The following is a 55,611-nucleotide window of genomic DNA, read 5'->3' as shown; positions in this document are numbered from 1 at the left end:
AACCAACCGACATTCTGCGGGGCTCCACCGGCCAGTGCCCGCTCCAGTGAGTCATCGGGGGGCACAAGGTCAGATTAACCCTTCGGTGTGACCTCAACCACCGAATAAGAGATACAACCCGGTAAACGTATAGCCCACCATGACGAGCATCATCGCCAGCTGACCGGTGATCCGGTGCGCTTTGGGCAGCAGCCGCAGTGCGCGGTCGTGGGCGGCGATCACGCCGGCCATGTGCCCGGCCACCACGAAGGCGACCTTCAGCGTGGCCAGCACCGACGGATGCATGGACAGCACGTAGCTCACCTCGGCGTCGCCGAGTCCGAACAGGTTCCAGCCCCGCTGCAGCGGATCAGCCAACAGGATGATCGTCTGCTGACCGCGTTCGACCAGGTAGGACAGGTAGTGGGCGAACACGTAGCCGATCACGATCGGGATCAGCGAATGGGACATCAGCCCGGGCAGAGCGCGGCGCCGTGCCCTGTCCACCCCGCCGGTGGCCATCGCGGCCGCGGTGAACGTGCCCGCGACGATCAGCACGAAGGCCGCCAGTCCTGCGGTCTTGAGCAGGGTCGCCGCCAGCGGGGAACCGGCGGTGGAGTCGACGAAGTTACGCCAGACCGGCATCGCCGAGAAGCTGTCGAACGCGGTGGAACCGAGCAGCACCGACAGCACCGCGACGGTGCCGGGCCGGACCGGCAGCGTGAGCAGGTGGTCGAAGGGGTTGCCGATCGCGATGCGGCCGGTGTCGGGTTGGCGCCTGAACGCCGACAGGCGCGAGGCCACCACGCCGTAGACCTCGAACGGGTCGGCGCGGGCGCACCACCGGTCACCGAACCACAGGGCCCCGGCGAACGTCACGGCCAGATAGATCAGCAGCCACGTCCGGATCGCGCCGATCGAGCCGGGATCGGGGCTGGCCAGTTCCAGCCACACGAAGGCGAACAGCCCGGCCGCCGCGGGCCAGTACCCGAGCCCCGCCGGATACGCCGGGCGGTTCTTGCGGCGGTGCAGCTGCAGTACCCGGTACAGCGCCCGCACCGGAGAGATCACCCGCCACACCGGGCCGATCGCCCACGACGCGGCGACCAGCCCCACCCACATCAGCACGTAGAAGACGCCGGGCAGCGCGTTCTCGGCGTTCTGCGGGCCGAGGAACGCGGCCATCGCCACCCACACCGTGAGCAGCAGGCCGGCGATGGCCAGCAGCCAGCGGGTGACCGGCGCGTCGACGGCCGCGGTGACCCACTGCGGCAGCGCACGACCCGGCCGGTTCTCGTCGAACTTCGGTTCGCGCCAGGCCAGCGCCACCACCGCGAAGGTCGCGGTCAGCGCCCACGCCGCACCGAGCAACGCGTAGGTGTACGGGATCGGCAGGTCGGTGGAGCCGCCGAGGCCGTGCGCGAGGACCGAGACGTGCGTCCCGGCGGTCACGGCTGGACTTGCACGCTGGCGATCACCCGGTGCAGGTCGTGCAGTTCGATCTCGACGTTGCCGGGCACGTCGACGGTGAACTGGAACTGCTGACCCGGTTTGGCCTCGATGGGGAAGGTGTGGTCGGGCACCGAATGCACGTGCAGTTCGTCGGCGGCGTCGCTGTTGACCCGCACGACGATGGGCTCACCGACCTTGCCCTGCAACTCGGCGTTGGTCGGGGTGACGTTGCCACCCTGGATCGACACGTCGATGGTCAGCCGATTGGGCGGCTGCTGCTGATCGGTCATGTCCGACGGGCTGATGGTCGACTCCGACGGCGGGGTCGGCGACATGCTCGCGGCGGTTTCCTCGCCGACGTCCTGAGAGCTGCCGCAGGCAGCCACCAGCAACGCCGCGACGGTCACACTGAGAACGGATGCGATGCGTCGTCCAGCGTGGCTCACGGTGTCCCTTCGTGATCGTGCGGACCGCCGTCCTTTCGGCGGTTCTTCGCCGCGATGTAGACAACCACACCGGCGACCACGATGGCCGGCGCGAACGCCGGCACCGCGATCCAGATCGGATGGTCGGCCAGATAGGTGATATCCGGAGCAGGGGTCATGACTGCGCGAACGGCTGGAGTTCGGCCTCGCTGCCACTGGGCTCGCTGTTGTTGATGCGGCCGCCGCCCCAGGTGATGCCCGCGACCATCGCCAGCGTGCAGAACAGCACGACCAGGCAGCCGATCAACCACAGCGACTGCGGGATGTCCGGGCTGCGCTCACGCTGCAGGATGGTGATCTCGGAGACGAACGGCCGGGTGAACTGCGGATCGGCCGGCACCTCTTCGGCCCCGATGCCGGGATCGCCGGCCAGGTAGATCGGCACAGCCGCCAGGGTCCTGCCGTCGTGCACGCGCAGCAGCGTCTTCCACGTGCCCGAGACCGGCATCGGTTCGGTCGAGACGTAGTGTCCCGGACCGACCTGCTCCAGGATGTCGATGAATTGCCCACGCTCGTTGGCCAGGCCACCCTGCCAGCCCAGCACCGCCACCCAGTTCGGGTCGTCACTCACGACGTCCGGCGGGTTGAGGCGCACATCGGCGGTGACGAAGCGGCCGTCGCCGGGACCCTGCGCCTCGGTCAGCGTCACCTGCGCGGTCGCGTCCTGCGGCGTGGTGTAGCGCAGGCCGTTGGCGGCGGCCACGCCGATGACCAACACGGTCAGCGCGACCAGCCCGACGCCGATCGCGCGCCGCGGCAACCGGCGACCGGTGAGGATCATGCCGACCATCGCCCCGCACGCGCCGGTGAGGACGGCGACCGGGACGGCCATCCCGAGCGCTTCGGGCCAGATGCTGGTCGGCCAGGTCAGCGGATAGACGGCGTTGATCCACAGCGACTCGATCCACAGCCCGACCGTGGCGATACCCAGGCCGCTGACCGCGCCGAAGAGCACCGGCCGCTTGTACAGCGGGGTGAGGGCGAGCAATTCCACGACGACCGCCGCCCCGAGGTAGAGCGGGAACCAGTTGACCGGCGCATCGAGCACCGGGGCGACCAGGAACGCGACGATGCCACGCAGACCGATGGCGATCACGGCGGCGATCAGCGCCGCGCCCCGGCCCAGGAAGATCCGCGCCATCACCAGCGCCAGGCCCGCGGCGGCGGCGATCAGCATCGGCTGGAACACCTGCCGGAACTGCGGGACGCCGAAGTCGAATTCGATCTGGTACACCGACGCGCCGATCAGCACACCCGCGAAGGCGAGGTAGAGGACGAACTTCAGGCCGATGCCGTCGCGCGGCCGGTCCGGGCCGACCGCCCGCCTGCCTTCGTACTCGAGGTAGGCCGCGGCCAGCGTGGAGAACCCGGCGCCGCCGATCATCATCAAGTGGGTCGGACCCCACAGCGTGACGTCCTGGCCGAAGATCCGGTGCCAGATGTCGTCGAGCGGGAAGCCGAGCAGCGCGTACAGGCCGCAGCCGGCCATCACGATGCCGCCGACCGGGGCGTACCAGTGATCGGTGATACGCACGGCGGCCGGTCCGGGCTGATAGCCGTCCAGCGGCAGCACCATCGCGGTGCAGCCGGCCACGAAGATGCCGAACAGGCCGATCAGGATGAAGTAGTGGGCGGGATTGGCCAGCGCGCCGTCGTCGCGGCCGTTGCCGATGTGCAGGCTGACGTCCCAGATGAACCCGAACAGTGCGCAGATGATCGACGCGGTGAACAGGGCGACCGGCAGCGCCACCCACGAGGGTCGCTTGAACCGCCGCCCCGACCAATCGGCCAGGGAGGTCAGCCAGGAGATCTTGTGATTGCGGTGCAGGTAGCCGATCCACAGCAGGATCGCGGTGACCACCGCTCCCGCGACGGTGAGCAGCACGATCTCGTGCAGCGCGGTGCCGCCGCCCTCCTGTCCCTCCGCCGCCACCACAGTCATGGTCGGAACCTCGCCGAACAGCCGCATTGTCATCTCCCCGGTATGGACGCGCCGAACCTACCGCCGAGTAATATTGCCAGAAGCACCCCAGGTGAAACCAGGGGTACCGGGTAATCGGATTGCTTAGCCACAATCGCACCGGCGTGCGCAGCCGCGTGCCTCGGGGCGGCCGGAACGGCCGGTGAGGACGGACTCAACGGTGGCACGCCGGTGAGGTACCCCACACCGGCGCGCGCTATACCTACGTTCTCGGTCAGGGCGTGAGAACGACCTTGATCATGCCGTCCTGCTTCTTCTGGAACGTCTCGTAGGCGCCCGGCGCCTCGGCCAGGGGTAGCCGATGCGTCGCGAAGTCCTCCACGCCCAACGGGTCGCCGTCGGTGAGCAGCGGCATGATGTCGGGCACCCAGCGCTTGACGTTGGCCTGTCCCATGCGCAGTGTGACCTGCTTGTCGAACAGCGTCATCATGTTGATCGGATCGGCGGCCCCGCCGTACACACCGGACAGCGAGATCGTGCCGCCCCGGCGGACCAGCGAGATCGCCGAATTCAGCGCGGCCAGCCGGTCGACGCCGGCCTGCTTCATGACCACGCGGCCCACCGGCGAGGGCAGGAAGCCGGCCGCGGTCTGCATCGCCTCGGCGACCGGTGAGCCGTGCGCCTCCATGCCGACCGCGTCGATCACCGAGTCGGCGCCGCGGCCGTCGGTCAGACCCTTCACCACGTCGTCGACGTCGGTGTTGCTCAGATCGATGACGTCGGCGCAGTACGGCCTTGCCTTCTCGATACGCTCGCGCACCAGGTCCACCCCGATGACGCGGCAGTCGCCGCGGTGCGCGGCGATGCGGCAGGCCATCGCCCCGATCGGCCCCAGGCCCAGCACCACCAGGGTCCCGCCGGACGGGACGTCGGCGTACTCGACGGCCTGCCACGCCGTCGGCAGCACATCGGAGAGGTACACGTAGCGCTCGTCGGGGCCGTCATCCGGCACCTTGATGTGGGTGTACTGGGCCTGCGGCACCCGCAGGTACTCGGCCTGGCCGCCGGCCACCTCGCCGTAGAGCTTGGAGTAGCCGAACAGCGACGCTCCGGTGCCCTGGTCGCGGTTCTGCGTCGTCTCGCACTGCGACTGGAGGTTGTGCTCGCACATGAAGCAGCTGCCGCAGGAGATGTTGAACGGGATCACCACCCGGTCGCCCACTTTGAGGTCGCCCACCGCTGCGCCGGTCTCTTCGACGACGCCCATCGCCTCGTGCCCGATGATGTCGCCGGGACTCATGAACGCACCGAGCACCTCGTACAGATGCAGATCCGATCCGCAGATGTTGGTGCTGGTGACCTTGATGATCGCGTCGGTCGGCTCCTTGATGGCCGGATCCGGCACGTTGTCCACGGAGACGTTCCGGCGGCCCTGCCATGTCACTGCGCGCATGCGTCCTCCTCGAGAAATCGTCGCTGTCTGACGGCATGCCCACGCACCGTCGTGTCAAACGGCGCTCTCACTTACGCGGCGGCTGAAGCACTTTCATGGCCAATCGCATCACCGACGGCGGTACCCGGTCCTTGGCCGAGAGCGCGGCGTCGGCGGCGCGGCCGCGCAGCGGGGTGCCGCGGCCGAAGTACCGGTTGAGCGGTCCGCCGGACGGTTCGAGCTCGACGTGCAGGGGCGGTGCGCCGTCCGCGGCGCCCAGGGCGCGCGCGATCACCATCCGCTGGATCTCGCTGGTGCCCTCGAAGATCGTGTACAGCTTGGCGTCGCGGTACCACTTCTCCACCGGATGATCGGTGATGTAACCCCACCCGCCCATGGTCTGGATGGCGCGTTCGGTGGCCTTGACCGCCAGTTCGCTGGCCGCCAGCTTGGACATGGACCCCTCGCCGCGCTCGAACGGCACGCCGGTGGCGGCCATCCAGGACGCCCGCCAGGTGAGCAGGCGGGCGCCGTCGAGCTGGGTGGCCAGATCGGCGATCGGGAACGAGATGCCCTGGTTGTCGATGATCGGCGCGCCGAACGCCTCGCGGCGGTTGGCGTACTCGGTCATGTACTCCAGTGCGGCCCTGGCGATGCCGAGCGCCTGCGCGGCCACCATGGGCCGGGTCTGTTCGAACGCGCCCAGGGTGGCCGAGCCCGACTTGCTGCCACCCTCGACCGCCTCCCGCGCCTTCGCGAGCTTGTGCTCGAGCTTCTCGTGCCCACCGAGCAGGTTCTCGCCCGGGATGCGGACGCCGTTGAACTTCAGTTCCGCGGTGTGCGACGCCCGGCAGCCCATCTTGTCGAGCTTGCGCACGAGCTCCAGGCCGGGCGTGCCGCCGGGCACCACGAACAGCGCCTGGCCCTTGTGGCCGAGTTCCTGATCGACCACCGCGTTGACGACGTGCACGTTGGCGATGCCACCGTTGCCGATCCACATCTTGTGGCCGTCGATGATCCAGTCATCGCCATCGCGGCGTGCCGTGGTGCGCAGATTGCGCACATCGCTGCCGCCCTCCGGTTCGGAGATGGCCAGCGCCGCGAGCTTGAGGTCACCCGGGGTGCCGAAGCACTCCGGCGCCCACTGCAGCATCTGTTCCGGTGAGGCCGCCTGGCCGATCGCCGACAGCGCCAGCGCGGGCATGACGATCGCCAGCCCGATGCCGGCGCAGCCCCAGAACAGCTCTTCCATGAACATGGGCAGCGACAGCCCGGTCGGATCGCCGATCAGGTCGCGGTAGAACAGCGGGCTGTAGAAACCCTGCTGGGCGGCCTCTTCGAGCACCGGCCACGGGAACTCCTGGCGCTGGTCGTACTCCAGTGCCACCGGGCGGATGCACCGCTCGGCGAAGTCATGGGTACGCCGCGCCAGGTCGTGTTGCGCGACCGTGGGCGTGATGTCGAAGCTCATCGAGCGATCGGATAGCCAGTGACGCGCGTCACCAAACCACCTGTATGTCACCGCGGATCGGCTGACCGGCGCCCGTGGTTCGAACGTATGATCGAACCGTGGGCGAGATGCAGTCGATCGGCTACAACGGACAGCCGGTAGCGCCGGCGTTCCGCCGCGTCGACCCGCCCGCCGCCGTCCTGGTCGACCTGGCGGTGCTGTTCCCGCGCGAGCCGCACCGCCGGGGCGGCTACAACCCGGCCGGGCTGCAGATGAACTCCGTCGTCGAAGGGCGGTTGACCTGCTGGGGCGTGTGCGAGCAGGGCTATTGGTGGGGGCTGGTGACCTACGACATCGCCTACGGCGCGCAGCGCCGATCGGTGACCCACTGGATCCCCGCCTGGGTGCTCAAGCGGCAGACGGATCCCCCGTGACCGCCTCGGCGATCCGTCGCTGCGCCTCCGCGGGAGAGATGCGCAGCCGGCGGGCCAGCACCTCCGCCCACGACCGCGCCCCGAACTGCGCCGGCGTGCCCGACGCGACCAACCGGCCCAGCAGGCGCCGGTCGACCTCGCGCAACTGGGCCCGGTAGCGGTCCAGCCGGGTCAGCATCTCCTGGGCGTCCGCCCGGCTCACTGCGCCGAGCGGAACGGCCGCCAGCGCCGCGGACGCCGAGTCCACGGCGTCCATCGCATCCATGATCTGATCTCGTGTCGAACTCATGTTCGACACACTAGGCCGGGGGTCCGACACGTCGCCGCGGCTACTGTGGCGGACATGGCCCGCACCTACGCGACCGCCGACGCCGTCGACCGCGCCGGACTCCTCGAGTTCCTGCGGCCGCGCCACCGCATGGTGCTCACCACGTTCCGGGCCGACGGGTCGCTACAGAGCTCGCCGGTCACCGGCGGCATCGACGAGGCGGGCCGGATCGTCATCGCCAGCTATCCACGCCGGGCCAAGGCGGCGAACATCCGCCGCGCCGGGCGAGCCAGCGTCACCGTGCTGTCCGACGACTTCAACGGCCCGTACGTCCAGGTGGACGGACCCGCGGAGGTGATCGACCTGCCCGAGGCCGTTGATGCGCTGGTCGACTACTACCGGGCCGTCGCCGGCGAACACCCGGACTGGGACGAGTACCGGCAGGCGATGGTCAACCAGGGCAAGTGCCTGATCCGCGTGCAGCCCGCGCGCTGGGGTCCGGTCGCCACCGGCGGCTTCCCGCCGCCCTGACGCGGGGTCCGAGCCGAGCGGACGCGTTGCGTCGGCTAGCACGTCAAACTATAGTCTGGACACATGTCCAGAGGGTTCGGAGTCTCCGCGTGACAGCATTCGACGGGTTCGGCGCGACCCGGCCTACCGGCCCCGGACCCCGCTAGGTATGCGTATCGCGTTGTTGTCCTACCGCAGCAAAACACACTGCGGGGGACAGGGTGTCTACGTCCGCCATCTCAGCCGCGGCCTGGTCGAACTCGGCCACGACGTCGAGGTGTTCTCCGGGCAGCCGTACCCCGAGGGGCTCGATCCCCGGGTGCGCCTGACCGAGGTGCCCAGCCTCGACCTGTACCGCGAACCGGATCCGTTCCGCGTGCCGCGGCCCAGCGAGATCCGCGACCGCATCGATCTGCTGGAGCTGCTGACCACCTGGACGGCCGGCTTCCCCGAACCCCGCACCTTCACGATGCGCGTCGCGCGCATCCTCGCCGAGCGGCGCGGCGAGTTCGACGTCGTGCACGACAACCAGAGCCTGGGCACGGGCCTGCTGACCATCGCCGGGTTGGGGCTGCCGGTGGTGGCCACCGTGCACCACCCGATCACCCGCGACAAGGTGGTGGACGTCGCGGCCGCGCGGTGGTGGCGCAAACCCCTGGTGCGCCGTTGGTACGGCTTCGCCGAGATGCAGAAGGACGTGGCCCGGCAGATCCCCGAGCTGCTCACGGTGTCGTCGTCCTCGGCGACCGACATCGCCGAGGACTTCGGGGTCTCGCCCGAGCAGTTGCACGTCGTGCCGCTGGGCGTCGACACCGAACTCTTCACCCCGGCCGATCACCGCGTCAACGGCCGCATCATCGCGATCGCCAGCGCCGACGTCCCGCTCAAGGGCATCAGCCACCTGCTGCACGCGGTCGCCCGGCTCCGCGTCGAGCGCAACCTCGACGTGCAGCTGGTCTCCAAGCTCGAACCCAACGGCCCGACCGAGAAACTGATCGCCGAGCTGGGCATCTCCGACATCGTGCACAGCTCCAACGGGCTGTCGGACACCGAACTGGCCGACCTCCTGGCCTCCGCCCAGGTGGCCTGCATTCCCTCGCTCTACGAGGGCTTTTCGCTGCCCGCGGTGGAGGCGATGGCGAGCGGGACGCCGATCGTCGCCAGCCGCGCCGGCGCCCTGCCCGAGGTGGTGGGCGCCGACGGCGAATGCGCCCGGCTGGTCGCGCCCGGCGACGTCGACGACCTCACCCGCGCACTGGGTGAACTGCTCGACTCTCCGGCGCAGCGGCACAAACTGGGGGCCGCCGGGCGGCGCCGCGCGCTCGACGTCTTCAGCTGGGAATCGGTTGCGCGACAGACCGTCTCGGTGTACGAGCGGGCCGCGGCATGCTGACCGTCGACTTCGACCGGCTCGGTGTCGGACCGGGCACCAAGGTCATCGACGTCGGATGCGGTGCGGGCCGGCACACCTTCGAGGCGTTCCGTCGCGGCGCCGACGTCATCGGCTTCGACCAGAGCGCCGAGGACCTCAACGACGTCGACGCGATCCTGCGGGCGATGGAGGAGCAGGGCGAGGTCCCACCCTCGGCCAAAGGCGAAGCCGTCAAGGGGGACGCACTGGACCTGCCGTACGCCGACGGCACCTTCGACTGCGTGATCGCCTCGGAGATCCTCGAACATGTGCCGCAGGACGACCGGGCCATCGCCGAACTGGTTCGCGTGCTCAGACCCGGGGGCAAGCTGGCGATCACGGTGCCGCGCTGGCTGCCCGAGCGGATCTGCTGGCTGCTGTCCGACGAGTACCACGCCAACGAGGGCGGCCACATCCGCATCTACAAGGCTGATGCGCTGCGGGACAAGGTCACCGCACACGGGCTGACCCTCAGCCACAGCCACCACGCGCACGCGCTGCACTCGCCGTTCTGGTGGCTCAAATGCGCGGTCGGCACATCGAAGAACGACCACCCGGTGGTGGCGGCCTACCACAAGCTGCTGGTGTGGGACATGATGTCGGCGCCCTGGCTGACCCGTCGCGGTGAGGACCTCCTCAACCCGCTGATCGGCAAGAGCGTCGCGCTGTACTTCGACAAGCCGGCGGGCGACCGGCCGGAGGTGCGGGTTGCGCGCTCCTGAATTGCCCGGCGTCGCGGGGGTTTTCACGCCGGCACAGTGCCGCCAGACCGCCGAGTCGATCGCCGCGGCGCAGGAGACCTCGGGTGCGATCCCGTGGTTCACCGGCGGGCACACCGACCCGTGGGACCACGTCGAGTCGGCGATGGCGCTGACCGTCGCGGGCCTGCTCGAACCCGCCCGCGCCGCCTACGACTGGTGCCGGGACACCCAGCGCCCCGACGGGTCCTGGCCGATCCAGCTGCGCAACGGCGTGGTCGAGGACGCCAACAGCGACAGCAACTTCTGTGCCTACGTCGCCACCGGGGTGTGGCACCACCTGCTGGTCACCGGTGACCGCGCCTTCGCCGAGCGGATGTGGCCGGTGGTCACCAGGGCCATCGACTTCGTGCTCGACATGCAGCGTCCCAACGGTGAGATCTCCTGGGCGCGCAGCGAAGCCGGGGTGATTCCCGAGGCGCTGCTGACCGGGTGTGCGAGCATCCACCACAGCATCCGGTGTGGGTTGGCGCTGGCCGAGCGGCTCGGCGACCCGCAGCCGGAGTGGGAGGTGGCCGTGGGTCAGCTGGGCCACGCGATCGTCGCGCATCCCGGCTCGTTCGTGCCCAAGGACCACCACGCGATGGAGTGGTACTACCCGGTGATGTGCGGGGCGCTGCGCGGTCCGCGGGCCCACGCCCGCATCGACGACCGGTGGGACGACTTCGTGGTGCCCGGGCTCGGCATCCGCTGTGTCGACGACCGGCCGTGGGTGACCGGCGCCGAGACCTGCGAGCTGGTGATGGCGCTGGATGCGATCGGCGACTCGGCGCGCGCCCACCAACAGTTCGCGGCCATGCACCACCTCCGCGAGGAGGACGGATCCTATTGGACCGGACTGGTGTTCGCCGACGGTAAGCGCTGGCCCGAGGAGCGGACCACATGGACCGGTGCGGCGGTCATCCTGGCCGCCGACGCGCTGTCCGGCGTCACCCGGGGCAGCGGGATCTTCCGCGGCGCGGACCTGCCGCGCGGTCTGGAGGACGAATTCGACTGCGCCTGCGCGGTCAGCGAGCGCTGACCGTCCGGCATCGCGCGAACTTCTTTACGCGAAGTGCATTTCGTATATACTCGGTAGCGACATCCTCACCGAAGGCGGGTGGCGCGCATGACGGATCTGACACGCAAGCACTCGTCACTGCGGACGGCAGCCGTCGTCGCGGTAGCCGGGCTGACGTCAGTGATCGCGTTGAACGTCACCGCGGTTGCCGCGCTGTTGCATCCACTGCTCGGCGTGGTGGCGCTGCTGATCATGGGGGCGGCGGCGTTGAGCGTGACGCACGCCGTGTGCGAGCGGCTCGAGCCCGGCCTGCTGCACGCCTTCCGAACGACCAGCAGATCGATCGTGCGCTATCTGCACGACGCGCGCTGAGCGCTTCCTCACGCTAGGTCAGTGCGTCGATCAGTTCGCCGACCGTGTGCGCTGACTCGAGCGGATGCCGAAGCCGGCCCTTGGGATTGACGGTGTAGCTGTTGCGCCGGCCGACCTTCGACTTGGTCAGGTAGCCGTCGGCGATCAGGTCGGCGAGGATGGCCTGCACCGCACGCTCGGTGATCCCGACCCGCAGGCTCAGTTCGCGCGCGGTCAGGGAATCTCCCTGCGCCAGGCACAGCAGGACATGCGCGTGGTTGGTCAGGAACGTCCAGCCGCGGGCGCCGCTGCCGGTTGCCGCGGCGGCGGCACTGCCCTGGCGCGTACGGCGCTCCGTCGGAGTCTTCTTCGCGGCGACCATCGGTGGATCATCATACTGCCCGATTCACGTATTCGTCTTCGCTCTTACTCCCGCGGCGACCCGGACTGCGCGGCGTCGTCCTGTCGGCGCGTGACCGCCAGGCTCCAGACGATCGATACCGTCAGCGTCAGCACGATGACCGACAGGGTCAACGGGATGGGCAGTTTGCCGACCGGCGTTTCGGACAGGATCAACTTGACCCCCGCGAACGCCAACAGCACCGCCAGTCCGTAATGCAGATGGGTGAACCGTCGGAGCAGACCGGCCAGGCAGAAGTACAGGCTGCGCAGGCCGAGGACGGCGAAGGCGTTCGCCGTCCAGACGATGAACGTGCTCGTGGTGATGGCCAGGACGGCGGCCACGGAGTCGATGGCGAAGATCAGGTCGGTGGCCTCGATGGCGATCAGCACCACGAACAACAGTGTGGCGACGCGCTTTCCGTTTACCCGGGTGAACAGCCGATCACCGTGGTAGCGCGGATCGATCGGCACCAGCCGCCGCACCAGCCGGACCAGGAGATTGTGCTCGGGCTGCAGATCCTGGTCGTGCTGAAAGGCCATCTTGTAGGCGGTGTAGATCAGGAACGCCCCGAACAGATAGGCGGTCCAGTAGAACGCCGAGAGCAGCTCGGCGCCGACGAAGATGAACACCAGGCGGAACAGCAGGGCCCCGACGACGCCGAGGAACAGCACCCGGTGCTGGTAACGCTCGGGAACGGCGAAGTAGGTGAAGATCAACGCGAACACGAAGACGTTGTCGACGGACAGCGCCTTCTCGATGAGGTAGCCCGCGTAGTAGGTTCCGGCGACCTCGCCGCCGTAGGACCACCACAGGATGGCGCCGAAGCCGAGACCGGCGGCGATCCAGACGGTGGACCAGGCCGCGGCCTCGCGGAAGCCGATCACGTGGTTGTCGCGGTGCAGGAACAGGTCCACCGCGAGCATCGCGGCGATGGCCACCATCAGGACGGCCCAGCCCCAGAGCGGCACGACCACCGCGTCGTCGGTCACCGGTGCCCTCTGCATCGTGGGTTGTTCGGTATCGCCATATCACGAATGATAAGACACGAAATCAACTTCGTCTATCGGGACCGCGTCGGCGTATGCAGGAGCCTCACCCCGCTCCGAGGTCCGCCTCCTCCACGCCCAGCTGGGCCAGGAACTCCGCGCGGACGTCGTCGAGGGCCTTGCGGCCCCTGTCGGCACAGAGCCGCGCGGTGTCGGCGGCCTCGGGGCTGAGCGCCCACGCCAGCTGTTGGGCAATCCATTCCGGTGTCAGACGGTCGACGGTCTGGACGGCCGGCCACCCCAGCACCGCCGCCTGACGGCTGACCTTCGCGCCGCCGGGCACCGGGTCGACGGCCACGGCGGGGACTCCGTGCCGCAGCGCGAGGACCAGCCCGTGCATGCGAGTGGTGACCACCGCGTTGACGCCGGCGAGTACCGCCTCGACGTCGACGGCGCGCCGGCCGACGAGATTGCGCGGATCCACGCGGGTGTCGTGTTCGGTGACCGCGACGTGCAAATCCCACAGCGCCTGGTCGATCAGTGCATGCGCGTGGTCGTGCCGGCCGTCGGGATACTCGTTCTGCCGGTGCGCCCGCACCACTGCCACCCGCGGCGGCAGGGCGGGCGGGTCGGCGGCCAGTGAGAGATCCGGTCGGTCACCCGTGGGCCCGTCCCGGGTGAGCAGGACATCGAAGCCGGGCGGGGTGGAGGCGACGGCCGATACGCCCACCGCAATCTTCGTGCAGTGCGCGAAGCGCGCGAGCAGGTCTTCGACCTGCCAACCGGCCGCCGGGCCGCAGACGAACAGCAGATGGCTGTAGCGTGACGGATCGATGTCGTCCAACGCCGGCCCGCCGAGCACCGGTGACATCGCGGTGTCGTGCGGTATCTCCGCTTCGCTCAACCACTTTCGGATGGTGTCGCCGGACAGGAGGTCGCCCGCGGTCGCCTCACCGTGGAAGAAACTGAACCAGCCCGTCACCAGCGCCCGCGACGGCCGGTCGGGCGACTTTGCGATCACGCGCGCGGAACCGGTGCGGCGCCGATACGCACGGCTCGGGCGCCGGGCACCATCCGCGCCAGTGCCGTGGCCATGTGGCGCTCTTCGTCGTCATCGAAGAAGCCGGCCACGGTGACGTCACCGTCGCGGACCGCGGCGATCCACCGGCGGCTTCCGGTGTAGCCGTCCAACGCCTTCTGCACACCCGCCGCCACGACGTAGTCACTGCTTTCGTTGAGCCGCAGCAGATCTCCGCGGCTGAGCACACCGCTCACGCGGCCGTCGTCGTCGACCACCGGCACGCTGCGCACGCCCCGGCGGATCAGCAACCGGCTGACCGCCTCGAGGTCCGAGGACACCTCGGCGGCCACCGCGGGAGCCGTCATCACCGCGCCCGCGGTGTGGTCGCGGGTGCGATCGGCGCGCAGGATGTCGCCGGACGTCACGAAGCCGACCAGCACCCCCTCACCGTCGACCACCGGAAGCCCGGCGTAGCCGTAGTCGGCGAGCAGTGCGCCCACCTCGTGCAGTGGTGTCGAGGGTCGGACCGTCACCACGGGACGGGTCATCACGTCCCCGGCGTGCAGCATGGAGATCCTTTCGGACGGCGTCTGCCCGCGATGGTAACCGAGGACGGCGTGGTATGACGGCCTCGCGCAGTGCGCGGGTGAATTCCCTTGCGCCCCTGATTAACCCAGCTGGCCGACCGTCCCCGCGATCCGCTCGAGCACGCGCATGGAGCCGGTCACACCGACCTCGCGGAAGTCGCCGCAGTCCAGCGCCCGCCGGTAGATGTGGAACGGCGCCTGGCCGCCGTCTGCGGGGTCGGGGAAGACGTCGTGGATGACCAGCGCACCGCCGAGGTCCACCCACTTCGCCCAGCCGTCGAAGTCGCGCTGGGCGGCCTCCTCGGTGTGGCCGCCGTCGATGAACAGCAGTGTCAGCGGTGTCCGCCAGCCGCGCGCCACCACCGGCGAGCGGCCGACGATCGCGACCACGTGGTCCTCGAGGTCGGCGCCATCAAGGGTGTGCCGCATGGTGGGCAGCGTGTCGAACCGGCCGGTGACGGGGTCCACCATGGTGGTGTCGTGGTACTCCCAGCCGGGCTGGTGCTCCTCGGAGCCGTGGTGGTGGTCGACGGTGTACACCAGCCCGCCCGTCTGGTGGGCGGCGGCGCCCAGCAGTAGCGTGGATTTGCCGCAATACGTACCGATCTCGACGCCCACCCCCTCACCGAGGTAGCGCACCGCGACGTCGTAGAGGGCGCGGCCCTCGTCGGCCGGCATGAAGCCGGTGGCCTGCTCGGCGAGGGCGAACAGCTGCGCCGCGCGGGGTGGGAGGTCGGTCTCGGTCGGGCTCATGTTCCCCAACCTAACCGTTGCTGGCCCTGCGGCGTTGTAGTAGCGTCCAGACATGTGTCCGATCCGAGTCTGGAGTCGACTCGGCGCCGTCTGACCGCCAAACAGGCCGACACCGTCGACCGGCTGGGACGTGCCGCGGTCGACATCCTCGGACGTGAGGGTTTCGCCGGGCTGACCGTGCGGCGGGTGGCCGCCGAGGCCGGGGTGGGCGCGGCGACCGCGTACACCTACTTCTCCTCCAAAGAGCATCTCGTCGCCGAGGTGTTCTGGCGGCGGCTGGCCGCCGCACCGCCGGCCACCCACGATTCCGACGACCCGGCGACCCGGGTGATCGAGGTGCTCCGGCACATCGCGAAGTTGGTGGCCGACGAGCCGGATTTCGCCGGCGCGGTGACCAATGCGCTGCTGGGCAAGGATCCCGATGTCGAGGTGCTGCGGCAACGCATCGGCCGCGACGTGCGGGACCGGCTGGTGGCCGCGCTGGGTGCCCCGGTCGACTTCGACGTCATCGAATCGCTGGAGCTGCTGTACGTGGGCGCGCTGGTGTGGGCCGGGATGGGCTACTCGTCCTATGACGACATGACCCAGCGGCTGGAGCGGTCGGCCCGGCTACTGCTGAGCTGACGCGCCGAGCAACGCCGCGGACGCCGCCACGGCCGGTTCGAAGATCCCGCGCAGATCACGGCCGTCCTCGACGAACAGCGCGGTGAGTTCGCGCAGACCGCCGACCAGCACGACGGCCAGCGAGCGGTCGACCTGGCCCGACCCGGCGGCGCGGAACCCCGGGTTCGCAGTGAGCTCGACCAGCAGGTCGGACAGCCGCCCCATCGCCCAGCGATGCAGCGGGGCGCCCTCGGCGCCCAGCCCCGGCAGTTCGCGGATCCAGCTCAACGTGACACCCGGCCGGGCCACGATGTGGTCGACGTAGGCGCCGACGGCCTGCCGGATCTGCTGCTGCGGCGCGGCGTGCGGGTCGACCGCGGTGCGGATGCGGTCGAGCAGTGTGTCGTTGTTGACCCGCAGCAGCTCGACGAGACAGTCCTCCTTGGTGGGGAAGTGCCCGTAGAACGTGCGCTTGGAGGTGCGGGCGTGGCGCACCACGTCGGCGACCGTGGTCTCGCGGTAGCCACGCTCGGCGATCGAGGCCGCGAGCCCGTCGAGCAGGCGGGCGCGGAACGGATCCGGCGCCGTACCGGCTGCCTCGGTTGCCGTCATCGATTCTCCGTCCACCCTTGCGCCATCGTGGTACTGCGCGGTACCGTACCGGAAGGCCCTGGTACACCGCTGTACCAACGATCTGGGAGTGTCATGAGCGAGACGACCGTCGCCGAAGTTCCGACCGCCACCCCGCGTGAAGTACACCTGCCGCCCGCCCTCAGGCTGCCCATGCCGGTGCAGGGCGTGGCCTATGCGCTCGCGCGGCGCCAGCTCGTCGCCTGGCTGGCCCGCCGCTACGGAGGAGCGTTCCAGCTCAACATCCCGATGTTCGGCCGGACCGTCATGATCGCCGATCCACAGCTGGCCAAGCAGTTGTTCCTGGCGCCCACCGACGAGGTGGGCAACATCCAGCCCAATCTGAGCCGCGTGCTGGGGCCGGGGTCGGTGTTCGCGCTCGACGGCACCGAGCACCGCAGGCGGCGCCGGCTGCTGACCCCGCCCTTTCACGGCAAGAGCGTGAAGAACTACGAGAAGGTGTTCGAGGAGGAGACGCTCCGCGAATCCGCCGACTGGCCCCAGGGGCAGTTGTTCGAAACGCTCGAACCGATGATGCGAATCACGCTCAACGCGATCCTGCGGGCGGTGTTCGGGGCAGAGGGCGAGAAGCTCGACGAACTGCGGCGGATCATTCCACCGTGGGTCACGCTGGGGTCGCGGCTCGCCGTGATCCCCTCTCCTTCCAGGAATTTCGGCCGGTGGACGCCGTGGGGCCGGCTCGCCGACTACCGCGCGCAGTACGACGCGGTGATCGACCGGCTCATCGACGAGGTGAAGGCCGACCCCCGCTTCGACGAACGCGACGACGTCCTGGCCCTGCTGCTGCGCAGCACCTACGAGGACGGCACCGAGATGACCCGTCAGGAGATCGGCGACGAGCTGCTCACGCTGCTGGCCGCCGGCCACGAGACGACGGCGTCCACGCTGGCGTGGGCATTCGAGCGGATCAGCAGACACGCCGACGTCCTGGACCGGCTCGTCGCCGAGGCCGCGACCGATGACAACAGCTACCGACAGGCGACGATCCTCGAGGTGCAGCGCAACCGCACCGTGATCGACTTCGCCGGTCGTCACGTCTATGCGCCCACGTTCCAGCTCGGCGAATGGGTGATCCCGCGCGGCTACTCGATCGTCGTGGGGCTGGCCGAAATCCACGAGCACGCCGAGGATTACGCCGATCCCGAACGGTTCTCCCCGGAGCGGTTCGTCGGGTCGCGGCCGTCGCCCACCGCGCACGTCCCCTTCGGCGGCGGCACCCGGCGCTGCGTCGGCGCGGTGTTCGCGAACGTGGAGATGGACATCGTGCTGCGGACGGTGCTGCGGCACTTCGAGATCGAGACGACGACGGCGCCGGGCGAGAAGGTGCACTCCCGGGGCGTCGCCTACACGCCGAAGGACGGCGGCCGGGTGGTCCTGCGCCGACGGGCTCAGCCCCTCACCCCCTGACTGCTACCCGGCGAACGACTCCTGCACCTGCCGTAGTCGGTCCGCCGACGCCTGCAGCCCCGCGAGTTCGGCCGGCGCGAGCGGTATCTCGAGTACCTGTCCCGCGCCACCTGCCGCCACCACGGTCGGCAGCGAAAGACACACGTCGCTGATGCCGTGCGCGCCGCGCTGCAGCGTCGACACCGGCAGCACGCGGTGCTGATCGCCGGTCGGCGGGCATCCCGCCGATCGTGACGCTCGACCACACCGGCAGTTCCGAGTCGCCGTGTTCGCCGATGATGACGCCGTGGACGTTGCCGACGTCGACGCCGGCGCGCTGGGCGACCAGGAAGCGGAAGCGACTGGAGTCCAACACCGTTCCGGACCCGAACACCCGGCCGGGCGGGGCGTCGAGCACGGTGGCGGCGGCGTGGGTGACGACGTCGACCGGATTGGTCACGAACACGATCACGGCGTCCGGCGACTGCTCGTCGAGCTGTTGGGGTCAGCGTGCGCGCCATCGCGACGTTGGCGGCGGCCAGTTCCAGCCGGCTCTGGCCCGACACGGCGGCACGAACTGGCTGCGTGGGCCAGGTCGAGCACCTCGGCGCGGACCTTCGCGGTGTTGGTGTCGTGGAGCGCCAGCGACCCGGCCGAGCCGCGGATCAGGCAGGCGTACGCGATCGCGGCCCCGACACTGCCCACCCCGACGATGGAGACCTTGCCGGACTCGGTGTCAGTCATGCCCTTCATCCTCGGGGATGACGGGGCACGGCGCGCCTCCGAACGCGCGAGCAGGCCCCCGGTGCGGGAGCCTGCTCGGCGGTGATCAGATCAGACCTGGGCCCGCTTGGGCAGCTTCCAGTCCGGCCGCGGGAAGTGGCAGGTGTAGCCCCACGGCATCCGCTCCAGGTAGTCCTGGTGCTCCGGCTCGGCCTCCCAGAAGTCGCTGGCCGGGGTCACCTCGGTGACCACCTTGCCCGGCCACAGGCCGGAAGCGTCCACGTCGGCGATGGTGTCGAGCGCGATGCGCTTCTGCTCCTCGTCGAGGTAGAAGATCGCCGAGCGGTAACTGGTCCCGACGTCGTTGCCCTGACGGTTCTTCGTCGTCGGATCATGGATCTGGAAGAAGAACTCGAGCAGCGCCCGGTAGTCGGTCTGCGCCGGGTCGTAGGTGATCTCGATCGCCTCGGCGTGGCCGGGATGGTTGCGGTAGGTGGCGTTGGCGTTCTGGCCGCCGGTGTAGCCGACCCGGGTGGACACCACTCCTGGCTGCTTGCGGATCAGATCCTGCATGCCCCAGAAGCAGCCGCCCGCCAGGATCGCCTTCTGCGTGTTGGTCACGCGTCCTCCTTGCTGGTCTCGAACAACGTCGTGTACTGCCCATATCCTTGCGCCTCGAGATCGTCGAGATGGACGAACCGCAGCGCCGCCGAGTTGATGCAGTACCGCAGCCCGCCCTCGGCCCGGGGGCCGTCGGTGAAGACGTGGCCCAGGTGGCTGTCACCGTGGGCGGAGCGGACCTCGGTGCGCAACATCAGGTGGCTGAAGTCGCGCTTCTCCCTGACGTGCCCCGGCTCCAGCGGCCGGGTGAAACTCGGCCACCCGCTGCCGCTTTCGAACTTGTGCACCGACGCGAACAGCGGTTCGCCGGACACCACGTCCACGTAGATACCCGGTTCGTGGTTGTCCCAGTACTCACCGGTGAACGGCCGCTCGGTGCCGTCCTGCTGCGTGACGTGGTACTGCTCGGGCGAGAGCGCCTCGATCGCGGCGGGGTTCCTGTTGTACTCCTGTGCCACATGACCTCCTCGTGTGCACCACCTACAACGGTAGGCCCGCCTCCGATCATCCCTGTTCGGCGCCCGTGCGCCCTCGACAAAGGCGGGTAGAACGTGTTCTAGTTCTACAGGTGACGAGCACCACATCGCGCTTCACCCGCGCGGAGCTCGCGGCGGCGTTCGAGACCTTCGAGGCCACCGTCGACCGCGCCGCCCAGACCCGGGACTGGGACACCTGGGTCGAGCACTACACAGACGACGTCGTCTACGTCGAGCACGTGGCGGGCACCATGCGTGGCCGCGACGAGGTGCGAGCGTGGATCCGCAAGACGATGGGCAGCTTCCCCGGCAGCTACATGACCTCGTTCCCGTCGTTGTGGACGGTGATCGACGAGCCGACCGGCCGGGTGATCTGCGAACTCGACAACCCGATGCGCGACCCCGGCGACGGCACCGTCATCAGCGCCACCAACCTCTCGATCGTCACTTACGCCGGCGACGGGCTGTGGTGCCGGCAAGAGGACGTCTACAACCCGCTGCGGTTCGTGTCGGCCGCGGTGAAGTGGTGCCGCAAGGCCCGAGAGCTCGGCACCCTCACCGACGAGGCCGAGGCGTGGTGGCGGCAGTACGGAGGCGGGAGATGAGCGCGGCGCCGAAACTCGTCATCGGCGCCAACGGGTTCCTCGGCTCGCACGTCACCCGCCAGCTCGCCGCCGCCGGACACGACGTCCGGGTGATGGTCCGGCCGACCGCCAAGACCGTCGGTATCGACGATCTGTCCGTGCACCGGTTCACCGGCGACATCTGGGACACCGACACGCTGCGCGAGGCGATGGCCGGGTGCGACGACGTGTACTACTGCGTGGTCGACGCCCGCGGCTGGCTGCGCGACCCCGCACCGCTGTTCCGGACCAACGTCGACGGCACCCGCAACGTGCTCGACGTGGCAGTGGACGCCGACCTGCACCGGTTCGTGTTCACCAGCAGTTACGTCACGGTCGGCCGGCGCCGCGGCCGCCGCGCCACCGAGGACGACGCCGTCGACGTCCGACGCGTCACCCCCTACGTCCGGTCCCGGGTGGAGGGTGAGCAGCTGGTGCTGCGCTACGCCCGCGAACGCGGCCTGCCCGCCGTGGCGATGTGCGTGTCCACCACATACGGCAGCGGCGACTGGGGCCGCACGCCACACGGCGCGATCATCGCCGGAGCCGCGTTCGGCAAGCTGCCGTTCGTGATGAGCGGGATCGAGCTGGAGGCGGTCGGCGTCGACGATGCCGCCAGGGCGATGGTGCTGGCCGCCGAGCACGGCCGCATCGGTGAGCGGTACCTGATCTCGGAGAAGATGATCAGCAATGCCGAGGTGGCCCGCATCGCCGCCGAGGCCGCCGGGGTCGCGCCGCCGGCCAGGTCGCTGCCGCTGCCGGTGTCCTACGCGCTGGCCGCCATGGGCAGCGCCAAGGCGAGGCTGCGCGGCACCGACGAACGGCTGTCGCTGGAATCGCTGCGGTTGATGCGCGCCGAAGCCGAACTCGACCACGGCAAGGCGGTGCGCGAACTGGGCTGGCAACCGCGACCGGTCGAGGAGTCGATCCGCGAGGCCGCGCAGTTCTGGGTATCGTTGCGAAATGCCAAGCGAGCGAGTAAGTCTCAGGCGTAGCCCATGACCGGCCGGACCCGCGTGGACCTGCGCGGGGCGCCCGCGACGATGCTGGCGACCCTGTACGCGCATGCCCTCGATGCGGACGCGGTCGACTCGGTGCTGCACGACCACTGGGCGCGCCGCATCGTCGCCGGCATCGACCACGACTGGGCGGCGACCACGATCACCGCGCGCAATGCCCCGTCGGTGACGCTGCGCGCCGCGCATTTCGACCGGTGGACGCGGCAGTTCCTCGCCGTGCACCCCGAGGCGGTGGTGGTGCACCTGGGCTGCGGACTGGACAGCCGCTACTTCCGGGTGACACCGGGACCGGGCGTGCAGTGGTTCGACGTCGACTATCCCGAGGTGGTGGCGTTGCGGTCACGGTTCTATCCGGCGCGTCCGCAGCTGCACACCGTCGGCGCGTCGGTCACCGAGCCCGGCTGGCTGTCCGAGGTGCCGGCCGACCGGCCGACGCTGGTGCTCGGTGAGGGGCTGACGATGTACCTCACCGAGGCCGACGGCCTGGCGTTGCTGCGCCGCCTGGTGACCCGATTCTCCAGCGGGGAACTGCAATTCGACGCGTTCAACCGGCTCGGCATCCGAACCCAGTGGACCAACACCGTGGTGCGGCGGGCCGGGGCGACGCTGCACTGGGGCATCGACGGGCCGGCCGACATCCTCCACGCGGTGCCGGGCACGCGGCTGCTGGCGTGGGTGCCGGTCTTCGACTCCGACTCCTTCCGGGTCCTGCCCGCCGGCTACCGGATGATGGCCGCGGCGATGAACCGGCTGCCCGGGCTGCGCACGATGGCGCAGTTCCACCGCTACGCGTTCTGACAGCTGCGCCCTCGACACCCCTCACCGAGACTGCGGTGAGATCACGAAAACGGCGGAAACTGCGATCTGTGAGCAGTCTCGGCGTGCAGTTCCTGCCACGCGTCGGTCAATCACTGCCAGCGGGATGAATGCCGCTGACCTGCCGGTTGTGCAGATCAGACCGGCCAGGAACACCTCCCGACCGAGAGACGCAGAAGAGGTAAGGGACATGACCAAGTTCGGAATCGCCACCCTGTTCGCCGGCGCCACCACCGCCGCCTTCCTGGGCCTGGCCGCCCCGGCCGCCGCCGCCCCCGCCGGCCCGGGCAACGCCGCCGACACCATCAGCTCGCTCGACGATCGTGGCTACGAGGTGCGGGTCACCCAGCAGGGCATGACCAAGTCGCTGGATGACTCCAGCATCGTGTCGGTGCGCTATGACAATGACGACCGCGTCGTCCACGTCACCACCCGCTGACACCACCCACATACCAAGGGCGCCCCGCACGCGGGGCGCCCTTTTGGTTCACTTTGCGTCCAGATCGCGAGAACGCCCGAATCCGCGCTCTGAGTACATACTCAACGACGGCGCTTGCTCGTGATGGCGCGCATGCCGAGAACCGGCTGGCGGTCACCGCCGGGATTGAACAGCGGGGACCATGGCCACCGGCCGTTCGCGTCGGCCCACACCACCTGCAGCGCCCGCACCTCGCGGCCGAACATGTTGACGGCCGTGCCAAGGTGCGCGTCGGGCTGACTCACCTCGACGAACTCGACCAGCTGCCCGTCCGGCAACGTCATGCGGCGGCCCGCCGGCGGCGCGTCCTCCCGGATGAGGACCGACGCCACGTGGTTCAGCATGCGCGTGGCGCAGTGCGGACACACCGCGGTGACGAGGAGCTCGGGCAGTCCGCATTCGTGAAGGCCCAGCGTGTACGCGAACGGCGTCGGCGTGGCTTCGATGTACAGCATCGTCCAGCCGTTCTCGAGGATCTGCTCGTAGAGCAGGTCGAGGTACTCCTCGAGCGTGGCCTCCGGGTGATCGCATCGCCAGCACATGGGCCCTCCTGTCGTCGCCGTTGCGACGAGCATGCGCCCAGGGTCCGACACGTCCCGGCGGCGACGTCGACGGCGGCCTGCGCGGAAGCGTCATCCCGGGGTGTCGTGGCGGTCGATGCTAGTGCGAAACGGAAGAAAGGCGGGGCGGATTGTGTTGGGCTGGTGGAAGAGCGTCAACGTCAGGAGGTCCGTGATGACCGGTCGCCCCGTGCTCGAACCGTCGGCAGCCCACCCGATCACCGTCACCCCGACGGGCCGGCACGTCACCGTGCGCGTCCACGGCGTGGTCGTCGCCGAGACCGACGACGCGCTGACGCTGCAGGAAGCGAAGTACCCCGCCGTGCAGTACATCCCGCTGCGCGACGTCGCCGAAAAGGTGTTGCGGCCCAGTGACACCGCGACGTACTGCCCGTTCAAGGGCGATGCCGGCTACTACCACGTCACCGCGGACGGGCAGACGGTCGAGGACGCGGTGTGGACGTACCGCGAGCCCTATCCCGCGGTCGCGGCGATTGCCGGCCACGTCGCGTTCTACCCCGACAAGGCCGACATCACCGTCGTCTAGCGGGTGCGCACGGCGTAGCGGCGCTCGGCGTACTCCAGGTCGTCGCGCCACAGCCGGGTGGCGGCGTGGCGCATCAACGGCGTGATGAGCGGCGCCACCTTGCGGCTGTAGCCGAAGTTCGGCCGGTCCGAATGCGCCACCACGGCCTCGATCACCGCGGTGCGGGGTCGTCCGTCCACGCCGGGCCGGACCGGGGTCGCGTGGGTCTCGACCACGCTGCCCGTGCCCTCGCCGTCGACGATCCGCATCACGATCGTGCGCGGTTCCGGTGCGGTGAACTCCGCGATCACCGGCACGCCGAAGCGGCCGATGTGGAACGTCACCGCCACCAGGAAGCGGTCGTCGGCCTCGGCGATCTCCCCGGACGGCGGTGCGCTGAGCACCTCGAGTCGGGCGAACGAGTACGGGTGGAACCACGCGCCGTGCCACGGATCGAGCCGGTTGGCGATGACGTCCGCCGGTTCGCACACCCCGACCAGCCGGGTGACCGCCGAGAGCACGGGCCCCTCCGGGCGCGGCGGGATGATCGGCGCCGCGGTCGGTTCCTCACCGCCGACGCGGTCCAGCCGCACCCAGGCGAGCACCCCGTCGTCATGCGACGGGTAGGGCTTCCAGCCGAACTCGCGGCGGTCCCCGGAGAGCTTGAGCCCGTGCCACGGGCAGATCAGCGCCCCGCAGTCCACGGTGCCGGTGGACAGGTCGGCGCCCAGGTGCGGACAGCTCGCGGGCCCGACGTGCAGCTCACCGGCGGTGCCGCGCCAGGCGACGAGCTCCACCCCGCCCACCGAGGTCCCGACGGGCTTGCCGCGGATGGTGTCGCTGGCGGCGAACGGGTACCAGTTGCCGCTGGGGCGGGCCTGCGACCGGGCCAGCGCATCGTTGATCAGGGCCGGTTTGGCATCGGCGTAGGTGGGCCGCTGATCGGCCCAGTCGATGTGCGGAAGCAGCTGGAAAGGGGACGTTTTCGCCCACTTGGCCTTGATGTCGGCGAGCACGCTCATGGGGTGAGTTGCCTTCCTCGCTGGGCCAGTCGCCGCAGCGTTGCGGAACGGCCGGTGGTCGGCACCGTGGTCAGCGTGTGTCCCGCGATGCCGAAGTGGCCGAGTAGCCGGTTGGCTGCCGCCCACCCGGTCGTCGCGGCGCGTTCCATCAGCGCCACCGGCAGGTCGATGCGGATGCCGTCCCCGGCCAGTGCGAGCCCGTCGACGGGGGTGTCCACGGTGGGACGGCGGGTGAAGTCGCCCGGCGCGAAGCGCGGGCAGTCCTGCCGCAACAGCAGACGTTCGGCGACGACCGTCGCGTCCGCGGTCTCGGGGAAGATCTCGTGCAGCCGGGCCAGCAGCCGCTCCGGCAGATCCTCGCCGGTTCCGGTGACCGCGTACGAGTGCAGTTCGACAACCGATCCGCCGGTGCGCCGCGCCCACTCGGCGGCCTGGCGTTCGTAGCGTTCCAGCACGCTGACGTTGTCCAGCGGCGGCAAGCCGCCGGTGCCGAGGAACGCCGGCCGGTCGGCGGCCACCGGACGGTCCAGCCACAGCCGCTGCACCAGGAACGGCGGCGCGATGCCCAGTCCGTCGATCACCGCCCGCCACTGCTCGTCGCCCAGACGCGTTGAGCGCGACAGGATCTCACGCAGACCCGCGACGTCGGCCGCCAGCACCACCCCGTCGGCGGGCAACGCCGTCCCGGAGGCACAGTGCACGGTGAAGCCTGGCTCGAGGGCGGTGACCGATTCGCCGGTGTGGAACCGGACACCCTGGGCCTGCAGGTGAGTGCGCAGCGGATTCCACAGCGCCGCATCGAAGTTGTCGTTCGCGACGTCGAACACCAGGCCCTCGCTGGAGCCGAGGAAGTAGATGTGGAACATCGTGGCCAGTTCGGCGGCCGACAGCTCCGGCGGCAGGGCGAAGAAGCTGCGGGAGAACACCTCGAACGCCAGGTGCCGGGCGGCTTCGGGGAAGTTGATGTCGCGCAGGAACGCCTCGGCGTCCACGTGGTCGAGTCGGTCGTAGATGTCGGGCACCGACACCGTGGCCAGCGGGGCGGCGGCGCGGGCGTTGATCCGCGCCAGGTCGCGCAGCCGGAAGGTGGGGCTGCGCAGCGCGAACGCGACCGCGTTGAACGGCGGCGTCTGCGGCAGTCCGCGGAACGTGTCGCGCCGGCCCTGCCCGTCGATCAGCGGGTAATCCTCGACCGGGGTGAGCATCGACAGATCGGCGTCGATGCGGCGCAACAGCTTCCGCAGGTTGTAGTACTGGCGGAAGAACGCGTGGAAGCCGCGGTTCATCGCCGCCGGGGTGCCGTCGTCGAGGTGCTCGGCCCAGCCGCCGACCCGCCCACCAAGGTACGGCTCGCGTTCGACGACGTCGACCTCGACGCCGCGTTCAACCAGGCCCGTGGCGGCGGTCAGCCCGGCGATGCCCGCGCCGACCACCACCGCGCGCGGGCGCCTCGGCAGCCGCGCGGCGTCCGGCAGCCCGGTCGGTGCCGGGTGCACGACGCGGCGGGGGTCTCTCATCGTGCCGGCGCCGTGGCGGTGAACGTGTGCACGATGTCGCGCTGCCACCCCGGCACCGTGGCGCTGCCGACGTCGGTGAAGCCGTGGCGCCCCAACCGCTCCCGGAACGCCGCCGCACCGTCGAAGTCCAGCACGCTGCGGCGCAGATAGGTGTAGAGCGAGGCGTCACCGGTGCGCAGCCGGCCGGCCGGGATGATGATCGACCAGCACACCGCGTTCCAGGTCACCCTGGCGCGCACCGAATCCCGCACCGAGTACTCGTGCACCGTCAAAGGCGCGCCCGGTCGCAACAGCGCGCGGAACTCCCGCAGCTGGGCGTCGGGATCGTCGAGATTGCGCAGCAGGTACGCGGCGAAGATGCCGTCGAACGGTCCGGTCACCCCGGCCGCCGCGATGTCCTCGATCTTGCTGTGGACGAACCGCACCGACCCCGGCCAAGGTTTGGCTTCGGCCTCGGCCAGCATGCCCGCCGATGCGTCGACCGCCACGATCTCCGCGTGGGGGGCGACTTCCAGCAGCGCCGCGGTCGACAACCCGGTCCCGCAGCCCGCGTCGAGCAGGCGCAGACCGCGGCCGCCGCCGGGCAGGTTCATCCGCTGCGCGCTGAGCCGGAGATGGTCGTGGTACCCGGGATTGGCGCCGACGAGCTTGTCGTAGGCGGCCGCCCCGACGTCGAAGGCGGCGGGCACGCGCGCGCGGGAGAGCCGGTCAGACATCGGTGGCCTCCGTCCGGGGGCGCTGCCGTTCCCACAGCAGCAGCACCCCCGTCACGAGCGCGAATCCGAACACGAAGTCCTCGACGGGGATGTCCCACGGGAAACGGATACCACTGGTGTGCTCCTCGTTGTAGATGACGATCGGTGCGCTGAGTTTGGTCAGCCAGCCGTCCACCGGAATCTGGAACCCGAGCACGATCACCATCGAGATCCAGTAGGCCGGCCGCCGGAACAGGCCGGTGCGCAGCATGGTCAGCTCCCACACCACCACCGCGATCACCGCGACGATCGCCGGCAGCGTGTACCCGAGGCCGATCATGTCGCCTGCTCCGCGCGGGTGCGCTGCCGCCGGGCGAACCGCAGCAGCGTGTCGACGGCGTTGTAGGTGAGCAGACCGCACAGCGGGATGACGATGAAGAACAGCAGTTCCTCGACCGGCACTCCGGGGAAGCCGATGCCGGTGACGAACCGGGGGTGGTAACTCCACACGTCCGCGGCGATCGCGATCAGGTCCCACCCGACGAACACCGCGGCCACCGGGAGCACCGCACCCGCCGTCCGCGACGCCCGCCGGTACACCCCGGCGCCGAACAACTCGAGCGGCGCGGTGATCGCCAGGCATGCGGCCAGCACGATCAGGTACTGGAACTCATCCACGACGACGGGGTTCCTCCGCTCAACCTCGGGTGGGGTGCGCCAGCCGCGCCCGCCAGGCCCGCAGCAGTCCCGCACCGGCCACCTGCAGCCGGCGACCGTTGCCGACCGTGGCGCGCTGGTTGAAGATGTCGAACCCGATGTCCTCGATGCGGTCGAGGATCTCCGAGTAGAGCACCGCCGCCGCCCCGACGCAGGCCCGCGACCGCGGATGCAGCAGATCCACCCCGGGCCGCGCGTAGTCGTAGACCCGCCGGGTGATCGCGTGCTGTTCGGCCAGCGCGGCGCGCACCCGCGGTTCGGTGCGCTTGTTCGTGTGGCACCACGTCAGCAGCTCGCGGTCCACGCCGTGGGCGGCCAGCTCGTCGGCGGGCAGATAGACCCGGCCGCGGTCGAGGTCCTCGTCGACGTCGCGCAGGAAGTTGGTCAGCTGGAACGCCTTCCCGAGCGCCGCCGCGTACGGCGCCGCATCCTCGCGCGGGACGACGGTGCCCAGCACCGGCAGCATCTGCAGGCCGATCACCTCGGCCGAGCCGTACATGTAGCGGTCGATGGCGGCGCGGTCCGGATAGTCGGTGACGGTGAGGTCCATCCGCATCGAGGCCAGGAAGTCGTCGAACAGCTCCCATGGGATGCCGTAGCGGCGGGCGGTGTGCACGACGGCGGTCAGCGCCGGATCGTCCCCGCTGGGCACGCCCTGCACCAACCGGTCGAACAGTTGCGTCGCCAGCAGGTGCAACCGGTCGGCCCGCTCGCCGGCGGTCGCCGTCGAGCCGAGGTCGTCGAGGATGTCGTCGGCGCGGCGGGCGAACCCGTACAGCGCGTGCACGGCGGGCCGCTGCTCGGGCGCCAGCAGCCGGGTGGCCAGGAAGAACGTCCGCCCGTGCTGGGCGTTGAGGACCCGGCAGCAGCGGTAGGCGTCGCGCAGCGCCGGGTCGCGTACTCCGGCGGCGTCGAGTTCGGATCCGATCACAACCCACTCCTCGCTCGCGCCGGTCCGGTCGATGCGGTGACCGTCCCGGTGATTCGGTCGGCGGCCAGTCGCCCCGAGAGCAGCGCGGTCGGCACGCCGACGCCGGGCACCGTCGAGGACCCGGCCAGCACCACGTTGTCGACCCCGCGGATCGTGTTGGCCGGGCGGAACGGCCCGGTCTGGGCGAAGGTGTGCGCGAGCGCGAACGGGGTGCCCGCCGCCATGTCCTGACGCGCCCAGTCCTCGGGGGCCACCACGTGCAGCAGCGAGAAATCGCCGCCGAGCCCGGGCATCCGCCGACGCACCGTGGCCAGCATCTGCTCGACGTAGGAGTCCCGCGTCGACGCCCAGTCCACCTGTCCGACAGCCAGATTCGGGGTGGGCGCCAGCACGAAGAGCAGATCGCGGCCGGTGGGGGCGAGCGTCGGGTCACCCGCGGTGGGGCGGGTCACCAGCAGCGACGGATCAGTCATCACGCGACCGTCGTCGATGATGTCGGTGAACGTCTGCTCCCAGGCGCCGCCGAACAGGATCGTGTGGTGGTCCGCCTGCGCCTCACCGGCCGCGCAGCCCACGTGCGCCACCACCGCCGAGGGCGCCGGGCGCAGCCGCAGCAGGCGGCGCGGCGTGCGGCCGAGCAGCCGGTAGGTGGTGGGCAGCTCGGTGGTCAGGACGACGGCGTCGGCGGGCAGCCGTTCGCCGGTGGCGGTGCGCACCGCCGAGACCCGACCGTCCGCGTCCCGTTCCAGCTCTGAAACCGGTGCGCCGTAACGAAATTCGACACCGGCGTCGGCGGCCGCACCGGCCAGCGCGTCGGGCACCGCCCGCATACCGCCGCGCGGGAAGTACACCCCGGCCACGGTGTCCATGTAGGCGATCACCGCGTACGCCGCGAGCGCCTTGTGGGGCGGCACACCGGCATACAGCGCCTGGAAGGTGAAGATGCGGCGCAGCCGTTCGTCGGTGATGAACCGCCGCACCACCTTGTCCCAGCGCCGGAATCCGCCCAGCGCGGCCAGCCTGGCCAGCTGCGGGGTGAGCAGCGACAGCGGGGAGTCGAAGTTGGCATTGATGAACCCGTTGAACTCGGCCTCGTACAGGCGGGTCAGCCAGTCACGCAGCTGCAGGTAGCCGTCCGCGGCCTGCCGGCCCGCGAACGCCTCGATCTCCCCGGCCATCGCGGCGGCGTCGGTGTGCACGTGCAGCCCGGTGCCGTCGGCGAACGACGCCCGGTAGGCCGGATCCACCCGGTGCAGCTCGAGGCGGTCGGCCATCGAGACGCCCACCGCGGCGAACGCTTCTTCGATGATGTCGGGCATGGTGAGCACGGTGGGCCCGGTGTCGAGCCGGTAGCCGTCGATGTCGAGCCGGCCCATACGGCCGCCGGGGAAGGTCTCCCGCTCCACGACCGTGACCGCACGCCCGCGGCCGGCCAGCTGCAGGGCGGCCGACAGGCCGGACAACCCGGCGCCGACGACCACCACCCGGTCTGTTCGCCCCCCGACGGTGCGCATCAGTTCGATTCTCCTGCCTTCGTCGCGTTCATGCAGCCCTCACGTCATGCGGCCCGCTGCGTACACACCGCGGCCATGTTGACCAGCGCCGTGCGGACGGTGTCGTCGAGCTGACCGGTGTGGATGCGCTCGAGCGCGTGCGACAGCCGCCGGTCGATCAGCTGCTCGATCCACTGCACCGCGCCGGTCGCGGCGATCAGGGATCGCCACCGCGCGATGTCGCCGTCCCCGAGGTCGGGCTGGGCCATCAGCTCGGCCAGCTGGCGGCGCACCGTCGGGTCGGCCAGCCGGTGCGCGGCGACGACGACGCTGGTCGCCTTGTGCTCCGACAGGTCACCGCCGGCGGGCTTGCCGGTCACCGCGGGGGCGCCGAAGATCCCGAGCAGGTCGTCGCGCAGCTGGAACGCCTCGCCGACCGCGGCGCCATAGCGGCTCAGCAGGTTCAGCGTCGCCTCGGAGCAGCCGGCCAGCGCGCCGCCGATCTCCAGCGGGCGCCGCACCGTGTAGTTCCCCGACTTGCGCCGGGCCACGTCGAGCACGTCCTCCAGTGTGGGCCGTCCGCCGGCGTCGTTGACCAGATCGGCGAACTGGCCGACCGCCAGCTCGGTGCGCATCGCGTCGTAGCGGGGCCAGGCCCGGTTCAGCGCCGAGGAGGCCAGGCCGCTCTCCCGCAGCATCTGCCCGGCCCACACCAGGCACAGGTCACCGAGCAGGACCGCCGCCGACGCGCCGAATCGTTCGGCGGAACCGCCCAGGCCGTGGTCGCGGTGCCACTGCGCGAAGCGCACGTGGGCGGCGGGCCGGCCGCGGCGCAGCGGCGAATCGTCCATCACGTCGTCCTGAAGCAGCGCGAAGATGTGCAGAAGTTCGAAGCTGGCGGCCGCGCGGACCGCGGCGTCGTCGGGTTCCGCGCCGGTCAGCCAGCCCAGATAGGTGAACGTCGAGCGCAGGCATTTGCCGTCGCTGACGAAGTCGGCCAGCACGTCGGTCGCGACGTCGACGCCGGTCAGTCGCAGGTCGGTGGCACAGCGGTCGGCGACGAAGCCGGCCACCGCGTCGATCGAGGCGCGGCGGACCTCGTCCCGCCAGTCGTCGAAGGGCATGTCCGCGAGGCCGCCGCCCGCGGCAACCGGGCGCACCGCAGCGGCGACCAGCCGATTCTCGACGCCGCTCAACGCCAACCCTTCCGACGGCCAACCCAGTCCGACACCTACAAACTAGGGTTGTTTCTGTCCATACCCCCCGTCCGGAAAACCATTCCCGGCTCTTCGTCATCAACACGTCACCACTTGTCAGGCACGTTCGGAGGCGCCCGTGCGGGCTGATCGGCCACTGCGGCGCAGCGTCGTGTTCGCCGGACCGGCGAGCCCGGCGCTGACCTTGTCGCCGCATCGCCGCGGCTTCGGCGACCCGTGCCTGCACGTCGCCGCCGACGGCGCGATCTGGCGCACCAGCGCCCCGCCCAGCGGGGCCGTCACCGCGCGCATCACCAAGTCGGCGCCCGACGTGGTGGACGTCGACGCGTGGGGGCCCGGCGCGGCGGAGTTCCTCGACGGCGCCGCGGCGCTGCTGGGTGCCGACGACGACCGCACCGGCTTCGACCCGGCCGAACCGACCGTCGCCCGCGCTCACCGGCGCGTGCCGCACCTGCGGCTGGGCCGCACCGGCCGGGTGCTCGAAGCGCTGATCCCCGCGGTGCTCGAACAGCGCGTGCACGGCAAGGACGCGTTCCGTTCCTGGCGGCTGCTGGTCACCAGGTACGGCAGCCCCGCGCCGGGGCCCGGGCCCGCGCACCTGCGCGTCATGCCGCCGGCGCACGTGTGGCGGCGCATCCCGTCGTGGGAGTTCCACCGCGCCAACGTCGATCCCGGGCGGGCCCGCACCGTCGTGCTGTGCGCGCAGCGGGCCGACGCGCTGGAGCGGCTGTCCAACCGGCCGCCCGCCGAGGCGCGCACCGCGATGATGTCGCTGCCCGGGGTGGGGGAGTGGACGGCCGCCGAGACCGCACAGCGGGCGTGGGGCGACGCCGACGCCCTGTCGGTCGGGGATTACCACCTCGCCAAGACCGTCGGCTGGAGCCTGCTCGGCCACCCCATCGACGACCCGGCAATGGTCGAGCTGCTCGAACCGCTGCGCCCCCACCGCTATCGCGCGGTGCGGCTGCTCGAAGTGAGCGGGCTCGCGCACAACCCCCGCTTCGGCGCCCGCCAGGCGATCCCCAACCTGGCGGAATTGTGACGAGGACCTGACCCCTGATTACGCCGTCGGCACGACGGGTAGACCGAGGCCAGGACTTGATCACGCGCGCAAAGGAGCTGTTTTCATGACATACACCGTTCCCGGCATGACGGATCAGCAGGGCGCTCAGGTCGCGGAGCTGCTGCAGAAGCAGCTGAGTCGCTACAACGACCTGCACCTCACGCTCAAGCACATCCACTGGAACGTCGTGGGGCCGAACTTCATCGGCGTGCACGAGATGATCGACCCGCAGGTCGAACTGGTCCGCGGATACGCCGACGAGGTCGCCGAGCGCATCGCCACGCTGGGCGGCTCCCCGAAGGGCACCCCGGGCGCCATCATCTCCGACCGGTCGTGGGACGACTACTCGCTGGAGCGGGACACCGTGCAGGCCCACCTGGCGGCGCTGGACCTCGTCTACGACGGCGTCATCGAGGACACCCGCAAGAACATCGAGGCCACCGAGGAACCCGACCCGGTGACCAACGACATGCTCATCGGCCACGCCGCGGAACTCGAGAAGTTCCAGTGGTTCGTGCGGGCGCACCTGGAGAACTCCGGTGGCGAGCTCAAGCACTCCGGCGAGACGACCGAGAAGGGCGCCGCCAAGAGCGTGCGCAACAACGGCACCGCCGGCTAGCAGGACGCCTCGATCAGGCCCGCGTCTCCCGGCGCGGGCCTGATTCGTCGATGTCGAGGGCATCGTCGCGCACCGGGCGGTCGGCCAACTCCTCGTGGCGGCCGAACAGGTACGGGTAGGCCACGCCCGCAATGGCCGCGCCGACCAGCGGCGCGAGCCAGAACGCCCACAGTTGGGCAGGCGCCTCGTTGCCGTTGAAGAACGCCACACCGGTGGAGCGAGCCGGGTTGACCGAGGTGTTCGAGATGGGGATCGAGATCAGGTGGATCAGCGTCAAGGTCAACCCGATGGACAGTCCGGCGAACCCCTTGGGCGCCCGATCGTCGGTGGACCCGAGGATCACCAGCAGGAAGATGCCGGTGAGGACCACCTCGGCGATGAGCACCGCCCACAACGAGTAGCCGCCGGGCGAGTGGTTCGCGTACCCGTTGGCGGCCATGTTGCCCGTCGCCGACCAGCCCTCCCGTCCCTTGGCCACGAGGTAGATGACGAGCCCGGCCACCAGCGCACCGATCACCTGGGTGACCCAGTACGCCGGCAGCACCCGCCACTCGACCCGGCGGGCCAGCGCTGCGCCCAGCGTGACCGCGGGATTGAAGTGTCCGCCCGAGATCGTGCCGAACGCGTACACGCCGGTGAGCACCGTGAGGCCGAATGCGAGCGAGACCCCGAGGAATCCGATGCCGAATGCGTAGCCGTCGGCGGAAGTGAACTTCGCGGCGAACACCGCGCTGCCGCAGCCCCCGAACACCAACCAGAACGTTCCGATGAACTCGGCTGCCAGCCTGTGCAGCATCGTCGGTTCGCGCATGCCAACCCCTTCCCGTCGCGGACGAACACCCGGGGTCGAGAGTGGCACGGATCACATTCCGGCAGGGCGGGATGGACCGAAAAGTCGGCGGGCGGCGAAGCCGGTGTGCGGCCGGTCCTAGCGGTAGCCGGTGATTCGCGCGGTCAGTGCAATCTGGCCGTCGGCGCCGACGGCCGTCGCCTCGGCCACGCCGGTGTTGCGGCCGACCCGCAATGCCGTTGCGGTGTAGCGACATTCGCCACCCGCGATGAGCTTGCGCAGGAAATTCACCCGCAGCGATCCGGTGCGCAGCGGCGCGTCCGCGCGGCCGGCGTTGAGTGCGGCCGATCCGACGAGTTCCAGGCCGTTGGCCGCCACCCCGCCGTGCACGATGCCCAGCAGGTTGTTCAGTACCGGGTCGGCGTGCTGGCGCAGCGCGGTGGCGCCGTCGGGTTCGACGGCCATCATCGCGGCCAGACCGGTTCTGGCCTCGTGGTGGACGGGGTCGTCGGGATGGTCGGTGAACTCGGCGCCGGTGATGTAGTAGGAGCGCACACTGCCCGTACCGATCACGGTGTCGCGGTGGGTGAACTCGCACAGCGCCAATGCGGTGTGGGCCTTGTCGGCCACCGGCCATGCGCGCGCGGTCACCCCGGCGGTGTCGGCGGTGATGAGGTCAGCGGCTTCTTCGACCACCTCCACCGAGAGCTCCGTCGACAACGTCCACTCGTCGGGGCCGCGGCGCAGATGGTTGACCAGGCCGCCGACGTGGTCGAGCAGCATCGCCAACGGCGCGGTGGTGGACAGCCCGGTCAGCGGATTGACCAGGCCGTGGACGGGCAGCGTGGCGATGGCCGTGTCGCCGGTGCCCTCGCAGGTGGTGATCCCGAACCGGCCGATCGGGGTGTTGAGTGGGTGTGACATCGCCTCATGAGTTTGCCGGTCGGGGGCCACGAATGCCCACTCGGTAAGTGCGCCACTCGACCGGCCCTGTGGCGCAACGGAATTCCGGAGCGGTCGGAGCTGCCGGGCGCGGCGGTTCGCGGATGCGGGTGCCGACGGGGTGGTCGTTCGGCTTCTTAAGAATCTGGCTAGGTTTTGCGCAAACGCCACGACACTCACAAATGCACCAAAACGCCGTCGATATGGACTTCCAGCAAATTTCTCGACCGGCTCAGCAACCGGAGTCCCCGGGCGGGGGTGCCGCCGGGCGACGTGCCTGCGGCACCAAACGGCAAGGGCCGCAGCGCGTTACCCGCTGCCGGCGGGACCGCCGGTCCACCGTCGGCAACCTGACCGGCGAGTATAGTTAGGTTCGACTAAGTTGGCATGTCAGGCGGTGTTTGACCTATCGTTTTGTCCACTTGTGGCGAGTAGGGAAAAGGCCGCTGTTCAGTGCTGCACAGAGGACCGCCTCCGCCCCGTCGGCTAACGCCGTTGCGACGAGCAGCGGCGCACTAGCTTCGCCGAAGGTTCGAGAGTAAGGGTCAGGTGGGATGCCAGCAGCGCCCAGTGGGCTGTACAACCCCGCGTACGAGCACGATGCATGTGGCGTCGCCATGGTGGCCGATATGCACGGACGACGCAGCCGCGACATCGTCGACAAGGCCATCACGGCCCTGCTGAACCTCGAGCACCGCGGCGCCCAGGGCGCCGAACCCAACACCGGCGACGGTGCCGGCATCCTGCTGCAGGTGCCGGACGAGTTCCTGCGCGCGGTCGTCGACTTCGACCTGCCTGAACCGGGCAGCTACGCGACCGGCATCGCGTTCCTCCCGCAGTCCTCGAAGGATGCGGCCACGGCGTGCGAGGCGGTCGAGAAGATCGCCGAGGCCGAGGGTCTGCAGGTGCTCGGCTGGCGCGACGTGCCCACCGACGACTCGTCGCTCGGCGCCCTGGCCCGCGACGCGATGCCGACGTTCCGGCAGATCTTCCTCGCCGGCGCCTCGGACATGGAGCTCGAGCGCCGCGCCTACGTGGTGCGCAAGCGCGCCGAGCACGAACTCGGCACCAAGGGCCCCGGCCAGGACGGACCCGGCCGCGAGACCGTGTACTTCCCGAGCCTGTCCGGGCAGACCTTCGTCTACAAGGGCATGCTCACCACCCCGCAGCTGCGCGCGTTCTACCTGGACCTGCAGGACGAGCGGCTGACCAGCGCGCTGGGCATCGTGCACTCCCGCTTCTCGACCAACACGTTCCCCTCGTGGCCGCTGGCCCACCCGTTCCGGCGGGTCGCGCACAACGGTGAGATCAACACCGTCACCGGCAACGAGAACTGGATGCGGGCCCGCGAGGCGCTCATCAAAACCGACGTGTTCGGTACCCGCGCCGACCTCGACAAGATCGTGCCGGTCTGCACCCCCGGGGCGTCGGACACCGCCCGCTTCGACGAGGTGCTCGAGCTGCTGCACCTCGGGGGCCGCAGCCTGCCGCACGCGGTGCTGATGATGATCCCGGAGGCCTGGGAGCGCCACGAGTCGATGGACCCCGCCCGCCGGGCTTTTTATCAGTACCACGCGTCGCTGATGGAGCCGTGGGACGGACCGGCCTCGGTGTGCTTCACCGACGGCACCGTGATCGGCGCCGTGCTCGACCGCAACGGCCTGCGCCCCTCGCGCATCTGGGTCACGCGCGACGGCCTCGTCGTGATGGCTTCCGAAGCCGGCGTCCTCGACCTCGACCCGGCCACCGTCGTGCAGAAGATGCGCCTGCAGCCCGGCCGCATGTTCCTCGTCGACACCGCGCAGGGGCGCATCGTCTCCGACGAGGAGATCAAGACCGAACTCGCTGCCGAGCACCCGTACGCGGACTGGCTCGAGGGTGGGCTGTTCCACCTCGACGAGCTGCCCCAGGGTGACTACGTGCGCATGCCGCATCACCGCGTGGTGCTGCGTCAGCAGGCGTTCGGCTACACCTACGAGGAGCTCAACCTGCTGGTGGCGCCGATGGCGCGCACCGGTGCCGAGCCGATCGGCTCGATGGGCACCGACACCCCGGTCGCCGTGCTGTCCCAGCGGCCGCGGATGCTGTTCGACTACTTTCAGCAGCTGTTCGCCCAGGTGACCAACCCGCCGCTGGACGCCATCCGCGAAGAGGTGGTGACCAGCCTGCAGGGCACCGTCGGCCCCGAAGGCGACCTGCTCAACCCCGGGCCCGAGTCGTGCCGGCAGATCGTGCTGCCGCAGCCGATCCTGCGCAACGCCGAACTGTCCAAGCTGATCTGCGTCGACCCCGACCACGAGATCCGCGGGCACAAGCACGGTATGCGCGCCGCGGTGATCCGCTGCCTGTACCCGGTCAACCGCGGCGGCCAGGGCCTCAAGGAGGCGCTCAACAACGTGCGCGCCAAGGTGTCGGGCGCCATTCGCGACGGCGCCCGCATCATCGTGCTGTCCGACCGCGAGTCCAACGAGCAGATGGCGCCGATCCCGTCGCTGCTGTCCGTGGCGGCCGTGCACCACCACCTGGTCCGGGAACGCACCCGCACCCAGGTCGGGCTGGTCGTCGAGGCCGGCGACGCCCGCGAGGTCCACCACATGGCCGCACTGTGCGGCTTCGGCGCCGCCGCCATCAACCCCTACATGGCGTTCGAGTCCATCGAGGACATGGTCGACCGGGGTGTGATCAGCGGCATCAGCAGTGATCAGGCCAAGGCCAACTACGTCAAGGCCGCAGGCAAGGGTGTGCTCAAGGTGATGTCCAAGATGGGCATCTCCACGCTGGCGTCCTACACCGGTGCGCAGCTGTTCCAGGCCATCGGCATCGACCAGAAGCTGCTCGACGAGTACTTCACCGGCCTGCACTGTCCGACCGGCGGCATCGATCTCGACGACATCGCCGCCGACGTCGCCACCCGCCACGCGCTGGCCTACCTGGACCGCCCCGACGAGCGCGCACACCGCGAACTCGAGGTCGGCGGTGAGTACCAGTGGCGCCGCGAGGGCGAGTACCACCTGTTCAACCCCGACACCGTCTTCAAGCTGCAGCACTCCACCCGTACCGGGCAGTACTCGATCTTCAAGGAGTACACCAAGCTGATCGACGATCAGTCCGAGCGGATGGCGTCGCTGCGCGGGCTGCTGACCTTCCGCGACGGGATCCGCCCGCCGGTGCCGCTCGACGAGGTGGAGCCGGCCAGCGAGATCGTCAAGCGGTTCTCCACCGGTGCGATGAGCTACGGCTCGATCTCCGCCGAGGCGCACGAGACACTGGCGATCGCGATGAACCGCCTCGGCGGGCGGTCCAACTCCGGTGAGGGCGGCGAGGACGTCAAGCGCTTCGACCGCGACGAGAACGGCGACTGGCGCCGCAGCGCGATCAAGCAGGTGGCGTCCGGCCGCTTCGGGGTCACCAGCCACTACCTGAGCAACTGCACCGACATCCAGATCAAGATGGCCCAGGGCGCGAAACCCGGTGAGGGCGGCCAGCTTCCGGGGCACAAGGTGTACCCGTGGGTGGCCGAGGTGCGGCATTCCACGCCGGGCGTCGGGCTGATCTCCCCGCCGCCGCACCACGACATCTACTCGATCGAGGATCTGGCGCAGCTGATCCACGATCTGAAGAACGCCAACCCACAGGCCCGCGTGCACGTCAAGCTGGTCAGCGAGAACGGCGTCGGCACGGTCGCGGCGGGGGTGTCCAAGGCGCACGCCGACGTGGTGCTGATCTCCGGGCACGACGGCGGCACCGGCGCGACGCCGCTGACGTCGATGAAGCACGCCGGCGCGCCGTGGGAACTCGGCCTGGCCGAGACCCAGCAGACGTTGCTGCTCAACGGCCTTCGCGACCGCATCGTGGTGCAGGTCGACGGTCAGCTCAAGACGGGCCGCGACGTGGTGATCGCCGCGCTGCTGGGCGCCGAGGAGTTCGGCTTCGCCACCGCACCGCTGGTGGTGTCGGGCTGCATCATGATGCGGGTCTGCCACCTCGACACCTGCCCGGTCGGCGTCGCCACCCAGAATCCGGTGCTGCGCGAGCGGTTCAACGGCAAGCCCGAATTCGTCGAGAACTTCTTCATGTTCATCGCCGAAGAGGTCCGCGAGATGATGGCCGAGCTGGGCTTCCGCACGGTCAACGAGATGGTCGGCCAGGTCGGCGCGCTGGACACCACCCGGGCGGCCGAGCACTGGAAGGCCCACAAGCTCGACCTGACCCCGGTGCTGCACGAGCCCGAGTCGGCGTTCATGAATCAGGATCTGTACTGCAGCTCGCGTCAGGACCACGGCCTGGACAAGGCGCTCGACCAGCAGCTGATCGTGATGTGTCGCGAGGCGCTCGACACCGGGAAGCCGGTCAAGTTCACGACCACGATCGCCAACGTCAACCGCACGGTCGGCACGATGCTCGGCCACGAGGTGACCAAGGCCTACGGCGGGCAGGGGCTGCCCGACGGCACCATCGACATCACGTTCGACGGGTCGGCGGGCAACAGCTTCGGCGCGTTCGTGCCGCGCGGCATCACGCTGCGCGTGTACGGCGACGCCAACGACTACGTGGGCAAGGGCCTCTCGGGTGGCCGGGTGGTCGTGCGGCCGTCCGACAACGCCCCGACCGACTACCTCGCCGAGGACAACATCATCGCAGGCAACGTCATCCTGTTCGGGGCGACCAGCGGTGAGATGTTCCTGCGCGGCCAGGTCGGCGAACGCTTCGCGGTCCGCAACTCCGGCGCCGTCGCGGTCGTCGAAGGGGTCGGCGACCACGGCTGCGAGTACATGACCGGCGGCAAGGTGGTGATCCTCGGGCCGACCGGACGCAACTTCGCGGCAGGCATGTCCGGCGGTGTCGCCTACGTGTACGACCGCGCGGGCACGCTCGCCGAGAACCTCAACGCCGAGATGGTGGAGCTCGAGGGCCTCGACGACGAAGACGTCGAGTTCCTGCGCGGCATGGTGCAGGCGCATGTCGATGCCACGGATTCCGCTGTGGGACAGCGGGTCCTGAACGACTGGGATGGGGAAGTGAAGCATTTCGTCAAGGTCATGCCGCGCGACTACAAGCGCGTGCTGACCGCCATCGCCGATGCCGAGCGCACCGGTGCCGACCTGAACGAGGCGATCATGGCGGCCGCCAGTGGCTGATCCGCGCGGTTTTCTCAAGTACACCCATCGCGAGACGCCGCAGCGGCGGCCGGTGCCGCTGCGCCTGCGCGACTGGAAAGAGGTCTACGAGGAGTTCTCCCACGAGACACTGCAGACCCAGGCGGCTCGCTGCATGGACTGCGGAATCCCGTTCTGCCACAATGGGTGCCCGCTGGGCAACCTGATCCCGGAATGGAACGACCTGGTCTTCAAGGACCGGTGGCGCGACGCGATCGAGCGACTGCACGCGACCAACAACTTCCCGGAGTTCACCGGGCGGCTGTGCCCGGCGCCGTGTGAGGCGTCGTGTGTGCTCGGCATCAACCAGGATCCGGTGACCATCAAGCAGGTCGAGGTCGAGATCATCGACAACGCCTTCGACGAGGGCTGGGTCGTGCCGATGCCGCCGGACCGGCTGACCGGCAAGAAGGTCGCCGTCGTCGGCTCCGGGCCCGCGGGTCTGGCCGCCGCGCAGCAGCTGACTCGCGCCGGGCACACCGTCACGGTGTTCGAACGCGCCGACCGCATCGGCGGCCTGCTGCGCTACGGCATCCCCGAATTCAAGATGGAGAAGCGCCACATCGACCGCCGCCTGGAACAGATGGCGGCCGAGGGCACCGAGTTCCGCACCGGGGTCAACGTCGGTGTCGACCTGAGCGTGGCCGAGCTGCGCAAGGAGTTCGACGCCGTGGTGCTGGCCGGTGGGGCGACCGCCTGGCGGGACCTGCCGATCCCCGGCCGGGAACTCGAGGGCATCTACCAGGCCATGGAATTCCTGCCGTGGGCCAACCGCGTTCAGATGGGTGACGACGTCCTCGGTGAGGACGGCGAACCGCCGATCACCGCCAAGGGCAAGAAGGTCGTCATCATCGGCGGCGGCGACACCGGCGCGGACTGCCTGGGCACCTCGCACCGGCAGGGCGCGGCCAGCGTGCACCAGTTCGAGATCATGCCGCGCCCGCCGGAGGAGCGCGCCGACTCGACGCCGTGGCCGACCTATCCGCTGATGTTCCGGGTGTCCTCGGCGCACGAAGAGGGTGGCGAGCGGGTCTTCTCGGTCAACACCGAGGAGTTCTGCGGCGACGAGAACGGGCGCGTGAAGTCGCTCAAGGTGCACGAGGTCGAGATGAAGGCCGGCAAGTTCGAACGCGTCGAGGGTTCGGACTTCGAGCTGGAGGCCGATCTGGTGCTGCTGGCGATGGGCTTCGTCGGCCCCGAGAAGGCCGGCCTGCTCAGCGACCTCAAGGTGGAGCTCAACGAACGCGGCAACGTGGTGCGCGACGCGGACTTCGCCACCTCGGTGCCCGGCGTGTTCGTCGCCGGGGACATGGGGCGCGGGCAGTCGCTGATCGTGTGGGCGATCGCCGAGGGCCGTGCCGCGGCCGCGGGCGTCGACCGCTACCTGATGGGAAAGACCGCGCTCCCGGCGCCGATCAAACCCACCGCGGTGCCGCAGCGCTGACCTGCTGACCGTCGGCCGTGCCGGCGATCTGTCGAGTGTGAAACCTGGGCGGGATCTCCGACGAGATCCCGCCCAGGTTTTCGCATTGGGCGTCGTGCCGAGGCCCGCCGCTGCGCCGGTCGCAGGTCACGGTGATCACACAGATCACGCCAGAAACTTCCGTCACTCGACCGGCGCGCCTAGTGTCCTTTGCCGCCGCCGCAGTTTCTAATGACTTGGTGTGGGTATTGCGATAAGGTAGCCCACGGTTCAGCAATTGGTTTACCGCAGGAGTGATCACCGTGTCCCTCAGCCCGCTAACCCGGTCCCGGGTGGGTCGAATCGCCTGGTCATTGTTCCGCCACCCCGTCAAGAGCCGCGAGTTCCCGGCCAAGCACGAACGCCTCATCACCCCCGACGAGCTGCTTCGTTACGGCGTCTAGCTAATCCGAACCGCACCGGTCGCGGCCCGAACGATGCCGCGACCGCATCTTTGCCTCATCGTTATCAAACCGTGACAAGGCCTGAGTCGCGGATCGCCTCGGCAAGCGGCTCCAGGACCGCGGCGTCATATGGCGGCGGCAGGTACACGATGGCCAGGTCCAACCCCTCGTCCCCGAGCGCGGCGGCCTCGGCGACCACCTTCGCGTAGTCCCGGTCCGCACCGAGGCGGACGTGGGCCGAGAGCATGATCTCCTTCGGATCGCGGCCGATGTCCGCACAGTGCGAGGCCAACACGTCGCGCTTGCGGGCGAACTCCTCGGGCGGGCCGCCGACGTAGTTCCAGTGCTGGGCGTAGCGGGCGGTGATCCGCAGCGTGCGCTTCTCGCCGTTGCCGCCGATGCAGATCGGCGGATGCGGCTGCTGCGGCCCCTTGGGCTCGTTGCGGGCGGCCTTGAGTTGGTAGAACCGCCCGTCGAACGTCGTCGTCTCCTGGGTGAGCAGTCCGGTCAGCACCGCGCAGGCCTCCTCGAAGCGGTCGAAGCGCTCCTTGACGCTGCCCAACTCGATGCCGTACGCGCCGGACTCCTCCTCGTTCCAGCCCGCGCCGATCCCGAGCTCCAGCCGCCCGTTGGAGACGATGTCCAGCGCCGAGGCCATGTTGGCCAACACCGCCGGGTGCCGGTAGTGGATGCCGGTGACCAGCACGCCGACCCGCAGCCGCGTGGTCGCCTGGGCGAGTGCGGTCAGCGTGATCCAGCCCTCCAGGCACGGCCCGGTGGAGTCGGAGAAGATCGGATAGAAGTGGTCGAACGTCCAACCGGATTCGTAGACGTCGATGCCGTCGGCCGCCTGCCAGATCGGCAGCATCTCGGCCCAGGTGGTGTTCTGCGGTGAGGTCTTGAAGGCGAAGCGCACGTGATCCGAGGTTAGTCCGCGACCTGGCGATCGCCGATGAGTTTCGGCCGCCGCGCCGGTCCATACGGACATGATCGATCTGACCTCGGCTTGCGAGCGCACGGCCGGACTCGTCGCTTCGGTGCCCGACGATGCGCTCGGCGGCGCCACCCCCAACGAATCCATGACGGTGCGTGACCTGGTCGCGCACATCGGCGGTCTGTCGGCGGCCTTCACCGCCGCGGCCCGCAAGGACCTCGGCGAATGGACCGACACCCCGCCCGACGAGCACGCCCCGCTCGACGACGGCTGGCGCAGCCTCTACCCGCAGCGGCTGACGGCGCTGGCGCAGGCGTGGCGCGATGCCGACGCGTGGACCGGGATGACCCGGGCCGGCGGTGTCGACCTGCCGGGCCAGGTGGCCGGCGCGGTCGCGCTGGCCGAGGTGGTGATCCACGGCTGGGATCTCGCGGTCGCCACCGGCCGGCACTACGACTGCGACGAGCCGACCGCCCATGCCTGCCTGGAGCACCTCGCGCAGTTCGATCCGGCCGGCACCGAGGGTCTGTTCGGGCCGGCCGTACCCGTCGACGGCGCCGCCCCGGCGATCGAGCGCATCGTCGGGCTGAGCGGCCGCGACCCGCACTGGCGTGCGTGACCTCTGGGCGGTGGTGCACGCCGAGCGCCGCGCCCTGGCCGACGATCTCGAACCGCTGACCGCCGGGGGGTGGGCGACGCCGTCGCTGTGCGCCGGATGGGACGTGCACGACGTCGTGGCACACCTGGTGTCGTCGGCCCGCCAGGGCCGGCTCGGGTTCGTGGTGGCACTGGCCCGGGCCCGGTTCGACTTCGACCGCGAGGTGGCCAACGGCGTCGCCGCCGAACGGCGCGCGGACCCGGCCGACACGCTGGCCGCGCTGCGCGCGGTCTGTGGACGCAGCGATACCCCGCCGGTGCCGCTCATCACCCGCATCGAGGAAGTGGTCATCCACGGCGAGGACGTCCGCAGGCCGCTCGGCATCACCCGCGAATACCCGACCGAGTGGGTGGCGCGCGCCGTCGAGCACACCGCGCGCGAACGGTTCGCCGGCGGACGGGACCGCGTCGCCGGCCTCACGCTCGCCGCGACGGACTGCGCCCTGCGGGTCGGCGCGGGGCCTGAGGTCGGCGGGCCGGTGTTGTCGCTGCTGCTCGCGGCGTCCGGGCGGGCAGCGGCGCTGCCGGAGCTGACCGGGCCGGGCGTCGACGTGCTGGCGGAGCGGCTCGCGGCCTGAAGGCACACTGGAGCCATGGATCCCGTCGCCGCGCTGCGCCAGATCGCGTACTACAAAGACCGGGCGCGCGAGGACTCCCGGCGGGTGATGGCCTACCGCAACGCCGCCGACGTCGTCGAACGGCTCACCGAGGCCGAGCGCGAGCGCCATGGCGCCGCCAACAGCTGGCAGAGCCTGCCCGGCATCGGCCCCAAGACCGCCAAGGTGATCGCGCAGGCATGGGCCGGCCGCGAACCCGACGCGCTCGTCGACCTGCGGGAGAACGCGACCGACCTCGGCGGCGGTGAGATCCGCGCCGCGCTCAAGGGCGACCTGCACGTGCACTCGAACTGGTCGGACGGATCCGCGCCGATCGAGGAGATGATGCTCACCGCGCGCGACCTCGGCCACGAGTACTGCGCGCTGACCGACCATTCCCCGCGCCTGACCATCGCCAACGGCCTGTCCCCGGACCGGCTGCGCAGACAGCTCGACGTCATCGACGAACTGCGCGACACCGTCGCTCCGCTGCGGATCCTGACCGGAATCGAGGTCGACATCCTCGAGGACGGCTCGCTCGACCAGGAGGACGAGCTGCTCGAGCGGCTCGACGTGGTGGTCGCCAGCGTGCACTCGAAGCTGGCGATGGAGTCCGGCGCGATGACGCGGCGCATGCTCAAGGCCGTCGCCAACCCGCACACCGACGTTCTCGGCCACTGCACCGGCCGGCTGGTCACCGGCGGCCGCGGGATGCGGCCGGAGTCGACGTTCGACGCCGAGAAGGTGTTCACCGCCTGCCGCGACCACGGCACCGCCGTCGAGATCAACTCCCGGCCCGAGCGACGAGACCCACCCACCCGGCTGCTCAACCTGGCCCTCGACATCGGCTGCGTGTTCTCGATCGACACCGACTCCCACGCCCCCGGCCAACTCGACTTCCTCGGCTACGGCGCGCAGCGCGCGCTGGATGCGGGCGTCCCTGTCGACCGCATCGTCAACACCTGGCCGGCCGAGCGGCTACTGGAGTGGACGAGCGGCGTTTAGCGGCCGATCGCAGAGGTATCCCCGCGGGAGCGTGTCGACGGGTCCGGTGGATGTGCCCGCACTGACATGGAACGACGAAGGGGAGCCCATGGCGCAGGACCGCGGAGCCAAAGAGACGATCAAGAGCGTCGTCAAGGATGCCAAGGACAGGGTGAAGGAAGCCGCCGAGCGGCTGCAGCAACACAGTCCGAAGTACATACCCGGCGCACCCGGTCCGGAGCCGGCGATGTTCGATGAGCCGACCACCCCGCGGGAGCCGCTGCCGCCCAAGCCGGATCAGGGCGGACCCGACTTGCGCACTGCGACCGGACTTTCGGTCGGCGGTGGACAGACAGCGCGGGGGCAGCAGGGGGAGTACCTCACCACGGCCCAGGGCGCGCGGCTGTACGACACCGACCACTCACTCAAGGCCGGGCAGCGCGGCCCGACCCTGCTGCAGGACCACCACCTGCGGGAGAAGATCACCCACTTCGACCATGAGCGTATCCCCGAACGCGCGGTGCATGCCCGCGGTGCCGCGGCGCACGGCGTGTTCCGCGCCAACGGCACCGCGGAGAAGATCTGCAAGGCCGGGTTCCTGAAGTCCGACGCGGAAACCGCTGTCTTCGTCCGGTTTTCGACCGTGCTGGGGTCGCGCGGATCGGCCGACACGGTGCGCGACACCCGCGGCTTCGCCACCAAGTTCTACACCGACGAAGGCACGTTCGACCTCGTGGGCAACAACATCCCGGTGTTCTTCATCCAGGACGGCATCAAATTCCCGGACGTCGTCCATGCCGCGAAACCGCATCCCGACCGTGAGATCCCGCAGGCCCAGAGCGCTCATGACACGTTCTGGGACTTCGTGTCCCTGCACACCGAGGCTCAGGCCCACACCATGTGGAACATGTCGGACCGCGGCATTCCGCGCTCCTACCGGATGATGGAGGGCTTCGGCGTCCACACCTTCCGGCTCACCGGGCCGGACGGGTCGACGTCGCTGGTGAAGTTCCACTGGAAGCCGCGTCTGGGCGTGCACTCGATGGTGTGGGAAGAGGCGCAGATCGCCGCCGGAATGGATCCGGACCTGCACCGCCGCGACCTCGCCGACGCGATCGAGAAGGGCGCCTACCCCGAATGGGATCTCGGTGTGCAGGTGATGCCCGATGCGCCGGACCAGATGTTCGAGGGCATCGACCTGCTCGATCCCACGAAGATCGTGCCAGAAGAACTGGTCCCGGTGCAGGTGATCGGCACCATGCAGCTCAATCGCAACCCGACCAACTTCTTCGCCGAGACCGAACAGGTCGCGTTTCACCCCGGCCACCTGGCGCCCGGAATCGACGTCACCGACGACCCGCTCCTGCAGGCGCGGTTGTTCTCGTATCTGGACACGCAACTCAGTCGGCTGGGTGGCCCCAACTTCGGTCAGATCCCGATCAACCGGCCGCACGCACCGGTCAACGACATGTTGCGGGACGGCTTCCATCAGCATGCCGTGCATCCCGGTGTGGCTCCCTACCAACCCAATTCGCTCGACGGGGGGTGCCCGTTCATGGCGGGTGCGGCTACGGGCGCCTTCATCGAGGTGCCCGCGGTGGTGGCCGCGGCGACGAAAGTCCGTGCCGCACCGGCCTCCTACGACGACCACTTCAGCCAGGTGTCGATGTTCTACCGCAGCCTCAGCCCTGTCGAACAGGCGCACGTCGCCGACGCGTACACCTTCGAACTGGGCAAGTGCTACGAGCAGGCGATCAAAGAGCGTCAGCTGGCCGTGCTGGCGAACATCGATTCCGAACTGTGCGCGACGGTCGCCGCCGGATTGGGCCTCGAGCCGCCCGCGCCCACCGTCGCTCCCGTCGAGCCGGGCCAGCTCAGCCCCGCGGTGTCCCAGATCGGTCAGCGCTGGCCGACCGACGGCCGCAACATCGCCGTCCTCGTCGGTCCGGGCTCCGACATCAACGACGTCGCCACCGCCGTGGACGCGTTGGGCTCGGCGAAGCTGGTGCCCCTGGTGGTCGCGCCGCACGGCGGCACCCTGACGCACGAGGGCGGCAGCGTGCCGGTCTCGCGGACGTACGCGACGGCGCGTTCCATCGAGTTCGACGCTGTGGTGATCGCGGGCTCGCCTGCCACCGTGCAGGCGAAGATCCTCGTCGACGAGATGTTCCGGCACTTCAAGGGGATTGCGGTGTTGCCGCAGGGCTCCGATCTGCTGGGCCGGGCGGGGGTGGACGCCGCTGCCGAGGGCGTCCTGAGCGGATCGGACCCGGCGGCGCTGGTCGCCTCGCTGATCGAGAGCCTGGGCGAACACCGGGTGTGGAGCCGCGACATCGCCGCCTGAGTCAGTCCGGCAGCTGCGGCATCTCCAGACCGGGGTCGCGGCCGAGTAGCACACCGCGGGTGAGGGCGGCGGCGCCGTAGCGGGTGCGCACCTCGTCCACCGCGGCGTCGAGCGCCCCGGCCTCGGCGGTGGCGTCGGGGTGGTCGAGCGGCAGCTCGAGCTGCTGGGCGCCGTCGCGGTCGATGTTGGACACCGCGAACCCGATCAGCGTCAGACCGCGCTGGGCGATCAGCGGGGCGGCGGCCGCGACGAGTTCGCGGGCGGCGGCCAGCACCGCGTCGGTGGAGGCCGTCGCCCGCGGCATCGTGTGCGAGCGGGTGGCGCGGGAGAAGTCGTCGAAACGCAGCCGCAGCACCACGGTGCGGCCGGTGCGGTCGGCCCGGCGCATCCGGCGGGTGATCCGGTCGACGAGGTTGACCACGACCGCGTCGACCTCGGCCGCCGACATGGTGTTGCCGCGCCGGCCCAGCGCCCGCTGCGCCCCGACCGACCGCCGCCGCACGCCCGTCACCACCCGGCGGCGGTCGATGTTGTGCGACAGCGCGTACAGCTGGTGGCCCATGGCGCCGCCGACCATGGCGGCCAGCGTCGACTCACCGAGTTCGGCCACGTCCGCGACGGTCTCGATGCCGTGCGCGTGCAGCTTCTCGGCGGTCTTGGCGCCGACACCCCACAGCCGGCGCACGGGCAGGGGGTGCAGGAACGCCAGCTCACGATCGGGCGGCACCAGCAGCAGCCCGTCCGGTTTGGCCTCCTGGCTGGCGACCTTGGCGAGGAACTTGGTCCGCGCGATCCCGACGGTGATCGGCAGCCCCACCCGCTCCCGCACGTCGGCGCGCAGCCGGGCGCCGATGTCGACCGGGGTGCCCGACACCCGGCCCAGCCCGGACACGTCGAGGAACGCCTCGTCGACCGACAGGGGTTCGACCACCGGCGTGGTGTCGTGGAAGACCTCGAAGACGTCGGCGCTGGCCTGGGAGTACGCCGCCATCCGCGGCGGGACGACGATCGCCTGGGGGCACAGCCGGCGCGCCTGGTGGCCGCCCATCGCGGTGCGCACCCCGTACGCCTTCGCCTCGTAGCTCGCCGCCAGCACCACCCCGGCGCCGACGATCACCGGCCGGCCGCGCAGCGCCGGGTCGTCACGCTGCTCGACGGAGGCGTAGAACGAGTCGAGGTCGGCATGCAGGATGGAGGCCGACGCAGGAGGCCGACCGGTGGCTGACGTCGCACCGGACACGAACATATGTTCGCATGCCGGGCCGACGGATCAGGGTGCGTCGTGATAAACGCTGGTGGTCCAGATGTGCACCAGGGTGTCGAGCACCTTGGCTTCGGAGACCGCCGGCCGCTCCCCCGCGAACGCCGTGGACATCACGCGCTCGTTCATCAGGTTCAGTGCCGCGGCCAGATCGGCCGCGGGCAGCGTCTGCGGGGCGGCCCCGCGAGCGCGTTCGGCCTCGATCACCGCGGTGATGTGATCGACCCACTTCTGCATGAACCTCGACCACAGATCGCGGACCTCGCGGTTGGCCGTGCGCGACGCGTCCGCGGCCAGCGACACCGCGCGGTGTGAGCCGAACGTCTCGACGAACACGTTGATGCCGGTGCGCCAGATCGCCATCCGGTCCTCGGGCGGGTTGGACACCAGCTTCTCCAGCGCGGTGTCGGCCTCGACGATCACCTGCTCGAACAGCCGCAGCAGCACCGCGTCCTTGGAGGCGAAGTAGAAGTAGAACGTCGGCCGGGAGATGCCGGCGCCCTTGGCCAGGTCGTCGACCGAGATGTCGGCGAACGCGCGCCGGCCGAGGAGGTCCTCGGCGGTGGTCAGGATCGCCTGCTCACGTTCGTCGCCCGACGGGCGGGCGGATCGGCGGGCCCGGGTGCGGGCGTGGCTGGCGGCGGTCACCTGTTCGACTTTACACGGTGTCGAATTTCTCAACACACTGTTGACTATCTCGACGTGGCGTTGATAACTTGACAACATGACCGAATTTGTCGACGTCGTGATCGTCGGGGCCGGGATCTCCGGCATCAGCGCCGCCTACCACCTGCAGGAGCGCTGCCCGTCCAAGAGTTACGTGATCCTCGAACGCCGCGAGAACCTCGGCGGCACCTGGGACCTGTTCAAGTACCCGGGCATCCGCTCCGACTCCGACATGTACACGCTCGGCTTCCGGTTCAAGCCGTGGACGCAGGAGAAGTCCATCGCCGACGGCGCCTCGATCCTGAGCTACCTCAAGGAGACCGTCGCCGAGTACGGCATCGACCGCAAGATCCGCTACGGGCAGCGCGTCACCTCGGTCGAGTGGTCCGACGCCGAGAACCGGTGGACCATTTGCATCGAGGCCGACGGTGAGCAGCGCGAGATCCAGTGCGGCTTCCTGATGGCCTGCAGCGGCTACTACAACTACGACGAGGGCTACTCGCCGGAGTTCCCGGGCGCCGCCGACTTCGCAGGCACCATCGTGCACCCGCAGCACTGGCCGGAGGACCTCGACTACGCCGGCAAGAAGATCGTCGTCATCGGCAGCGGCGCGACGGCCGTGACGCTCATTCCGGCACTGGCGAAGTCGGGTGCCGGCCACGTGACGATGCTGCAGCGCTCACCCACCTACATCGGCTCCCTGCCCGACGTCGACCCGTTCGCCGTGCAGGCCGACCGGCTGCTGCCGCCGAAGCTGTCCGCATTCGCGATCCGGTGGAAGAGCATCATCTTCCAGTCGGCCCAGTACCAGCTGAGCCGGCGCTTCCCGCAGTTCATGCGCAAAACCCTGCTCACCATGGCGCAGCGCCGGCTGCCCGAGGGCTACGACGTCGAGAAGCACTTCGGCCCGAGCTACAACCCGTGGGACGAGCGACTGTGCCTGGCGCCCAACGGGGACTTCTTCAAGACCATCAAGTCCGGTAAGGCCGACGTCGTCACCGACACCATCGACACCTTCACCGCCAACGGCATCCGGCTGTCCTCCGGCGAGGAGCTCGAGGCCGACATCATCGTCACCGCAACAGGTCTGAACATGCAGCTGTTCGGCGGGGCGACGATCTACCGCAACGGCGAAGAGGTTCCGCTCAACGGCCTGATGGCCTACAAGGGCATGATGCTCACCGGTATGCCGAACTCCGCGTTCACGATCGGTTACACCAACGCCTCCTGGACGCTGAAGGCCGACCTGGTCTCCGAGTTCGTTTGCCGCCTGCTCAACTACATGGACGCCCACGGGTTCGACACCGTCGTCCCGCAGCATCCGGGCAACTCCGTCGAGGAACGTCCGATTCTGGACTTCACGCCGGGTTACGTGCTGCGGGCGCTCGACCGGCTGCCCAAGTCGGGGTCGGTGGCGCCGTGGCGGCTCAAGCAGAACTACTTCATCGACATGCGGCTGATCCGCCACGGCAAGGTCGACGACGAGGCGCTGCAGTTCTCCAAGCACCGCGCACCCGTCGCGGTCTGAGTCCCCCGCCGAGCAGACGCAGAAGTGCCCCGAAACCACCGTTTCGGGGCACTTTCATGTCTGCTCGCGGACCGAGGTGCTAGGGGGTGACCACGACGATGCCGTCGTCGTCGCTGTAGACGACGTCGCCGGGGTGGAACCTCACTCCGCCGAACTCGACGGGTGTGTCGCGCTCTCCCGCACCGGTTTTGGTGCTCTTGCGCGGGTTGGTGCCGAGCGCCTTGATGCCGATGTCGAGCGTGCGCAGCGTCGATGCGTCGCGCACCGCGCCGTGGACGATCAGCCCACTCCACCCGTTGTCGCGGCCCAGCGCCGCGATCAGGTCGCCCACCAGCGCGGTGTGCAGCGACCCGTCCCCGTCGATCACCAGCACCCCGCCGTCGCCGGGTTCGGACAGGATCGACTTGAGCAGCGCATTGTCCTGGAAGCAGCGCACCGTCGTGACGCGGCCGGCGAACTGCGGGCGTCCGCCCAACTGGCGCAGCTGCAGATCGCAACTGCGGACGTCGGGGCCGATGTCGTCGACCAGGTCTGCGGTGGCGCGGGGTTCGATGGTCACCGCCCGATGTTAGCCACCCGTGCGCGCCGCGATGATGTCGTGCAGGTACTGCGCCAACCCCGGTTCCACGTCGTCGTAATAGCGCGTGAATCGCTCGTCGGCCAGATACATGTCGGCCAGGCACATCTGCATCCGGTCGTCGCAGTCGTAGAACCGCTCGATCGACGCGCGGTGGCGTTCGGCCAACCGGTCGGCCTCCGGGGATCCCGGCGCGACCGCTGCCCGTTTGGCCGCGGCCAGATCGGCCAGCAGCGCGTCGTTGTCGGCCTTGATCTCGATCCAGTCCTGTTTGGTGTAGGCGGCGGCCCGGCGCTGCGACTGCTTCCAGGCGTCGCCGTCGCCCCAGCGTTCCTCCGCCTCGCGGGCGTACTCGTCGCCGAAGGCGGTGGTGCCGAAGATCTCGACCTGTTCGGCCGCGGTCAGCTGGATACCGCTGCGGTGTGCGTCCATGAGTTCCTCCACTGCTTTGATCGTGTGGCCAACCCGGTCGGCATGCTCGTGCAACAGCTCGAGCTGGCGCTGCAGATGCGCGAGCACGTCGGCGGCGGGATCGTCGAGCAGCGTGCGGATCTGCTCGAGTGCCAAGCCCACCGACCGGTACACCAGCACCAGGTGCAGGCGTTCGACATCGGCATCGGTGTACCGGCGGTAGCCCGCCGCGGTGCGCGCGCTGGGCACCACCAGACCGATGTGGTCGTAGTGGTGCAGTGTGCGTACCGAGACACCGGTCATCTTGGCGACGGTGCCCACCGTGCGGGCTTCCATGAGGCCCACTGTGCACCCTGACGTCGCGTCAGGGTCAAGGAGGAATCAGCGGCGGCGGGCGACCAGGACGGCGAGCAGCAGCAGCACGCCCGCAGCGACCGCCGCGGCCAGCGGCAGTCGGGAATCGTCGGAGTCGGACACCGGCGCCGGCACCCGGCCCGACACCGGGTTGTCGGCAGCGGCCACGGTCGACTTCGCCTGCGCCGCGGTCTGCTCGGCGGCCGACGCGAGGTCGCCGGACGGGTCGACCAGCGCGGCGGGCGACGTGGCCGGCGCCGCGACGGACGGCGTCGGATCAGTGGGTGGCTGCTCGGCCGGCGCCTTCTTCGGCGGGGCCTTCTTGGCGGGCGCCTTCTTGGCCGGGGCCTTCCTCGCGGCCTTGGCGGGAGCCTTCTTCGCGGCCGTCTTCTTCGCGGGGGTCTTCTTCGCCGGGGCCTTCTTGGCGGGCGGTGGCGTCACCGGGGGAGTGGGTGCCGCGGCGTCCGCCGGGCCGGCGGCACCGGACTGCTCGTCGGACCCATCCTGGGGGTCTGCCATCGAGGCTGCTCCTTCACGGTTTCCGGGGTCGGCGAGGGTGGCTCCATCATGCCAGGCCGCGCATGAGCGTCATCCGGTGACGGCCAGCGCCGCGGCTAGCGTCAGCGCCGCGGCCATGATCGCCAGCTCGGCCAGCGAACGCGTGCGGGACAGCCCCGCGGTGGCCCGGTGGCCGCGGGCGGCGGGCAACCAGCCGGTCCGGTTACGCCAGGCCAGCACCAGCAGTGCCGCGGTGACGATCAGCTTGGCCGTCAGCACGCGGCCGTATCCGGTGTCCCACAGCTGCGCCGGCGAGTCGAGCCGGGCGAACGTTCCGGCCACGCCCAGCACGGCCAGCAGCGCGACGCAGCCCAGCGCCAGCGTCGAGAACCGCGGCAGCACCCGCGCCCACTGCCCGCGGTGTCGCACCGTGAGCAGCAGCCCGGCCAGCGTGCCGCACCACAGGCCGGCCGCGAGTGTGTGCACCGCGACCGAGACCCCGCCCAGCGCGCTCTCGGTCAGGTGCCCGGCCAGGGTGCGCGCGGTGAGCCCGGCGGCCGCGATCCCGCCCGTGACGTATGCGGAGGCGGCGGTGGGTGGGGCGGCGACGGCCGTCGCGCACACGGCCGCTGCGGCGACGGCGCTGACCAATCCGGCCCGGCCGGGATTGGTGTGGACGACGAAGTCGATGAACATCCCGACGCCCACACCGCCGACGGGCAGCGCCGCGGCCTGGGCCGTGACCACGAGGAGTCGGACGACTTCGGCCAGCAGCCACACCGCGGCGCCGACCGCCAGCGCGGGAGCCGCCGACCGCACCAGTTCGGCGCGGTGCCGGCCGGTGTCGAGAAACGCCATCACCGACAGACCGAGCACGACGGCACCGGCGCAGTCGGCCACCGCACGAACGGCCGTCGCGCCCAGCGAGTTCTGCGGTGCCCCCAGCGCCCAGGCGACCACCGACGTCGCGGCCACCACGGCCAACCCACCGGCCACCGCCCGCGCCGGCGGCGGCGGGGTCACGTGCGCCGACGCGCCGCCCACACCGCGCCCGCTCCGACCAGCAGGGACGCGACGAGCACGAACGGCCACACCGGCATGTCGCCGTCTGCGGGCTCTTCTGCGGGTGCGGCGGCCGAGGGCCCCGGCGTGCCGGTGCCGCCGACGGAGAGCTCGAACGACCAGGAACCGGACACCACGTGCCCGTCGGCCGACGTGGCGCGGTAGTTGACCGTGTACCGGCCGGCCGGACCGAGCGGCCGAACGCCCACCGACACCACCGGGCCCTCCACGGCGACCTCGTCGGTCGACCACAGGTTGCCGTCCGGGCCCACGACGGTCATCGCCGCGAACGCGGTCTGCATGGCCTCGTTGAACGTCGCGCTCACCCGCGTCGGCGCCTGCGTCAGCACGGAGTCGGGGACCGGATCCTCGGCGATGCGGGCGGCATGCGCGGCCGCGGGCCCGGCCCCGGCCAGCGCGCTCACCGCGAGCACCACCGTCGTGACGACGGCAACCAACCAGCGCGTAGGCGGACTCTGCATCACATCGAACTTCACGCCACGCCGAGCCGCGCCATCAGGTCGGCGTCGATCCCGTCGAGCTGACCGGAGATGGCGGTGTGCGCGGCGCGTCGGCGGGCGGTCGGCATGTTCTCCGCGGCGGTGACCGCGGCCGACAGGTCGCTGAGCCGTTCGGTGATCGCGGCGACGAACTGTTTGGTCTCGGCGTCCTTGGGCTTCTTGTCGGCCACCAGCCGCAACGACTGCTCGGCGCCGGCGATGCGGGCCGACAGCTCCGCGCCCTGCCCGGAGAACTGCCCCAGCTGGCTCAGCGGCACCCCGAGGCGGTCGGCCCGGCGCTCATCGGCGAAGCCCCGGGCGGCTATCGACCCGCGGTACACGAGCGGGACGACGATCGGGGCCACCAGCCTGGTGACGGTCAGGACCCGCCGGATCCGGGAGGGGGAGAACAGCTTGCCCTCCCTGGCGGCGCGGAGCTGGGTCTCAGCAACCTTGAGCGCGGTGCGGTCGCTCTCGCGCAGCGCCCGCAGCTGCGCCTTGACCGCCTTGGCCTCGGCCTTCTGCTCGGCCTTGTAGCGGCGCACCTCGTTCTTGGCCGACAGCTTCGCCTCGAGCTTGGCCTTGGTCTTGATCGCCCGGGCTTCGGCTCGCCGGGTGGCGCGGCTTTTGCGTCGCTTGAACAAACCCATACCCCGCTGCCTCCCGGTCCTCGTCTGGCCGGCCGCTGCGCACGGCCACATCGGTGCTGTCCAACCCTAGCGTCCGGGTGTCGCGCGGCGACGGTCGCGGTGGTGACCCGGGCAACGAGTGCAAAACTGCAGCAAACGGGGCCTCGTTATTGTGCGACAATCGTCACAGCGGCCGGAGCAACCGGGCCGCACGGGGGATGGAGGGGGTGTCCCGGTGGGTTCGCGGGTACGTATCGCCGCGTCGGCCTGCCTGGTGGCTGCAGGACTTTTCCTCACCGGCCTCGGCGGCGCGATGGCCGTCGCGCATCCTGACGACGGAGCCGGCACCAGCGACGGCACCGCCGGTACCGGCTCGAGTGACGACAAGAGCCAGGACACCGGGGGCACCGCCGCACCGGACCGCGACAAGAATCCGCCCACCGGCGACGAGTCAGGCACCGGCGGCTCCGGGTCTCCCGAACCCAGCGATGATCCGTCGGCGTCCCGCAGCAGCACTCCCACCACGAAGACCACACCGTCCACCACGCCGCCCACGTCGCCTTCTACGTCGTCGACGACCTCGACGACCACGGAAACGACGACGACCACCGAAACGACGACGACCACGACGTCGTCGACCGGCCTGTCCGACCCCCAGGACGACGACAACGACGGTCCGACCGGTGATGTCCCGTCCGACCAGCCCGGTGAACAGGCACCGGGCGACGAACCCGCGCCGATCAACCCCAGCGTGATCAACTCCGTGCCCGGCCTGCCTGCTGTGCCCGTGGTGGCGCCGATGGCGCCGATCGCGGTTCCGGTCCTGGCCGTCCCGCCGCTGGCCGCCCCGGCGCTCGGCCTGCCCGCGGGCGGCGCCGGCGTGGGAGCCGGGGTGGGAC

General features: G+C 70.1%; 58 protein-coding genes and 2 pseudogenes (1 of these 60 only partly in view). 23 read left to right on the top strand and 37 right to left on the bottom strand.

Annotated elements, in window-relative coordinates; translation table 11 throughout:
• The 7 genes from E4P42_RS19870 to E4P42_RS19845 all read right to left on the bottom strand — a co-directional run.
• Window positions 1–65, bottom strand: partial view of an ANTAR domain-containing protein gene (locus E4P42_RS19870; protein WP_135127793.1) — the start only. 607 nt of this gene lie to the left of the window's left edge; the window shows 65 of its 672 coding nt (coding positions 1–65); it begins with the start codon at window positions 63–65; the stop codon falls past the left edge of the window.
• A 28-nt stretch (window positions 66–93) separates the two neighbouring features.
• Window positions 94–1,431 carry a hypothetical protein gene (locus E4P42_RS19865; RefSeq protein ID WP_135127792.1) on the bottom strand — a complete coding sequence of 446 codons (1,338 nt, stop codon included), beginning with the start codon at window positions 1,429–1,431 and terminating at the stop codon, window positions 94–96.
• Window positions 1,428–1,838, bottom strand: a complete 411-nt coding sequence (locus tag E4P42_RS19860) for a hypothetical protein (protein ID WP_371287052.1) — start codon at window positions 1,836–1,838, stop codon at window positions 1,428–1,430. The genes E4P42_RS19865 and E4P42_RS19860 overlap by 4 nt, the downstream gene beginning before the upstream one ends.
• A 35-nt stretch (window positions 1,839–1,873) precedes the next feature.
• Complete coding sequence (locus E4P42_RS27050; protein ID WP_167759555.1) at window positions 1,874–2,035, bottom strand: hypothetical protein; 162 nt, start codon at window positions 2,033–2,035, stop codon at window positions 1,874–1,876.
• A complete protein-coding gene (locus E4P42_RS19855) occupies window positions 2,032–3,885 on the bottom strand; it encodes a hypothetical protein (protein WP_371287053.1) in 1,854 nt (617 codons plus the stop codon). The genes E4P42_RS27050 and E4P42_RS19855 overlap by 4 nt, the downstream gene beginning before the upstream one ends.
• 226 nt (window positions 3,886–4,111) lie before the next feature.
• A complete protein-coding gene (locus tag E4P42_RS19850; RefSeq protein ID WP_135127789.1) occupies window positions 4,112–5,290 on the bottom strand; it encodes a zinc-dependent alcohol dehydrogenase in 1,179 nt (392 codons plus the stop codon).
• A 67-nt stretch (window positions 5,291–5,357) separates the two neighbouring features.
• Window positions 5,358–6,740 carry an acyl-CoA dehydrogenase family protein gene (locus tag E4P42_RS19845; RefSeq protein ID WP_135127788.1) on the bottom strand — a complete coding sequence of 461 codons (1,383 nt, stop codon included), beginning with the start codon at window positions 6,738–6,740 and terminating at the stop codon, window positions 5,358–5,360.
• Between the two features lie 98 nt (window positions 6,741–6,838).
• Between E4P42_RS19845 and E4P42_RS19840 the strand changes: the two genes are divergently transcribed.
• Window positions 6,839–7,153, top strand: a complete 315-nt coding sequence (locus E4P42_RS19840) for a hypothetical protein (RefSeq protein ID WP_135127787.1) — start codon at window positions 6,839–6,841, stop codon at window positions 7,151–7,153.
• Here the strand turns inward: E4P42_RS19840 and E4P42_RS19835 are convergent.
• Window positions 7,128–7,442 carry a DUF222 domain-containing protein gene (locus E4P42_RS19835; RefSeq protein ID WP_135127786.1) on the bottom strand — a complete coding sequence of 105 codons (315 nt, stop codon included), beginning with the start codon at window positions 7,440–7,442 and terminating at the stop codon, window positions 7,128–7,130. The two genes, E4P42_RS19840 and E4P42_RS19835, sit on opposite strands and share 26 nt — an antisense overlap.
• Window positions 7,443–7,496: 54 nt before the next feature.
• On the opposite strand from E4P42_RS19835, the gene E4P42_RS19830 reads away from it, so the two are divergent.
• The 5 genes from E4P42_RS19830 to E4P42_RS19810 all read left to right on the top strand — a co-directional run bounded on the left by E4P42_RS19830 (window position 7,497) and on the right by E4P42_RS19810 (window position 11,472).
• Window positions 7,497–7,952 (top strand): PPOX class F420-dependent oxidoreductase, encoded by a 456-nt coding sequence (locus tag E4P42_RS19830; RefSeq protein ID WP_135127785.1) that lies wholly within the window; start codon window positions 7,497–7,499, stop codon window positions 7,950–7,952.
• 148 nt (window positions 7,953–8,100) lie between these two features.
• Window positions 8,101–9,324 carry a glycosyltransferase family 4 protein gene (locus tag E4P42_RS19825; RefSeq protein WP_135127784.1) on the top strand — a complete coding sequence of 408 codons (1,224 nt, stop codon included), beginning with the start codon at window positions 8,101–8,103 and terminating at the stop codon, window positions 9,322–9,324.
• A complete protein-coding gene (locus tag E4P42_RS19820; protein WP_135127783.1) occupies window positions 9,318–10,064 on the top strand; it encodes a class I SAM-dependent methyltransferase in 747 nt (248 codons plus the stop codon). The genes E4P42_RS19825 and E4P42_RS19820 overlap by 7 nt, the downstream gene beginning before the upstream one ends.
• Complete coding sequence (locus tag E4P42_RS19815) at window positions 10,051–11,121, top strand: prenyltransferase (RefSeq protein WP_135127782.1); 1,071 nt, start codon at window positions 10,051–10,053, stop codon at window positions 11,119–11,121. Before E4P42_RS19820 ends, E4P42_RS19815 begins: the two co-directional genes overlap by 14 nt.
• A gap of 87 nt (window positions 11,122–11,208) precedes the next feature.
• Window positions 11,209–11,472, top strand: a complete 264-nt coding sequence (locus E4P42_RS19810; RefSeq protein WP_135127781.1) for a hypothetical protein — start codon at window positions 11,209–11,211, stop codon at window positions 11,470–11,472.
• A gap of 13 nt (window positions 11,473–11,485) precedes the next feature.
• Here the strand turns inward: E4P42_RS19810 and E4P42_RS19805 are convergent, their stop codons facing one another.
• The 5 genes from E4P42_RS19805 to E4P42_RS19785 form a co-directional block, all read right to left on the bottom strand.
• On the bottom strand, window positions 11,486–11,833 hold the full coding sequence (locus tag E4P42_RS19805; protein ID WP_135127780.1) for a winged helix-turn-helix domain-containing protein: 348 nt from the start codon (window positions 11,831–11,833) through the stop codon (window positions 11,486–11,488).
• Window positions 11,834–11,877: 44 nt separating this feature from the next.
• Window positions 11,878–12,858, bottom strand: a complete 981-nt coding sequence (locus E4P42_RS19800; RefSeq protein WP_135127779.1) for a TerC family protein — start codon at window positions 12,856–12,858, stop codon at window positions 11,878–11,880.
• A gap of 88 nt (window positions 12,859–12,946) precedes the next feature.
• Window positions 12,947–13,861, bottom strand: coding sequence for a polysaccharide pyruvyl transferase family protein (locus tag E4P42_RS19795; RefSeq protein WP_135127778.1), 915 nt, complete (start codon window positions 13,859–13,861; stop codon window positions 12,947–12,949).
• On the bottom strand, window positions 13,858–14,430 hold the full coding sequence (locus E4P42_RS19790) for an HPP family protein (protein WP_135127777.1): 573 nt from the start codon (window positions 14,428–14,430) through the stop codon (window positions 13,858–13,860). The genes E4P42_RS19795 and E4P42_RS19790 overlap by 4 nt, the downstream gene beginning before the upstream one ends.
• 99 nt (window positions 14,431–14,529) lie before the next feature.
• On the bottom strand, window positions 14,530–15,201 hold the full coding sequence (locus E4P42_RS19785; protein WP_135127776.1) for a class I SAM-dependent methyltransferase: 672 nt from the start codon (window positions 15,199–15,201) through the stop codon (window positions 14,530–14,532).
• Between the two features lie 54 nt (window positions 15,202–15,255).
• Between E4P42_RS19785 and E4P42_RS19780 the strand changes: the two genes are divergently transcribed.
• Window positions 15,256–15,825, top strand: coding sequence for a TetR/AcrR family transcriptional regulator (locus E4P42_RS19780; protein ID WP_135127775.1), 570 nt, complete (start codon window positions 15,256–15,258; stop codon window positions 15,823–15,825).
• On the opposite strand, the gene E4P42_RS19775 is transcribed toward E4P42_RS19780, so the two are convergent.
• Complete coding sequence (locus E4P42_RS19775) at window positions 15,811–16,416, bottom strand: TetR/AcrR family transcriptional regulator (RefSeq protein WP_135127774.1); 606 nt, start codon at window positions 16,414–16,416, stop codon at window positions 15,811–15,813. The genes E4P42_RS19780 and E4P42_RS19775 overlap by 15 nt on opposite strands.
• A 93-nt stretch (window positions 16,417–16,509) precedes the next feature.
• Here E4P42_RS19775 and E4P42_RS19770 point away from each other — a divergent pair, with 93 nt between their 5' ends.
• Window positions 16,510–17,862: a cytochrome P450 gene (locus E4P42_RS19770; protein WP_135127773.1), complete on the top strand. Its 1,353-nt coding sequence runs from the start codon at window positions 16,510–16,512 to the stop codon at window positions 17,860–17,862.
• A 3-nt stretch (window positions 17,863–17,865) separates the two neighbouring features.
• Here the strand turns inward: E4P42_RS19770 and E4P42_RS19765 are convergent.
• The 3 genes and pseudogenes from E4P42_RS19765 to msrB all read right to left on the bottom strand — a co-directional run bounded on the left by E4P42_RS19765 (window position 17,866) and on the right by msrB (window position 19,643).
• A pseudogene (locus E4P42_RS19765) lies at window positions 17,866–18,594 on the bottom strand (L-lactate dehydrogenase).
• A gap of 81 nt (window positions 18,595–18,675) precedes the next feature.
• Window positions 18,676–19,185 carry a peptide-methionine (S)-S-oxide reductase MsrA gene (msrA, locus tag E4P42_RS19760; protein WP_135127772.1) on the bottom strand — a complete coding sequence of 170 codons (510 nt, stop codon included), beginning with the start codon at window positions 19,183–19,185 and terminating at the stop codon, window positions 18,676–18,678.
• Window positions 19,182–19,643 (bottom strand): peptide-methionine (R)-S-oxide reductase MsrB, encoded by a 462-nt coding sequence (msrB, locus tag E4P42_RS19755; RefSeq protein ID WP_135127771.1) that lies wholly within the window; start codon window positions 19,641–19,643, stop codon window positions 19,182–19,184. Before msrB ends, msrA begins: the two co-directional genes overlap by 4 nt.
• 110 nt (window positions 19,644–19,753) lie before the next feature.
• On the opposite strand from msrB, the gene E4P42_RS19750 reads away from it, so the two are divergent.
• From E4P42_RS19750 to E4P42_RS19735, 4 genes are all read left to right on the top strand, one after another.
• Window positions 19,754–20,266, top strand: a complete 513-nt coding sequence (locus E4P42_RS19750; protein ID WP_135127770.1) for a nuclear transport factor 2 family protein — start codon at window positions 19,754–19,756, stop codon at window positions 20,264–20,266.
• Window positions 20,263–21,279, top strand: coding sequence for an NAD-dependent epimerase/dehydratase family protein (locus E4P42_RS19745; RefSeq protein ID WP_135127769.1), 1,017 nt, complete (start codon window positions 20,263–20,265; stop codon window positions 21,277–21,279). The genes E4P42_RS19750 and E4P42_RS19745 overlap by 4 nt, the downstream gene beginning before the upstream one ends.
• Window positions 21,280–21,282: 3 nt before the next feature.
• Window positions 21,283–22,101 carry a class I SAM-dependent methyltransferase gene (locus tag E4P42_RS19740; RefSeq protein ID WP_135127768.1) on the top strand — a complete coding sequence of 273 codons (819 nt, stop codon included), beginning with the start codon at window positions 21,283–21,285 and terminating at the stop codon, window positions 22,099–22,101.
• 208 nt (window positions 22,102–22,309) lie between these two features.
• Window positions 22,310–22,558: a hypothetical protein gene (locus E4P42_RS19735; RefSeq protein WP_135127767.1), complete on the top strand. Its 249-nt coding sequence runs from the start codon at window positions 22,310–22,312 to the stop codon at window positions 22,556–22,558.
• 101 nt (window positions 22,559–22,659) lie between these two features.
• Here the strand turns inward: E4P42_RS19735 and E4P42_RS19730 are convergent, their stop codons facing one another.
• Window positions 22,660–23,139, bottom strand: a complete 480-nt coding sequence (locus E4P42_RS19730) for a DUF4262 domain-containing protein (protein WP_209305823.1) — start codon at window positions 23,137–23,139, stop codon at window positions 22,660–22,662.
• Between the two features lie 193 nt (window positions 23,140–23,332).
• On the opposite strand from E4P42_RS19730, the gene E4P42_RS19725 reads away from it, so the two are divergent.
• Complete coding sequence (locus tag E4P42_RS19725; protein WP_135127765.1) at window positions 23,333–23,704, top strand: DUF427 domain-containing protein; 372 nt, start codon at window positions 23,333–23,335, stop codon at window positions 23,702–23,704.
• On the opposite strand, the gene E4P42_RS19720 is transcribed toward E4P42_RS19725, so the two are convergent.
• The 8 genes from E4P42_RS19720 to E4P42_RS19685 are packed head-to-tail and all read right to left on the bottom strand — an operon-like array spanning window position 23,701 to window position 31,254.
• Window positions 23,701–24,705, bottom strand: coding sequence for a DUF5914 domain-containing protein (locus E4P42_RS19720; RefSeq protein WP_135127764.1), 1,005 nt, complete (start codon window positions 24,703–24,705; stop codon window positions 23,701–23,703). The genes E4P42_RS19725 and E4P42_RS19720 overlap by 4 nt on opposite strands.
• A complete protein-coding gene (locus tag E4P42_RS19715; RefSeq protein ID WP_135127763.1) occupies window positions 24,702–26,222 on the bottom strand; it encodes an FAD-dependent oxidoreductase in 1,521 nt (506 codons plus the stop codon). The genes E4P42_RS19720 and E4P42_RS19715 overlap by 4 nt, the downstream gene beginning before the upstream one ends.
• A complete protein-coding gene (locus E4P42_RS19710) occupies window positions 26,219–26,938 on the bottom strand; it encodes a class I SAM-dependent methyltransferase (RefSeq protein ID WP_135127762.1) in 720 nt (239 codons plus the stop codon). Before E4P42_RS19710 ends, E4P42_RS19715 begins: the two co-directional genes overlap by 4 nt.
• Window positions 26,931–27,257: a lycopene cyclase domain-containing protein gene (locus tag E4P42_RS19705; protein ID WP_135127761.1), complete on the bottom strand. Its 327-nt coding sequence runs from the start codon at window positions 27,255–27,257 to the stop codon at window positions 26,931–26,933. The genes E4P42_RS19710 and E4P42_RS19705 overlap by 8 nt, the downstream gene beginning before the upstream one ends.
• Complete coding sequence (locus E4P42_RS19700; RefSeq protein ID WP_135127760.1) at window positions 27,254–27,595, bottom strand: lycopene cyclase domain-containing protein; 342 nt, start codon at window positions 27,593–27,595, stop codon at window positions 27,254–27,256. Before E4P42_RS19700 ends, E4P42_RS19705 begins: the two co-directional genes overlap by 4 nt.
• Window positions 27,596–27,614: 19 nt before the next feature.
• On the bottom strand, window positions 27,615–28,565 hold the full coding sequence (locus E4P42_RS19695) for a phytoene/squalene synthase family protein (protein WP_135127759.1): 951 nt from the start codon (window positions 28,563–28,565) through the stop codon (window positions 27,615–27,617).
• On the bottom strand, window positions 28,562–30,079 hold the full coding sequence (gene crtI / locus E4P42_RS19690) for a phytoene desaturase family protein (RefSeq protein WP_135127758.1): 1,518 nt from the start codon (window positions 30,077–30,079) through the stop codon (window positions 28,562–28,564). Before crtI ends, E4P42_RS19695 begins: the two co-directional genes overlap by 4 nt.
• Window positions 30,080–30,123: 44 nt before the next feature.
• Window positions 30,124–31,254 (bottom strand): polyprenyl synthetase family protein, encoded by a 1,131-nt coding sequence (locus E4P42_RS19685; RefSeq protein ID WP_135127757.1) that lies wholly within the window; start codon window positions 31,252–31,254, stop codon window positions 30,124–30,126.
• A gap of 139 nt (window positions 31,255–31,393) precedes the next feature.
• Here E4P42_RS19685 and E4P42_RS19680 point away from each other — a divergent pair, with 139 nt between their 5' ends.
• On the top strand, window positions 31,394–32,317 hold the full coding sequence (locus tag E4P42_RS19680) for a DNA-3-methyladenine glycosylase (protein WP_135127756.1): 924 nt from the start codon (window positions 31,394–31,396) through the stop codon (window positions 32,315–32,317).
• Between the two features lie 85 nt (window positions 32,318–32,402).
• Complete coding sequence (dps, locus tag E4P42_RS19675) at window positions 32,403–32,957, top strand: DNA starvation/stationary phase protection protein Dps (RefSeq protein ID WP_135127755.1); 555 nt, start codon at window positions 32,403–32,405, stop codon at window positions 32,955–32,957.
• A gap of 13 nt (window positions 32,958–32,970) precedes the next feature.
• Here dps and aqpZ read toward each other — a convergent pair whose 3' ends face one another.
• Window positions 32,971–33,768 (bottom strand): aquaporin Z, encoded by a 798-nt coding sequence (gene aqpZ / locus E4P42_RS19670; RefSeq protein WP_135127754.1) that lies wholly within the window; start codon window positions 33,766–33,768, stop codon window positions 32,971–32,973.
• Between the two features lie 117 nt (window positions 33,769–33,885).
• Entirely contained in the window at window positions 33,886–34,671 is a 786-nt protein-coding gene (locus E4P42_RS19665; RefSeq protein ID WP_135127753.1) for a PaaI family thioesterase, read from the bottom strand.
• Window positions 34,672–35,243: 572 nt separating this feature from the next.
• Between E4P42_RS19665 and gltB the strand changes: the two genes are divergently transcribed.
• Together gltB and E4P42_RS19655 are read left to right on the top strand one after the other, a co-directional pair.
• Entirely contained in the window at window positions 35,244–39,827 is a 4,584-nt protein-coding gene (gltB, locus tag E4P42_RS19660; protein ID WP_135127752.1) for a glutamate synthase large subunit, read from the top strand.
• Window positions 39,820–41,289 (top strand): glutamate synthase subunit beta, encoded by a 1,470-nt coding sequence (locus E4P42_RS19655; protein ID WP_135127751.1) that lies wholly within the window; start codon window positions 39,820–39,822, stop codon window positions 41,287–41,289. Before gltB ends, E4P42_RS19655 begins: the two co-directional genes overlap by 8 nt.
• Window positions 41,290–41,775: 486 nt before the next feature.
• On the opposite strand, the gene E4P42_RS19645 is transcribed toward E4P42_RS19655, so the two are convergent.
• Window positions 41,776–42,627 (bottom strand): LLM class F420-dependent oxidoreductase, encoded by an 852-nt coding sequence (locus E4P42_RS19645; RefSeq protein WP_135127749.1) that lies wholly within the window; start codon window positions 42,625–42,627, stop codon window positions 41,776–41,778.
• A gap of 70 nt (window positions 42,628–42,697) precedes the next feature.
• Between E4P42_RS19645 and E4P42_RS19640 the strand changes: the two genes are divergently transcribed.
• The 4 genes from E4P42_RS19640 (at window position 42,698) to E4P42_RS19625 (ending at window position 47,226) form a co-directional block, all read left to right on the top strand.
• On the top strand, window positions 42,698–43,264 hold the full coding sequence (locus E4P42_RS19640; protein ID WP_135127748.1) for a TIGR03086 family metal-binding protein: 567 nt from the start codon (window positions 42,698–42,700) through the stop codon (window positions 43,262–43,264).
• Window positions 43,257–43,880: a maleylpyruvate isomerase family mycothiol-dependent enzyme gene (locus E4P42_RS19635; protein ID WP_135127747.1), complete on the top strand. Its 624-nt coding sequence runs from the start codon at window positions 43,257–43,259 to the stop codon at window positions 43,878–43,880. The genes E4P42_RS19640 and E4P42_RS19635 overlap by 8 nt, the downstream gene beginning before the upstream one ends.
• A 15-nt stretch (window positions 43,881–43,895) precedes the next feature.
• A complete protein-coding gene (locus E4P42_RS19630; protein ID WP_135127746.1) occupies window positions 43,896–44,903 on the top strand; it encodes a PHP domain-containing protein in 1,008 nt (335 codons plus the stop codon).
• 88 nt (window positions 44,904–44,991) lie between these two features.
• Entirely contained in the window at window positions 44,992–47,226 is a 2,235-nt protein-coding gene (locus E4P42_RS19625; protein WP_135127745.1) for a catalase, read from the top strand.
• A 1-nt stretch (window position 47,227) separates the two neighbouring features.
• Here the strand turns inward: E4P42_RS19625 and dinB are convergent, their stop codons facing one another.
• Entirely contained in the window at window positions 47,228–48,472 is a 1,245-nt protein-coding gene (gene dinB / locus E4P42_RS19620; RefSeq protein ID WP_135127744.1) for a DNA polymerase IV, read from the bottom strand.
• Window positions 48,473–48,496: 24 nt separating this feature from the next.
• The gene (locus E4P42_RS19615) at window positions 48,497–49,135 is read right to left on the bottom strand and encodes a TetR/AcrR family transcriptional regulator (protein ID WP_245234129.1); all 639 of its coding nucleotides are present in this window, start codon (window positions 49,133–49,135) and stop codon (window positions 48,497–48,499) included.
• 76 nt (window positions 49,136–49,211) lie between these two features.
• On the opposite strand from E4P42_RS19615, the gene E4P42_RS19610 reads away from it, so the two are divergent.
• On the top strand, window positions 49,212–50,681 hold the full coding sequence (locus E4P42_RS19610) for an NAD(P)/FAD-dependent oxidoreductase (protein ID WP_135127742.1): 1,470 nt from the start codon (window positions 49,212–49,214) through the stop codon (window positions 50,679–50,681).
• A 79-nt stretch (window positions 50,682–50,760) separates the two neighbouring features.
• Here E4P42_RS19610 and rraA read toward each other — a convergent pair whose 3' ends face one another.
• From rraA to E4P42_RS19580, 6 genes are all read right to left on the bottom strand, one after another.
• Window positions 50,761–51,240 carry a ribonuclease E activity regulator RraA gene (gene rraA / locus E4P42_RS19605; RefSeq protein ID WP_135127741.1) on the bottom strand — a complete coding sequence of 160 codons (480 nt, stop codon included), beginning with the start codon at window positions 51,238–51,240 and terminating at the stop codon, window positions 50,761–50,763.
• Between the two features lie 9 nt (window positions 51,241–51,249).
• Window positions 51,250–52,005 carry a MerR family transcriptional regulator gene (locus E4P42_RS19600; protein WP_135127740.1) on the bottom strand — a complete coding sequence of 252 codons (756 nt, stop codon included), beginning with the start codon at window positions 52,003–52,005 and terminating at the stop codon, window positions 51,250–51,252.
• A gap of 45 nt (window positions 52,006–52,050) precedes the next feature.
• Window positions 52,051–52,542 carry a hypothetical protein gene (locus E4P42_RS19595; protein ID WP_135127739.1) on the bottom strand — a complete coding sequence of 164 codons (492 nt, stop codon included), beginning with the start codon at window positions 52,540–52,542 and terminating at the stop codon, window positions 52,051–52,053.
• 69 nt (window positions 52,543–52,611) lie between these two features.
• A complete protein-coding gene (locus tag E4P42_RS19590; protein ID WP_167759554.1) occupies window positions 52,612–53,565 on the bottom strand; it encodes a copper resistance D family protein in 954 nt (317 codons plus the stop codon).
• Window positions 53,541–54,065 (bottom strand): copper resistance CopC family protein, encoded by a 525-nt coding sequence (locus tag E4P42_RS19585; protein WP_135127738.1) that lies wholly within the window; start codon window positions 54,063–54,065, stop codon window positions 53,541–53,543. The genes E4P42_RS19590 and E4P42_RS19585 overlap by 25 nt, the downstream gene beginning before the upstream one ends.
• A gap of 11 nt (window positions 54,066–54,076) precedes the next feature.
• Window positions 54,077–54,733 (bottom strand): DUF6474 family protein, encoded by a 657-nt coding sequence (locus E4P42_RS19580; protein WP_135127737.1) that lies wholly within the window; start codon window positions 54,731–54,733, stop codon window positions 54,077–54,079.
• Between the two features lie 214 nt (window positions 54,734–54,947).
• On the opposite strand from E4P42_RS19580, the pseudogene E4P42_RS27045 reads away from it, so the two are divergent.
• Window positions 54,948–55,611 (top strand): annotated as a pseudogene (locus E4P42_RS27045) (hypothetical protein); the annotation flags it as partial.

This window comes from Mycobacterium sp. PS03-16, from assembly GCF_004570325.1.
Classification (GTDB): Bacteria; Actinomycetota; Actinomycetes; order Mycobacteriales; family Mycobacteriaceae; genus Mycobacterium.
This window is presented reverse-complemented; position numbering and strand designations above follow the sequence as displayed.

Excerpts from the sequence above, each read along its gene's own strand:
- E4P42_RS27050 (WP_167759555.1), bottom strand. The coding sequence starts at position 2,035 with ATGACCCCTGCTCCGGATATCACCTATCTGGCCGACCATCCGATCTGG.
- E4P42_RS19855 (WP_371287053.1), bottom strand. The coding sequence starts at position 3,885 with ATGCGGCTGTTCGGCGAGGTTCCGACCATGACTGTGGTGGCGGCGGAG.
- E4P42_RS19850 (WP_135127789.1), bottom strand. The coding sequence starts at position 5,290 with ATGCGCGCAGTGACATGGCAGGGCCGCCGGAACGTCTCCGTGGACAAC.
- E4P42_RS19845 (WP_135127788.1), bottom strand. The coding sequence starts at position 6,740 with ATGAGCTTCGACATCACGCCCACGGTCGCGCAACACGACCTGGCGCGG.
- E4P42_RS19835 (WP_135127786.1), bottom strand. The coding sequence starts at position 7,442 with ATGAGTTCGACACGAGATCAGATCATGGATGCGATGGACGCCGTGGAC.
- E4P42_RS19830 (WP_135127785.1), top strand. The coding sequence starts at position 7,497 with ATGGCCCGCACCTACGCGACCGCCGACGCCGTCGACCGCGCCGGACTC.
- E4P42_RS19825 (WP_135127784.1), top strand. The coding sequence starts at position 8,101 with ATGCGTATCGCGTTGTTGTCCTACCGCAGCAAAACACACTGCGGGGGA.
- E4P42_RS19820 (WP_135127783.1), top strand. The coding sequence starts at position 9,318 with ATGCTGACCGTCGACTTCGACCGGCTCGGTGTCGGACCGGGCACCAAG.
- E4P42_RS19810 (WP_135127781.1), top strand. The coding sequence starts at position 11,209 with ATGACGGATCTGACACGCAAGCACTCGTCACTGCGGACGGCAGCCGTC.
- E4P42_RS19805 (WP_135127780.1), bottom strand. The coding sequence starts at position 11,833 with ATGGTCGCCGCGAAGAAGACTCCGACGGAGCGCCGTACGCGCCAGGGC.
- E4P42_RS19800 (WP_135127779.1), bottom strand. The coding sequence starts at position 12,858 with ATGCAGAGGGCACCGGTGACCGACGACGCGGTGGTCGTGCCGCTCTGG.
- E4P42_RS19790 (WP_135127777.1), bottom strand. The coding sequence starts at position 14,430 with ATGCTGCACGCCGGGGACGTGATGACCCGTCCCGTGGTGACGGTCCGA.
- E4P42_RS19785 (WP_135127776.1), bottom strand. The coding sequence starts at position 15,201 with ATGAGCCCGACCGAGACCGACCTCCCACCCCGCGCGGCGCAGCTGTTC.
- E4P42_RS19775 (WP_135127774.1), bottom strand. The coding sequence starts at position 16,416 with ATGACGGCAACCGAGGCAGCCGGTACGGCGCCGGATCCGTTCCGCGCC.
- E4P42_RS19770 (WP_135127773.1), top strand. The coding sequence starts at position 16,510 with ATGAGCGAGACGACCGTCGCCGAAGTTCCGACCGCCACCCCGCGTGAA.
- E4P42_RS19745 (WP_135127769.1), top strand. The coding sequence starts at position 20,263 with ATGAGCGCGGCGCCGAAACTCGTCATCGGCGCCAACGGGTTCCTCGGC.
- E4P42_RS19740 (WP_135127768.1), top strand. The coding sequence starts at position 21,283 with ATGACCGGCCGGACCCGCGTGGACCTGCGCGGGGCGCCCGCGACGATG.
- E4P42_RS19735 (WP_135127767.1), top strand. The coding sequence starts at position 22,310 with ATGACCAAGTTCGGAATCGCCACCCTGTTCGCCGGCGCCACCACCGCC.
- E4P42_RS19730 (WP_209305823.1), bottom strand. The coding sequence starts at position 23,139 with ATGTGCTGGCGATGCGATCACCCGGAGGCCACGCTCGAGGAGTACCTC.
- E4P42_RS19725 (WP_135127765.1), top strand. The coding sequence starts at position 23,333 with ATGACCGGTCGCCCCGTGCTCGAACCGTCGGCAGCCCACCCGATCACC.
- E4P42_RS19720 (WP_135127764.1), bottom strand. The coding sequence starts at position 24,705 with ATGAGCGTGCTCGCCGACATCAAGGCCAAGTGGGCGAAAACGTCCCCT.
- E4P42_RS19715 (WP_135127763.1), bottom strand. The coding sequence starts at position 26,222 with ATGAGAGACCCCCGCCGCGTCGTGCACCCGGCACCGACCGGGCTGCCG.
- E4P42_RS19710 (WP_135127762.1), bottom strand. The coding sequence starts at position 26,938 with ATGTCTGACCGGCTCTCCCGCGCGCGCGTGCCCGCCGCCTTCGACGTC.
- E4P42_RS19705 (WP_135127761.1), bottom strand. The coding sequence starts at position 27,257 with ATGATCGGCCTCGGGTACACGCTGCCGGCGATCGTCGCGGTGATCGCG.
- crtI (WP_135127758.1), bottom strand. The coding sequence starts at position 30,079 with ATGCGCACCGTCGGGGGGCGAACAGACCGGGTGGTGGTCGTCGGCGCC.
- dps (WP_135127755.1), top strand. The coding sequence starts at position 32,403 with ATGACATACACCGTTCCCGGCATGACGGATCAGCAGGGCGCTCAGGTC.
- aqpZ (WP_135127754.1), bottom strand. The coding sequence starts at position 33,768 with ATGCGCGAACCGACGATGCTGCACAGGCTGGCAGCCGAGTTCATCGGA.
- E4P42_RS19665 (WP_135127753.1), bottom strand. The coding sequence starts at position 34,671 with ATGTCACACCCACTCAACACCCCGATCGGCCGGTTCGGGATCACCACC.
- gltB (WP_135127752.1), top strand. The coding sequence starts at position 35,244 with ATGCCAGCAGCGCCCAGTGGGCTGTACAACCCCGCGTACGAGCACGAT.
- E4P42_RS19640 (WP_135127748.1), top strand. The coding sequence starts at position 42,698 with ATGATCGATCTGACCTCGGCTTGCGAGCGCACGGCCGGACTCGTCGCT.
- E4P42_RS19630 (WP_135127746.1), top strand. The coding sequence starts at position 43,896 with ATGGATCCCGTCGCCGCGCTGCGCCAGATCGCGTACTACAAAGACCGG.
- E4P42_RS19625 (WP_135127745.1), top strand. The coding sequence starts at position 44,992 with ATGGCGCAGGACCGCGGAGCCAAAGAGACGATCAAGAGCGTCGTCAAG.
- dinB (WP_135127744.1), bottom strand. The coding sequence starts at position 48,472 with ATGTTCGTGTCCGGTGCGACGTCAGCCACCGGTCGGCCTCCTGCGTCG.
- E4P42_RS19610 (WP_135127742.1), top strand. The coding sequence starts at position 49,212 with ATGACCGAATTTGTCGACGTCGTGATCGTCGGGGCCGGGATCTCCGGC.
- E4P42_RS19600 (WP_135127740.1), bottom strand. The coding sequence starts at position 52,005 with ATGGAAGCCCGCACGGTGGGCACCGTCGCCAAGATGACCGGTGTCTCG.
- E4P42_RS19595 (WP_135127739.1), bottom strand. The coding sequence starts at position 52,542 with ATGGCAGACCCCCAGGATGGGTCCGACGAGCAGTCCGGTGCCGCCGGC.
- E4P42_RS19585 (WP_135127738.1), bottom strand. The coding sequence starts at position 54,065 with ATGCAGAGTCCGCCTACGCGCTGGTTGGTTGCCGTCGTCACGACGGTG.
- E4P42_RS19580 (WP_135127737.1), bottom strand. The coding sequence starts at position 54,733 with ATGGGTTTGTTCAAGCGACGCAAAAGCCGCGCCACCCGGCGAGCCGAA.